Source organism: Methanosarcina sp. 1.H.A.2.2, from assembly GCF_000979975.1.
Lineage (GTDB): Archaea > Halobacteriota > Methanosarcinia > Methanosarcinales > Methanosarcinaceae > Methanosarcina.
Window position 1 is genome coordinate 1 of the sequence record NZ_JJQL01000016.1, and the last position, 57,671, is coordinate 57,671.

Genomic DNA, 57,671 nt, shown 5'->3' on the forward strand with positions numbered 1-57,671 from the left:
TATGAGTAAGATTTGGTGACAAATAATTAAAATTCGTTAGACCCTATGAAAAATAAGCCGAATGATATCACTTTTAATCATAAAGTATAAACTCCGGTAAGATTTCTATTCTTGCCGGTTCTTTCATATTTTTTATGTTTTTTATACTTACTGAGTTCTTCATACTTGCCGGTTTTTTTTATACTGGAACCTAATTCCTTCGATTTTAATGCCTTTCATTTTTTGCCGGAGGTATATTCCGGTGAGCTCTAAGTTTGATATACTACAAATATATATTTGTAATTTGGTACATGACAAACAATAAATACCAGTTTTTTATATTTATCTATATGAATGAGCAAAATTATCCTGATTTTACGGGCCTTGAGCTCTCTCCGAGAAAGGCAGATTACCTCAAGTTTATTTTTGAAAAAAGAGGCACTGTAAAAACTACTGAAATTTCCTCCTGCCTGCAGGTCGATCCTTCAACAATAAGCAAGACCTTAACTGAACTTGCAACTGCTGGCTACCTGAACCATGTTCCATACAGGGGTGTGGATCTGACAGAAATGGGAAAGGCATATGCAGAATTTCTTGTCCGGAGACACAGGATTTTGAGTCTTCTCTTTACTCATTACGGCCTTTCGACGGAGGATGCATGTGCTGAGGTTTCTCGCTTTGAAGCTTTTGTTTCCAGGGATGCGGTAAACAAAATCTGCAACTCAATGGGTCATCCGATGGTCGGGGTATGCGGAGAAATAAGCCACGAGAAATGCTTTCATGAGGAGCATTGTCATTAATTGCCAGCATGAATGGGGAGTTGAATAAAGCCTTTGATCCGGTTTTGAGATAAAGTTGGGTTAACCCCAAGAAATCTTGTATATGAGTTAAATTATTGGGTATATGCCAAATTTATCTTCATTATTTCATCCTTATTTCATCCTTATTTCATCCTTATTTCATCCTTATTTCATCCTTATTTCATCCTTATTTCTTCCTTATTTCATCCTTATTTCAGTCTTATATCAGTCCCTTCCAGAAATGAAACTGATTGAAGCAATGAAGTAAAAATGAAAGTGAAAAAACAGGAGCTCAATTATGAAATTAAAAATCATGCCTATATTAGTACTTTTGATTGTTGGTCTGAGCATTTTTATCAGTGGGTGTACAGATGCCGGCGATTCCGGAGATAATAAGACTAAAGAACAGGAAACTGAAATGTCAGGAACGGACGAGCCCATAACAGTTGCCGTAAGTGTTGTTCCCCTGGCTGAATTTGTAGAAAAAGTCGGAGGAGATAAAGTAAAAACCGTTGTCATTATCCCTCCCGGAGCAGATCCTCACACCTATGAACTTTCTCCAAAGGAAGTCCAGGAAATTAGCAAAGCCAGCATGTTAGTGACAGTCGGGGTTGGTATGCCCTTTGAGAAAGTCTGGATTGACAAATTCGAGACCATGAATAGTGGCACTCTGATTGTAAATTGCTCCAAAGGGCTCGAACTGAGAGAGCTTGAGAAACATGATGAAGAGCTTGAAGCCGGGAACAAAGAAGAAAGCGATGAGGATCATGAAGGACTGGATCCCCACATCTGGACATCTCCTGCAAACGCAAAAATGATGGTCGAAGATATTTATGAAGGACTTGTGGAACTGGACCCTGAAAACAAAGCTTACTATACTCAAAATAGAGATGCTTACCTTGAAGAGCTGGATGCTCTGGATGCGAGGATTCGGGAAAAGCTGGAAGGAAGCGAGGAAAGAAATTTCATGGTTTATCATCCATCCTGGGGATATTTTGCCGCAGATTACGGGCTTACTATGATTCCTGTTGAGGTTGAAGGAAAAGAGCCGAGTGCGCGGGATCTCGCGAAGCTTATAGATCTTGCAAAGGAAAAGAAGGTCAAGGTTATCTTTGTCCAGTCTCAGTTCAGCCCGCGGAGTGCGGAAGTTGTAGCTCAAGAAATTGGCGGCGAAGTTGTGGCTGTTGACCCTCTTGCAAAGGATTACATTGCAAACATGGACAACGTGTCCGATGTCTTTGCCAGAAACCTTGTGTAAAATCAGTATTCAGGTTCTATAGCTAAATATAAAAAGAACATAATTCGGGATAAGATAAAAACGATAGTCTGAAGGAAGGGTAATGGAGAAGGTTATAGAGCTAGAGGATGTCTGGGTCCGCTACGGAAACCAGACAATCCTTGAGGCCGTAAGTCTGGAATTAAAAGAGCCCAATGGGTTGCTTGGGATTATTGGACCCAATGGTGGGGGAAAGACCACATTTCTCAAAGTGCTCCTTGGGCTTTTGAAGCCCTATAAAGGCAGCGTGAAACTCTTTGGGAAGCCTCCGGAAAAAAGCAGAGACCTTGTAGGGTATGTCCCCCAGTACAAAGGTTTTGACTTTGATTTTCCGATCAGTGTCTGGGAAGTCGTCCTGACAGGCAGGATGAGCCATACGGGTTTTCTGAAAAAGTACAGTGACGAGGACAAAAAGGCTGCTGAAGAGGCTCTGAAAACAGTGGAAATGTTCGACCTTAAGGACCGGCAGATAGGCCAGCTCTCGGGTGGGCAGCGGCAGAGGGTTTTTATTGCCCGTGCTCTTGCAACGAACCCTAAACTCCTGCTTCTTGACGAACCCAATACCGGGCTTGATCCTCACATGCAGGATGAACTCTACCGACTCCTGGACAGGCTCAAGCAGGAAATGGCAGTCATTATGGTCACACATGACCTCAGTGCAGTTTCTGTCTATGTGGACAGGATAGCCTGCCTGAACCGCACGCTTCACTACCATAACTCAAGAGAAATCTCGGTTGAGGACCTGGAAGCCACCTACCAGTGCCCTGTCGAACTAATTGCTCATGGAGTGCCCCACAGAGTGCTGGAAAGGCACAAAGGGAGTTCCTGAAGATCAAGATTGGGTTCGAAAAAAGTCTCTCAAGGAGAAATAAAAAAATGTTTGATCTTCTGCAATATACTTTTATACAGAACGCCCTTATAGCCGCAATCCTTGCAAGCGTTGCCTGCGGAATCATAGGCGCCTACGTTGTCGTTAAAAAGATCGTCTTCATCAGCGGTGGGATTGCCCATGCCTCTTTCGGAGGGGTCGGGCTTGGTTATTATTTAGGGATAAACCCCATGTTCGGAGTTCTTCCTTTCAGCTTGCTCTCCGCTCTTGTCATGGGCATCGTAAGCAAGAAATCTAAAATCCCGGAAGACAGTGCAATAGGCATTCTCTGGTCTCTTGGAATGGCTCTGGGAGTTATTTTTGTCTATCTTACTCCTGGATATGCCCCGGACCTGATGACCTACCTCTTTGGAAATATCCTTACGGTTCCCCGGCTTGACCTGTACCTGATGCTGGTTCTTGATATCGTCATAGTGGGTGCGGTCTATCTGTTCTATAAGGAATTTCTTTCTTTATGCTTTGATGAAGAGTTCACAACTGTCCAGGGCGTCCCTACCGAAAAGCTCTATCTCCTCCTTCTCTGTATTATTGCCCTTACAATTGTTGTCCTTATCAAAGTCGTGGGAATTATCCTTGTGATCGCCCTTCTGACCATTCCTGCAACCCTGAGCCGTAAATTCACCAATAACCTGAAGCGGATGATGCTTATCTCCACTGTCTTCGGGATCGTGATCAGTGTTACCGGAATAGGCCTTTCATATGCTCTGGATGTTCCATCGGGAGCCACTATTATTCTTGTACTGAGCTTTGTATATGGGTTTGTAGCTGTCGGGATGGATATACTCGAGAGCAGGCATGTTTCGAAGAGCTGAAAACATGCCGTTGTTTTTTAAAGGTTTTTTGAACTTGCCGGCACCTCTATTATAAGTGTATTTAGTGAACATGTCTGACTGTTCACTAAAAGTTCAAAAATAAATTGAGGTTCAAAAATAAATTAAGGTTCAAAAATAAATTTTTTCTGAGATTAATTATAATGTACAGGACTCGGGCATGAGGCTCAGATATATATTCTATCATCTTTCAGTATATTACGCACTTTCCAACTTTCTTTTCGCATAACTAACTGCAACCAACTATAAAATTATATTTCGTTAGTTTTATTAAGACATAATTTTATATATGGTAAAATGCAAGAAGCCTAATTGTTAAATCAAGTTTATTTTATACGACTTCAGGATCAGAACTGCAAGATCAGCATCTCTGGAGTTAATTGGTAATGGAAAAACGGAGTCCAAAATGGAATTCAAAAACGGAGTCCAAAGCTCCATGTGAAATGCCACAAAGCCGCTTCTAGTGGGGAAGCGATGCACTTGTAGCAGGTTAAGGCAGCCTGCACAGGGCATATAGTACTTGGATGCACTTCAACTGATAAACTTATGCCACCTCCATAACAAGCCAGTAGGTGTATCCGAAAGCCACCTCTAAAAGGTAAAAGACTGGTTCCGTTGCTATAAAGCGGAAACAGCCAGATCCACCTATTAAAATATAAACCCTTAAATATAATCCTTTAAATATAAACGTCATACCAGGGTGATAAAATGGACCGTGAAACAACCCGGGATCAAAATATTGAAGAAAACGAAACATTTGATGGCGAAAACCTCAATCTTCCGGATATCCTCCTTCCGGAAACCGATAATGTGCTATATTCAATCCTAAACTCCTTAAATCAGAACATCGCAGACTTTTATACGTTTGTGAAATTCAACAGCTACCTCTCTGAGGGTCACCTCAACGTTGAGCTGCTTAAAAGAAGCATGGGTATCCACAGGGACTTTACAGCTCTTTTCCTGCACACCAAAGAAGAACTGTTATTTACCTATCCGGAATTCATAGAAAAGACAGAAAAGCTGTTGTTTAAAGGTGAAGTTGGTACCGACTGCATAAAATATACACACAGGGTATGCAGAGCAATAAGTGATTATAAGATTGCCCTTCACAGAGAAGGTTATTTGCCAGACCTTAGAAGGCAGCTGCCCTTAGTTGACATTTAATCCTCAGGCAGCTTACTTTTTTCTATTCTTTTTTTCTTGTATTTCATTTCTACAACCCCTCTCTTTTTGGTCGTGTCCTCAAATCGTTGATTTAGTTTTATATAATTTAGAATTTAGTATTATTTTGGGGTATTTGAATCACTTCTGAGATCGATTTTTCACAATTTTTTTGCTGGAACAAAGATTGTCCTGATTATGGCATTCAAAATCAGGGAAATATAGTCTTTAAAGAGAGATATGGTAAAAATAATCATGTACTTCTTAAATGTAAAACCTGTAATCGTTGCTTTAGTGAAACAAAAGGAACAGTATTTTTCGGACTTGATACTCCTGAGGAAGAAGTCCTTAGGACATTAGCTATGATTCCTGAGAAAGGAAGTATTCGTGGAGTTGCAAGAGCTACTGGACATAGTAAAGACACAATTTGTAGATGGCTTAAGATTGCAGGAACTCATTCAAAAGAAGTTACAACTTATTTTCTCAGAAATCTTAATCTTAAGAGAGTAGAGGTTGATGAGATCTGGTCATATATAAAAAAAGCAAAAAAATGTAACTGAAGAAGATTCTGAAGAGTATGGTGACGTCTACTCGCTTACAGCAATCAAAAGCGACACAAGATTGTTCCTTTTCCATCATGAAGGAAAACGTAGTACAGAGGATGCTATTGATCTATTTACCGAGGTTGAGAAGATGCGGAGCGCATCTTCTCCTCTTCATGTATTTACCTCCGATGATTGGGATGCCTTTGAAGAAGGACTTGTAAACATTTATGGTAAAATTGAGTTGCCACAATACAAGGGTATTGGACGGAAACCGCTACCTAAACTGATTCCAGTTGAAGATTTAAAGTAACTATTCAGGTAGCCTTGTGAAGGCTACCAATTTTCCTCGTTCCGAGGAAAAATTGGATATAAAATGATTTCTTTTTTCAGTTGTGAAACGTGAAGAGATTCTTACTTTGTGTGCTTCAAACCCTGAAGTTATTGCTTACATTGTGAGTCTTGAATCTCAAATTAAAGAACTCACTGAAAGATTGATAGCCTTAGAATCTCGTTTAAACCAAAACAGTCGTAACAGCAGTAGACCTCCTTCTACTGATTTCTTTATCAAAGAGAAACCTAATCCTAAGAGTCTCCGCAAAAAGAGTGGCAAGAAAGCTGGAGGTCAAGAAGGTCATCAAGGGACAACTCTTGAAATGACTAATGATCCTGAGTAGATAGTAGAACATTCTTTGAGTTGCTGTGAAGAATGTGGACATACTCTTGAGAATGTTGAAGCTGAAGCTTATGAGAGAAGACAAGTCTTTGATATCCCTCCTGTAAATCTAGTTGTTACAGAACATCGAAGTCAGATTAAGACCTGTCCTCACTGTGGAAGATCAAATAAAGCTGTTTTTCCTGAACCTGTGAAATATCCAGTTCAGTATGGCCCTAATATTTTAGCTTCAGCTATTTACTGTAAAAACTACCAGTTTATCCCCTATGAAAGGATTTCTGAGTTTTTTGATGACGTTATGGGGATAAAAATCTGTCCTGCTACGATAATTAGAGCAGAAAAAGAATGTTTCCAGAATTTAGAGGAATTTGAAAACGTGATTAGGGAGAAGTTACTAACTTCTTCAGTTATTCATTGTGATGAAACTGGGATGAAAATTAAGGGAGAAAGGCATTGGCTTCATGTAGCTTCCAATAACAAATACACATGTTATTTCGCTCATCCAAAAAGAGGGTCAGAAGCAATGGATTCTATGGGAATTCTTTCGGAATTTAAGGGAGTAGCAGTTCACGACGGATGGAAACCCTACAACAAATATGAATGCGACCATTCACTTTGCAATGCTCATCTACAGAGAGAACTTACTGGAATTGAAGAAAACTATAAACAGCAGTGGGCTAAAGAAATGAATGAACTGCTCACTGATATGAAAAACTATACTGATGAGTGTAAAGAGCAAATTCAAGAGTTAGATTTTGAGCAAATTAAAGCATTGGAAGAAAGGTTCGATGCTATCATCATGAAAGGAATTGAAGAAAATCCACCTTCTCTAAACCCTCAAAAACAAGGAAAACGTGGTAAGAATCCAAAAACCAAAGCAAGGAATCTACTTGATAGGTTTATAGAATACAAGGAACCGATTCTAAGATTCCTGACAGATTTGAAAGTTCCATTTGAGAATAATCAGGCAGAAAGAGACATCAGAATGATGAAACTACAACAGAAAATATCAGGAACTTTCAGAACCATACAAGGAGCGGAAGCTTTCTGCAGAATGAGAGCTTACATTTCTACAATTAGAAAGAACGGTTTGAATGTTATAGATGCTATTCTTGCGGCGCTCAAAGGAGCGCCGCTATTATCCTGAGAATTGCAGCAGTTTGCTGAATAAACATACTTTTTTTATCAGTGGCTGAATAGTTACGATTTAAAATACATAAAAGTATGCAAGAAAAAAGTAAAAGGGTATGTAGTTGAAACAATTCAACGTATCATCTTTGGAGATCCTCAAGAGATATTCAATATGCTTGAAGCTGATTTGGATGACTACATTGGTACTTCATACGTAGAAAGGATAAATCTCACAATTAGAACATCTCTTGCAAGATTCATAAGAAAAGGGATGAATTTCAGTAAAACAATTAAAATGCATCAGAAAGCTTTTGATTTCTTCCAAGCATGGTATAACTTTATAAAACCTCATAAGTCCCTAAGATTAAAAATATACTTTGGAAATAGAAGATGGTTCCAAAGAACCCCGGCAATGGCAGAAAGAATAACTGATCACATATGGAGTTTAAAGGAATTATTAACGTTTAGAGTACCTATTCAATAACTTGGGGACACGACCCTCTTTTTGCCTACGTCTAAAATTTTATCAAATCTAAGTTTTACAAACCTGAGCTTTGTAAAATCCATGCTTTGTAAATTTAAAATTGATCTAAATCTAAAGCTTTTTAAGGAGCTGAAACCCACTTAAAAATTTCTAAAAATACACAAAAGCTCTTCTGTTTTTGATTTTAGCCTCATACTTTCGGATGAATTTACAGTACCTCTGGAGACTTATATTCAATTTTCAGTACATCCGTAGTCTTATATTTAGGAAAAGATATTTGGCGTGCAAGGCATCTGTGAAAAAACGGTACATAAAAAACGGTGTCTTGAAAAACGATATCCTAAAAAACGATATCCTAAAAAACGATATCCTAAAAAACGATATCCTAAAAAACGATATCTTGAAAAACGATATCTTGAAAAACGATATCTTGAAAAACGATATCTTGAAAAACGATATCTTGAAAAACGATATCTTGAAAAACGATATCTTGAAAAACGATATCCTAAAAAACGATATCCCTTAAAAACGGCACAAAACGGAATCTTTGAAAAATGGTGCTTAAAAAACGGCATTACAAAACAGATGCCTACACCATTCGATGTATAAATCTGTTTTAGGTTTAGTTAGTTTCGAACGTAGTTATATTTCTTTGTTTTTTAACGGTTTAACGCCTCTAACGCCTCTAACAATCCCTCGTTTTTCCTGGTTTGCTGCTCTTTGAAATGGACCAAAACAGACAGCACATTTCTTGTACATCTTTTCTTGAGCCGAGAATAAAAATGTACAAACATTTCTTCTTTGGGTGAGAATAAAAATGTACAAACATTTCTTCTTTGGGTGAAAATAAAAATGTACAATTAGATGAAGGCTTAATTCCCTCATCTAATTTTTTCTAAGCCTTGTTCTCTTTTAATGCTTTTTTTATCTGATTCGCTTTGTTTTTACTTCCTTCTATACAGGAATATTGCAGCAAGCAGTCCGACTGCACCATAAACGATTTCAAACCCAGGTATACCTGCGCTTTCCTGCTCTGGTTCCTTTTCAACATCTGCTTCGGCACTTTCAGTGTTTTGTTCAAAGTTTTTAATATCAGGTCCAAGCTGCGTTTCAGTGTCAGTTTCTTTCCATGTAGTTTCGTTCACTTCAACGTTTGTGGTAGGTTTAGAGATGATACGGGCGTGACCAGTGCCACCATTACTGTGGTGGGCGCTACGAGCATCACCACTGCTATCAATATCGGCTGAGCTAAGGACGATCAGTTGTTGTACACTGCTGCTTTCATCAGGAATTTCGTTGCAACTTACTATTGCCGTATTTTCGATAAATCCGTCCCCACCACCGTTACTGTTAATATCGTCCTGGGTTAACGTATAGTTTCCGAAGAATTTCCATGTCTCTCCCGGATTCAACACTCCTGAGTCAACATCATCTCCAGTCGGCCCTGTCAATGTAATCATCGGGTCACTTACTGAAACTCCTGTTAAGTTCGCGCTGCCTTCATTCTTCACCATTATCTGATATTCTATTATGTCTCCAGCTTTGTTGACTATACTATCTCCGGCTTCATCAGCTCCGATTATTGATTTGTATATAATATAATCCGGGTTCCCTTCTGTCGAATCATCTCCTGTTGAATCATCTCCAGTCGAATCATCTCCTGTTGAATCATCTCCAGTCGAATTATCTCCTGTTGAATCATCTCCTGTGGATGCTTCTTCTATCAGTACCCTGACACTGTCACATTTTGGCTCCAGCTGATCACAGTCTACCATTGCTACGTTATCGATGTATCCATCACATCCCCCGTTGGTGTCTATGTCTTCCTGCGTTACCGTGTAGCTGCCGGTATATGTCCATATCTCTCCTACATTCAGAATTCCATCGGTATCCTTTGACTTTGTTGGCCCTGTTAGAGTTTCAATTAACTTGTCTGTGACAGTTACATTTGTCAGGTCGACATCTCCGGTGTTAGTCACTGTTATCCGGTAGGTTATGATATCTCCTGCCTTTTTTACACTGGCTTTCGATCCACCGCAATTTACGTCTGTAATGCACTTTTCTATTCTATATGCTGGACCGGGTTCGCACGCCGAAGTTACTTTTATAGGTGCTGTTTCACTGTCAGATTCGGTTTCCAGTTGGTCGGAGGATGCGGTTGCCGATGCGACTTGCATAAATGGTGCCGCATTGGACATGATCAGCATCACTGAAAACATCAGCGAAAAGAGCGAATATATCCTGTTTTTTCTCATCCAATGTTTGATGGATAGCATGGTCATCCCCACAAAGCTTGTAATATTCTTTCTCATTTATTCACTTCCAGATTTTCTTCTCAAAATTTGAATCTATATTTAGAATTAATCTCAAAAAAATCAACATTTGTCGAAAAGATAATCTAAGCTGGACAAACACCAGTTTTTAATTCCTCACTCCTTATTGAATAAATTTTGGAAATAATGTTGAGACTAAATAAGTTTAGAAAATCATTTTTTTGAACAGTAAAACCAAAGTTAAACAAATTCTAATTTCTTATTCTTTTTTCCCTTCCCATTGAATCTTTAATCGTCAGACTTATTGTATTTTATTGTACAATACTAATGACAATATTAATTATAAGATACCTTGTAATATATAATTTTAGATCTAAAATATTTGATATAATTTAGTCTGTTTTTTAGGATTTTAAAGCTTTATTTTTGCTTTTTAAGAGCTTTTAAATGTTTTTTCCATTCTATTTTTTTTGAATGTTTCTTTTTTTCGATCTTAAAAACTCTTTATCTAATCTTTATTTAATTCACATTGTCATGGAGGAAAAAATCAATTTTTTTTCAAATGATGTTTAAGATTTTAGTTTTTAAAATTTTGACACAGCTCAGCAATATCTCTCCCCTTATAAGGCAAAAAACCTGAAAAAAAGACGAACGTTTCCTTTTAAATAATCATTCTTGACTAAACTTGGGATGATTAAAGGGGGGTCGAATCAAAAAAGTAACATCCAGAAATCATACCCTGATGATCTAAAAAATCAAAAAGATTAAAAAAACTCAATAAAAAAAATAAAAGTAAAATAAAAAAGTAGAACTTCAGTTTTTACTGAAGTCCGTAGTGTTTTATGTTCCAGTCTGCAGCGGCCTGGATCTTTGCGATTTCTTTGTCTCCGCCTTCCATGGTGAAGAGGTGTTTGAACCGCTTCTGGGCTCTGAGGTATTCCTCGACAGGCCTTGGGTCCTTGACTTTTCTGACCTGGGTGATCTCGCCGTTTTCCATTTCGTACATCGGCCAGAGGCAGGTTTCGACTGCGAGTTTTGCAAGCTCGATGGTCTTGGAGCCGTCAAAACCCCAGCCAGTTGGACAGGGAGCGTGGGCGTGGATGTAGGTCGGGCCCACAGTTTCGGTGGCTTTCTTGACTTTCCTGATCATGTCCCTTGGGAAGCCGATTGAGGTTGTGGCCACATACGGAGAGCCGTGGGCTACCATGATAGCGGGCATGTCCTTCTTCGGGCGCTGGTTTCCAAAGGAGACTTTGCCTGCAGGGCTTGTTGTTGTGGAAGCATCGAAGGGGGTTCCGGAGCTTCTCTGGATCCCGGTGTTCATGTAGGCTTCGTTGTCTACACAGACGTAGGTGAGGTCGTGGCCCCGCTCAAAAGCGCCTGAGAGAGACCGAATCCCGATGTCCATTGTCGAGCCGTCGCCACCTACTCCGATGACCCTGGTGTTTCCTTTCCTGCCGAGGGCCTTAAGAGCTGCCTCGACACCTGATGCCACTGCGCCTCCGTTTTCGAAGAGGGAGTGTATCCACGGGACCTGCCAGGCAGATTCCGGGAAGGGTGTAGTCATAACTTCCAGGCAGCCTGTTGGGTTAATGATGATGCAGTCCGAGCCTGCGCCCATAAGCATGAACTTTGCGGCAAGGGCGTCACAGCAGCCTGCACAGCCCCTGTGTCCCGGAGCAAGGTAGGTTTTTGGTGCGGGTTTACTCATAGCAACTCCTCCTTGACGTCAGCAAACTGGCTTTCAACCGTAATACCGGATTTTGCGACCTTTTTGGTCTCTTCGATTATCTTCCTGACAAGCTCCACTTGAACATCGCGGCCACCGTGGTTTAAGGTGTAGCCAATAATCGGAATATCGCACCTGCTGTTGTACATGCAGGACTTGGTCTCGGTAAAGAGGGCACCTTCGTTGGTTCCGAGGGAGATGTTCTTGTCGAGCACGACCACAGCATTGGCTTTTGCCAGGGCCTTTCTTATCTGCATCTTCGGGAAGGGCCTGAAGGACCTGACTTTCAGGATACCGATCTTCTCGCCCTTTGCCCTGTACTCGTCAACTACATCCTTGAGGGTACCTATCAGGGAGCCCATGGCCATGATTACAACTTCAGCATCTTCAAGCTGGTAACCGTCGATAAGGCCTCCGTGATCCCTGCCAAAGATCTCTGCGAATTCCTTGGAAACAGCCTCGATCTTCGGAAGTGCTGCCTGCATTGCCTTTTCCTGCAGGTATCTGAATTCGGTGTAAGTCGAGGGGTCTGCAAAGGCTCCGAAGGTCATCGGGTTTTTGGGGTCAAGCACATATTCCGGCTCATATTTGGGCAGGAACTCGTCGGTAAGGTCCTGCTCAAGCAGCACCACGGGTTCGTAGACGTGGGAGAGGATAAACCCGTCCATACAGGCCATGCCTGGCAGGAGCACATCTTTGTCCTCTGCGATCTTGAAGATCTGGGGGACCATGTCTGCTGCTTCCTGGACATCCTCGGCATAGAGCTGGAGCCAGCCTGTGTCCCTCTGGGAAATTGCATCCTGGTGATCGTTCCAGATATTGATCGGGGCGCTGACTGCTCTGTTTGCCACGGTCATGATGATGGGCATCCTCATTCCTGCGGCGTTGAAGAGTACCTCGTGCATGAGCAAAAGCCCCTGGGAGGTGGTTGCGGAATATGTCCTTGCTCCGACAGCTGCGGCTCCCACAAGGGCAGAAATTGCCGAGAATTCGGATTCCACGTTGATGTATTCACAATTCGGGATTTCCCCGTCTGCTATAAACTGAGATAAGTCCTCAACGATATGGGTCTGAGGGGTGATAGGATAAGCGGAAATCACATTTGGACGGGAGACCTTTGCTGCATGGGCAACTGCGTAGGAGCCTTCCACGACGACCATTTTGGCCTTGTCAGCTGAATTGAGCGGCATTATTTCTCCTCCAGAATCATTTCAATTGCATCTGCAGGGCATTCATTTGCGCAGATGCCGCATCCCTTGCAGTAGTCGTAGTTGTATTCGAAAAAGCCGTCTTCTTTGAGATGGATTGACATGTCAGGGCACACAATCTCGCAGATTCCGCATTTGGTACATTTTTCGTAAATATATACGGGACGGAAGTTTCTCCAGCCTCCGGTTTTGTTTACCAGGGTCGAACCCGGTTCACAAACTCCTCCGATTGGGATCTTCATGCTTCTCTCCTCCTGATAAGCTCATAGGCTTTCTGGATAGCCTGTGAGTTTTTTTCGGCTACTTTGCCGGAAAAGCGGTCCCTTACGGCTTTCTTAATGGATTCCACATTGATCTCTCCGGTCGCGCCTGCAAAAGCTCCCAGGAGGACAGTGTTCACAATAGGGAGGCCTATGATGTCCATTGCCACCTTTGTGGCGTCCACGGTCATAACCCTGGCTTTTGTGTCAAGTTTCAGGCTCTCCGGCTTTTCGGTGGTGTTTACTATGATGACTCCATCGTCTTTTATCCCGCTTGCAACATCAACGGTTTCAAGCAGAGTGGCATCCTGGACAATAACGTAATCCGGGGCGTAGATCTGGCTTCGGAGCCTGATAGGACTATCACTGATTCTGGTGAATGCCTGCACCGGGGCACCTCTGCGCTCTACCCCAAAAGCGGGGAAGGCCTGGCTGAATTTTCCGTCTTCAAAAGCTGCAATGGAGATCATTTCAGCCGCAGTAACAGAACCCTGGCCTCCTCGACCGTGTATTCTGATTTCCTTCATCTGGATTCTCCTTCTAAACGCGGTTTTAATTTAATGTTTTTCTAATATTTTTCGCTGTTTTCGGCAGTCTGTATGGCACCTTATAATTTAGTTGTCGGCACACTGCTGTTAATCGAGTTAACCTGATGTTAATCTCTATTAATTCTTGTCAGATTAGGAACTCCGTACCTACCCTTGTACGGGTCCGTATCTGGTTTTTTTCTTCAGGCACCACTGCAATATGCAAAAGCAGATTTGCAGTAATTCGAAACTTTGGACGGCAAATTGTTAACCTGAAAGTATTCATAATTAATGGATCATAGGTATCTCGAGTGTAATATATTTTCAATTATATGTTTACGCCGTTTTGTGCCTGATAGTTCATGGATAATTGTGTAGATTATTATTAGTTTTTCGGTGAAAGTCGAAAAATTGTTTATATATTCTTCTAATTCCTAATTATTTTTTAGACGTTTTATTTTTATTTTTCACCGGTTAACCTGTCTCTTAACCATGTTTTTTACTAAAACTGTTGTAAACAATGTTCATTTCTAAAAAGATAAGATCTTTTAATATTTTTTCTGGCAGGAACTTCTCATCAGTTCAGTTATGGCCTTTCCATCCGTCAAACCATTCATTTTTTCCCTGACCTGCCGCGAGCCGGGCAGTCCTTTGGTAAACCAGTGTGCGTGCGTCCTGAGGTTTATGGATGAGAGCAGGTTGTGTTCCTCAAGGAGGGCAATATATTTTTCAAAATCCTCCAGTTGCCGGGACTGCTCATTCGCTTCAAGTTTTTCACCGGTTTCCAGGTAGTGCCTGATCCTTCTGAAAATAAAAGGGTTTCCCATTGCTGCGCGCCCTATCATAAGCCCGTCACAGCCTGTCAGTTCCAGAGTTCTTTCTGCCGACTCCTCATCCCTTATGTCCCCGTTTGCAATAACAGGAATCGAAAGCTCATTTTTGACGGCCTTTATTTCTATAAGGTTCGAGCTGCCTGAGTACATCTGTGTTGCTGTTCTGCCGTGCACGGTCAGGGCCGAAGCCCCTGCTTTTTCTATCAGGCGGGCAATTTCAAGAGTTTTTTCCTCTCTCCCAAGGAGGCGGATCTTTGCGCTGACAGGTGTCTTCAGGGCATCTGTAAGCTCTGAGATTATTGCATAGATAAGTTCCGGAGAATTGAGGAGAGCTGAGCCGCAGCCAGCTCCTGTGATGCATCTTGCGGGGCAGCCCATGTTAATGTCTATAACTTCAGGACTGTATGCCTCTTCAACAATAAGTGCAGCTTCCCTCAGTTTCTCAGGGCAGCCTCCCACAAGCTGAACCCCAAAGGGCCTGTCTTCAGGAGAACTCAGCCCTCTAATAAAAGATTTCCTGCTTTCATTGAGCAGGGCATTTACATTGATCATCTCTGTGTACGTCAGGTCAGCTCCGTACTGCCTGCAAAGCAGTCTGAAAGCCAGATTTGTTACATCTGCCATAGGTGCAAGGAGAAGGTTTCCGGGAAGCTCTGTCCTGCCAATTTTCAGTTTTTTAAGTTTCATGTTTCTTATGATTTCAGCTGTTTTTTATTCCTTATCTTCTGCTTTATCCATTTTTTATTTCTAATCTCTTACCTGCTACTTCATTTTAAATTACTTCTATTTTTTAGGCTTATTTTCAGTTTAGATTCACTTATAGTTACGGTCTACTCTGATTTGTTAAAGCTCAAAAAGATTTCGCAAAAAAGTACGGAAAAGGTTTGAACAACTGCCGAAGGTGAAAGTTTGAGGGACTATTCTAAAGTGAAACTATTTGAAAGTGAAAAGAATAGAGAAATAAGTTCAGATTAAGGAATAAATAGAAACAAATAGAAACTATCTGAAGGAAAATAAGTTAAAAACAAGATGCTTGAACCAGATATTAAAAATCTGGTTCAGGATCTTTATGAAGAGTACGGAAATTGATTGAAGTTAAATGTACAGCTAAGAGATTATACAACTCAAGAGGCTCATGAAAAGAAAAGCCTGATATGTCCAAGATAAGGAATCCTGTATCTTGCAACCCCTATTACCCATTCATCCTTCACAGGCACATAGTAACTTATCTGTCCTTCCTGATCAAAGTGCTTGTTGGTCACAGGGTTATCTCCTTTGGTAATGTATCCTGAGTAAGGGGCAGCAGGACCGTTTTTCCACATAGGTTCTCCGGCTTCAACCCTGTACATAGCTCTATGTATTATAGGAGTTGTACTTTCCTGCCCATAGGGTCGATAGAGGATCACGTCTCCGTAGTCACCAAAGGTCATATAGCCTGAATCTTTCCCATCCTCATTGGTAACAAGAGCAACTCGATCGATGTTTTTGATGAAGATAATATCTCCTACCTGCATATGCGGCTCCATACTTCCGGACTCCACTGCGACCATGGGTGTCCAGAGCCCGAATGCCAGTTTGGAAAGAATCATAAAGGCTATCAGGACAGCCGCAACTGACAGCAAATCCTTTCCAAGGGAAACCAGGAAGCTTTCTTCCTCCCGGGTACTGTTTTGTGTATTAGTTTTGCTCATAGTAAGCCTTTATTCCCTTTATCTTATTCTTCTGGTACCGTATTAAATTTCATAAACCCTCAGCAGGAAACCTGTTAAATCTTTAGATTTAGCGGGTAGTTGACTTGATATGTATTGCCTGTGCCAGCATTTCATCAGCTATGTAATTTATATTTTTGTATGAATTTCACTCTCACGCTTTTAACTGTACATGACTTTTTTGTTTTATTATACGACTCTTTTCAGTATATTCGCCTATACAATTTGTTTTTATCCTATATTTAACTTACAATTTATCATCAGGTTATGATATTTTTATATGCAACTCCTGAAAAAATAGACTGAAATTCCATGGAATCCGAATAAGTTGTTTAGATATCTAAGTTGTTTAGAGATCTAAGTTGTTTAGATATCTGAGTTGTCTAGAAATCTGAGTTGTTTATAGATCTAAATTGTTTAGATATCTGAGTTGTTTAAAAATCTGATTATGCCGATACCTGGGAAAATTATGATGTTCAGGAAATTGAGTTTCTGGAATGCTTGCATGTTCCTGGCAGTCTCCGGTGGTCTTAATATTTTTTCAACGCTTTCGAAGTGGTCTGGATAACAACAAACATTGGCTCTAAGGCTGACAACGAAGATAAACATCCAATCAGAATCTAAAATATAATTCTGTTGATAGGTTATTCTCACGAGAATAAAAAATGATAATACTTTTTAAAAATATATAAATGTTATTTTGCTGGCATCGAAGCAATTTTGTATGTGTTTAGTTTTTATATTTTAAGTGGGTCTTTGCCTTAAATCTTTTTGACCTCAGGTTGATTGATCTTAGGTTAAATTAGGTTCAACAGACGCTGGTATCCATAAGGCCAGGTCGAGAAAGTCAGGTAGGAATTATGAATGAGATCGATATTGTACGGGCAGTTATAGAGGAAGGGTACCAGATAAGCCCGCAAGCCGTAGAACTAATCAAATTAAGTAATTCCCCTGAAAACCTTCTGAAATATATCCTTTCAACTATTGATGACTGTGTTTTCGTTATTGAGCCTGAACATGTCGACCTGAAGGGCTTTGAAACTTCTAAAACGGTTTCCGGGCCTATCTCTGGAACATCTCCCGGGACAGTTTCCCAAATAGCTCCAGATAAAATTTCCTCTCCTGCCTTAGAACCTGCAGACTCTCACATTGTAAAAGCTTTTGACTCTGCTTTGGATGCCCTTAAGGGACCAGAATCTTTCTCAAGTGTTGAACCGGATATGGTTTCATCAGCTGACGTCTCGGACTCCAACCCGGAGACTAAACCTTACATTCTTTCTTCTCAGGGTTCTGATTCTGTTTCTGATTCTATTTCTGATTCTATTTCTGATTCTATTTCTGATTCTATTTCTGATTCTGTTTCTGATTCTGTTTCTGATTCTGTCTCTGATTCTGTCTCTGATTCTGTCTCTGATTCTGTCTCTGATTCTGTCTCTGATTCTGTCTCTGATTCTGTCTCTGATTCTGTCTCTGATTCTGTCTCTGATTCTGTCTCTGATTCTGTTTCTGATTCTGTTTCTGATTCTATTCCTGGATCTCTTTCCAATCCCTTTTATCCTTCTGCTTCTTCAAGAAGTGTAGATAAACCAGTTTCCTCTTTTTTCGGGCATGCAGTTTCTCCTTCCACCTCTAACCGTGCTTCCAGGGAAGATTCTCTTTTTTCAAATCATGGAAATTCTTTTCCTTCGAGTTCCAGGAACGAGGAAGTCAGGTATCTTCCAGGCCGCAACCCTGTTACCGTGCTTTCCGACATCACCGGGCATTCGACCTGTGTTGGGGAGTATATGCAGTTTGTGCAATATTTCAGAGACAGGTACAGCCGGCTCTCTGAGATCATCCGGGGCAGGATGAATGCACGCCCTATAGAGAGTTTGAAAAGGAGGAGTTTTCGCCGCGGATCAGACGGAAACACTGAAGAGATATCCATTATAGGGATGGTTTCTGATATCAGCACCACCACCAACGGACACAAAATCTTTTCTATTGAAGACCCTACAGGTTCTTTTTCAGTTCTTATCCGAAATAGCGACAAGGAACTCTTTGAGCTGGCTTCGAAGCTTCTTCTGGACGAGGTCATAGGGGTAACAGGCTCGGTTACTAATGACGGAAAGCTTATGCTTGCCACAAAGCTCCTCCAGCCTGATGTTCCGAACAGTGTTCAGCGCAGGACAGGAAGCCACGGAAAAGCTGTCCTTATCTCGGATGTGCATGTGGGCAGTTCTCAGTTCCTGGAAGATTCCTGGCTGGATTTTCTGGACTTTTTGAAAGGAGAATCTGACTCAGAAGACATGCGGGAGATTGCAGCTCAGGTTCGTTATCTCGTTGTTGCAGGAGACCTCGTGGACGGTATCGGGATTTATCCTGACCAGGAAATGGAACTGGATATTCTGGATGTCTATGAACAGTACAGGAAAGCAGCAGAGTACTTCAGAGAAGTTCCTGAACACATCCACGTGATCATAAGCCCTGGAAACCACGACGCTGTACGTCAGGCAGAACCACAGCCTGCCCTGCCTGAGAGGATCTGCGCGGATTTTCCGTCGAATGTCACCTTCGTAGGCAACCCTGCTCTTGTGGACCTTGACGGCGTCCGAATCCTTATCTACCACGGCAGGTCTATTGACGATCTGGTGGCAAGCGTTCCTGGCGTCTCGTATCAGGAGCCCGCGGGTGCAGTCCTTGAAATGCTTAAGCGCAGGCACCTGGCTCCAACGTACGGGAGCAGGGTTTCCATATCTCCGGAGAAAAAAGACTACTTTATAATTGACCCTGTTCCTGATATCATTCATACAGGTCACGTCCATACCCTTGGAGTCCAGCGATACAAAAATGTCCTCCTGGTCAATTCCGGGACCTGGCAGGCGCAGACTGAGTTCCAGAAGCGTGTAAACCTGATGCCTGTGCCAGCCAGAGTTCCGGTTGTGGATCTTGCGGATTTTGACGTGAAAATCCTGGCATTTGATTAAGCCCGGATCCGAAAACTCAGATCAGGTTAATTCGGGCGGCTATCAGGGCAGATAGCTTCTTCTCGAAAATTTTCGAGCAGCTCTATTCTCCATAAAATTCTCCATTTCTTTAAATCTCCATTTCTTTAAATCTCCATTTCTCTAAATTCTCTGGCCCTATGAAGTTCTCTAAAATTATTTTCCGATCCTTATATATACCACAAAGATTTAATATTCGGAAAATGCCTCTTGAAGAAAAAAAGGAAGAAAAGGAAGACTCTGGGGAAAAGTTTCCGGAAGTCCAGGGAGAAAACCGGGATGAAGAGCAGACCTCTCTCCCCTTTGATATCCCTGATTTTGCAACTCTCCTGAAGAAACAGGGTTATGCCCTTGCAGGCCGCCATTCAGCAGTAAAGACCTGCCTCTGGCTCAGGCATGCAATGAATGACCAGGGTTTCTGCTATAAGTCCAGGTTTTATGGAGTTCAGTCCCACCGCTGCCTCCAGATGACCCCTACTCTCATTTGCAACCAGCGCTGCCTTTTCTGCTGGCGTCCGACTGAGGTCCCGGTCCCTGCGCCCGGGGAGTGGGATTCTCCTGAAAAAATAGTTGAGGAAAGCATCGCCTGCCAGCGCAAATTGATCACAGGTTTCGGTGGTTCTCCAAATGCACTCAGGGAACGCTGGCTTGAAGGCAATGAACCGAATAACGTTGCAATCTCCCTGTCCGGAGAGCCGACCTTTTACCCTTACCTTCCTGAACTTATCGAAGAATATAAAAAGAGAGGTTTCACTACCTTTCTGGTTACAAACGGAACTGTCCCTTCAATGCTTGCAAAGATCAACCCTTCCCAGTTATACATGAGTCTTGATGCTCCGGATCTCGAGACCTACCTCAGAGTCTGCCAGCCAAAATCTCCTGCACTCTGGGACAGGATCAACGAGTCTCTGGACTTTATGAAGAAGAAAAGCTCAAGAACAGTCATCCGGACCACACTGGTCAAGGGGGAAAATATGTTCAATCCGGAGGGTTATGCCAGACTAATTAAAAAGGCTTCACCGGATTTTGTGGAAATAAAGGCTTACATGCACCTTGGCTTTTCACGCCTCCGTCTTGACCGCTCTGCCATGCCAACCCATGCAGAGGTGCTGGAGTTTTCAAAAGAGCTTGCAAAGCATCTGGGGTACGAGATCACAGATGAATCAGATATCAGCCGGGTTGTCCTGCTTTCAAAGGACGGAAAAAAGTCTCCTGTGAAAAATATTTCCTGCCTGGATTAAACCCTGATTTGCGAATCTTTTTTTACCTAACCTTTTTTCTGTTTTTCGCTATTTCTCCTTTGTCCGGAAGCGAATTCTAAAGTAGAGGTCAACGTACAGGAAATCTTTTATAGTTGTGTGAATATATAAAACAAGTCGGGGATAGAAACAAATATAAACCTAAGTTTCAATTAGGATATCGTCCCGGCAGGGGTTAATCCAATATTAATTTAAATCAAGGCGTTAATTCTTATATACAGTTTGAGTAAGATTATGTCTCATATTATGTCTCATATCTAGTGCGATCAAAAGAATGCGAAACCTGGCAGGTTTATGCAGCATAAATACAAGCTTTAGCGACTTGCTGAGATACCGGTTTCTAAAGGGTGTATTTCTCACTCTAAGGTTCTTCGTGTTCCAGGCGGTTTTTATACCCGGATTTCGGGTGAGACAGGAACTCACTGTGTGATTATCTTCATCAAATCCTCCGGTTATCCGTTGTATGCCAACCGACATGCTAAACAAATATCATACTGAATACCTAAATTTGCTATGATGCCGGATTTGATAACTTTTTATCGAAAATCTGCACTGGATCCAGGAATCTCAAACTAAGTTAAACAGACCTAACCCGTTCACCTTAAGTTTGCCAGTTTGAAGATTAGCTTAAAAAGCTCAAATCTCAAATCTCAATTTACTACCAGACTCACGATAATAACGAATCTTACTGCCTTATTCATCGGGGAATTCTTAAAATGACTGAACAATCCGCACACGACAAGTACGAATTTAAAAAGAAGCTTGAAGGCCTCAGGGATAAGAGAGGAAGGAGCACGGAGCTTATTTCCCTTTATATTCCTGCTGACAAGCAGATTTTCGATGTTACAAACCAATTAAAAGACGAGCACGGACAGGCTGCAAATATAAAGTCCAAGCTTACGAAGACGAATGTGCAGGGAGCAATTGAGTCTCTGCTCTCAAGGCTCAGATATCTGGACAAAGTACCTGAGAATGGGATAGTGTACTTTACAGGAGCTGTGGATATCGGAGCCAACAAGACAAGTATGGAAAGCGAGGTAATTGTCCCTCCTGACCCCATCACTGTCTACAAGTACCACTGTGACTCATCTTTCTACCTTGAGCCTCTTGAGGATATGCTTAAGGATAAGAACACCTTCGGGCTTCTGGTTCTTGACCGCAGGGAAGCAACCGTAGGGCTTCTAGTCGGAAAACGAATCCAGGCTTTCCGCAACCTTACCTCAACGGTCCCTGGAAAGCAGAGGAAAGGTGGTCAGAGTGCCCATCGTTTCCAGCAGCTCAGGCTCATTGCAATTCATGAGTTCTACAAGAGGATAGGAGATGCTGCAAGTGAGATTTTCATGGCTGTAGACCACAAGGATCTCAAAGGCGTCCTGATAGGAGGCCCCTCTCCGACAAAGGAAGAGTTCTATGCGGGTGAATTCCTGCACCACGAGCTCCTTAAGAAAATCCTTGGGCTCTTTGATACGGCATATACCGATGAATCAGGGCTTTCCGAGCTTGTTAACGCCGCAGAGGATAAACTCAAGGACCTTGAGCTTATGGGAGAGAAGAATGCCGTCAGAGACTTTTTCAAGGAACTGATTGCCGATTCGGGTAAGGTAGCTTACGGGGAAGCCCAGGTCAGGGCAAATCTCGAGATCAATTCGGTGGACGTGCTCCTGCTCTCCGAAGACCTGCGTGCAGAAAGGGTAACTACGAAATGCAGTGTCTGCGGATATGAAAATAAGTGGACACGGCGCTGGAAACCGGGAGAACCTGCTCCCACAGCCGGGAACTGTCCCAAATGCGGCTCGTCCCTTGAGGTTACGGATGTTACGGACATTGTGGACGAATTCTCAGAGCTTGCCGACAAGAGTAATTCAAAGTTAATCTTCGTATCCACTGACTTTGATGAAGGTTCCCAGCTCATGAACGCCTTTGGAGGCATAGCTGCAATTTTGAGGTACAGTACTGGAATCTGATCTCACTCAGGGGCAAGGTCCCCTATCCAGTAATTTTACCCAATACTTTTTTTAATTAAATTGTCCTTAGATCAGTGGATCAGAAGTTGGTAAATTAAAGTATGTCTTAAAGGCTATCACATTAATCAGATCAGTAGATCAGATCAGTAGATCAGAATTTGACAGATTAAATCTATCACAGAAGAATTTCATTAAAGACTTTTAGTTTTTTACGGCAATTTATACAGGTGATTTATCTTGTTCCTGGAACTCAAAGATCAGGCTACATTAATCTTAAAAGAAGCTATCCGAAAGGCCGGGTTTGAGGTTGAGGATTCCGAACTTCAATTCGAAACCTCTTCCCATGCTGACCTTGCGAGCAGAGTCGCCTTCAAGCTTGCAGGCAGGCACAAGCAAAACCCAAAAGAGCTTGCATCCCGTATAGTTTCTGCAATTGAAATTCCTGAAGGCTCATATATAGGAGAAGTGAGTGCCGCAGGTCCTTACATTAACTTCCTTGCGGGCAGGCACTACCTGGACAGAACTGTAACTGCTGTCCGGGTAGAAAAAGAAAAATTCGGTTGTGGGGCTCCAAAGGACAGAATACTCCTTGAGCATACCTCGGCAAACCCGAACGGCCCCCTTCATGTAGGACATATCCGCAACTCGATTATAGGAGATACTCTTGCCCGCATCCTCAGGCGCGCAGGGTACGATGTGGAAGTCCAGTATTATGTTAACGACATGGGGCGTCAGATTGCGGTAGTTTCCTGGGCATGCGAACGCTTTGAGCTTGACCTTTCCAGAAAGTCTGACTCCGCAATTGCTGACGTATATATCAAAGCCAATGCCGAGCTGGAAAAAACTCCTGAATATGTAAAGGAAATCGATGCCCTTATGGAAAAGGTTGAAGCCGGGGATGTCAGGACCATTGAACGTTTTGAGAAGGCAGTTTCCCTGGCTGTTTCCGGGATCAAAGAAACCCTCCTCCGCTTAAATGTCGTTCATGATAAATTCGTAAGCGAATCCAGTTTCCTCAAATCCGGGGCAGTGCACGATATTGTCGAGCGCATCAAGGCCACCGGTAGGACAAAGACGGACAAAGGAGCCCTTGTAGTTGACCTTTCGGATTACGGGTTTGAAAAGACCCTTGTTATCCAGCGCTCGAACGGCACTTCCCTTTACACAACCCGCGACCTTGCCTATCACGAATGGAAAGCCGAGCAGACAGACCGTATAATTGATATCTTCGGAGCAGACCACAAGCTTATTTCCGGCCAGCTCAGGGCTACGCTGAACTCAATTGGAATCAAGGAGCCTGAGGTCGTAATTTTTGAGTTCGTCTCTCTCCCTGAAGGCTCAATGAGTACCCGCCGCGGACAGTTCATAAGTGCAGATGACCTCTTTGACAGGGTCACTGAAGCTGCATTCGAGCAGGTAGAAACCCGCCGCCCTGAAGCCTCAGCTGAGTTTAAAAAACAGGTTGCAGAAATGGTCGGAATAGGAGCAGTGAGATACGATATAGTCAGGGTTTCCCCCGAAAAATCCACAGTTTTCAACTGGAAAGAAGCCCTGGATTTTGAGAAGCAGGGCGCTCCCTACATCCAGTACTCCCATGCCCGCGCCTGCAGTATCCTTGAGAAAGCAAAAGAGGAAGCAGCCTGGGACCCTGCGGAAGAGATTAATCCCTCTCTCCTTGTCGAGGATAGCGAAATCGATCTCATCAAGAAAATGGCAATGTTTGACAGCATAATCGACCATGGAGCCCGTGAACTCAAGCCTCACGTCCTTGCTATCTATGCCCGTGAACTTGCCGATGCATTCAACCAGTTCTACCGCTTTGTCCCGGTTATTGCAGCCGAGGATGAGAAGGTCAGGGCTGCAAGGCTTGCACTTGTGGATTGTGCAAGGATTGTCCTTGCAAACTCTCTTGATACCCTGGGAATAGGTGCTCCGGAATCAATGTGAAAAAGAATGGGGAAAACGGAAGTGATTAATAGAAAATGAGAAAAAAGGAAGGGAACATAAAATATTCTTTTTCCCTTTGATTTTTCTCTTTATCCTCTCTATTTTTTCTTTTTGATTCCCCTTTTTTATTTCTCGTTTTTTCTTTTTCTTTTTGATTCTCCGTTTTTTATTTCTCGTTTTTTCTTTTTCTTTTTCTTTTTTATTCCCCGTTTTTTATTTTTCGTTTTGATTTGCTTTTTTGGTTTGCCATTTGAAACACTATTAAATAGAAACAGTAACAGTAGTTTTGTACTCAACCTCTCTAGAAAAATATAAGATCTTTTATAGCAAACTGATAGTACTCTACAAAGTACCGTTGCAGAGATAAGTATGATCACAATAAATGAAACTTTTCGGACATTCTTGAGTGAACAGGAAGCTTGTTTAAAGCCTGATGCCTTCATGGACTGTGAAGATGTGATTCTTCTTTACGAGGAATTCCTTGAACTCAGTGCTGAAGATTATCTGTCAGAAGAAGACATGGCTCTTTGTGCCGCCCGACCTGAACGCGAAAACAAAAATTACTTTGATGTTTTTGGCCCTGAGCATCTCAGCCCCGCCGGAATTAAGGATTTCCTTGATGACTACGTGGTTGAAGTAGGAGGAGGTAAAAAATTTATCGGAACAGCTGCAAAGGTTCTCCAGAGCTTTTTTGAATGGGCCCGGGAAAAGGGTTACATTGAAGAGAAAGCTTTTGAGGCAAATAGAGAAGTCCTTGCAAAGTACAAGAAAAGGTATTGAATATCTGAAAAATGGGGAGATTTTTGTTTTCGGAGGATTCTTTTTTCCCTTTTCTGTTTTTCTTTTTATAGGAGTTTTAGTCTTAATTGTTATCGTAACTTTGCCTTATAAGATCTTCTGTTTTTTTCAAATCTTCATCGGATCGTATGGTTATCTCCAAATCACCTGTTCCAAAATGCCCGATGTTTCTCACGTTTCTTGTAAATAACGGTCCTGAACTTCGGTGTCTGATTGTTCGATATATTCAATTACAGTTTTACCGGACCATTTTTTTGAATTGGTTGGCTTTTCTTCAATCTCTTTATTTTTTGTATTTTTCAGAGGACATCTTCGGAAAGTCAGTTTAATCGAAAACACATTAAATAAATCCAATTACTTAATCTTCTGTTATCAGAGAAATAAGCAAATTAAATCTTTCATTTATCCTATTTTTGTCAATGTTCTCGATAATCTTCAGTTTTGCAGTTTCTTCAAGTAAATTGCCAGCCGAATTCTGCTTGTATATGGCAGAACGTTGGGATAAGAAGAGGGAGAAAAGAATAACTGCAAAGTTCAGAAATTTTCTACCTGCCCTTTTCCCCAAATCTTATCGTGAGTTTTGCTCAGCCTCTATTAATTAAAGAGGCCTTTTTTCCGGGGCACCAGCCCGCTTCACAACCTTCTTGCTTCTGGACGAATAAGCTTCTCCCTTGATGCCTGCCAGGTATTCCAGAGCACTTATTCCGTTCACTGATAGAGGGTACTTTTCTTCATTTCTGTATTCCAGAATCGTTTTCAGTAGTGGATATTCTTCAATAGTTTCGTTCTCATATCTGGAAATTTTAATTCGAAGTCTCGAGATAAGAGGGTTTTCAAAGTATCTTCCCCATACCGGGTTATTCACTTTTTCATCATAGTAGCTATGAATGAATGTACTGTAATGAAGGAGTTTTTCATACCTTGAGCGCTTTTCCAGGATCTTGAGGTTCAGTATATCGGTAGTACAATCGATTTTTTTAAGGATCTCCAGATCCCCTGAATACAGACAGTCTCTGGCATATTTCTTGTAGAGGTCCTGGTTTATTCTGTATTTTATCGGAACTTTCAAAAAGAAGTTGATCAATTCTGTGTCCCAGAACGGAATTCTCCACCCAAATCTGAAAAACTCATAGGCTCTGACTGAATTGATAATAAACTTTGCTTGTCTTTCATTAAAATCAAAGTATTCTATTGCGTTTGCAAATGTTTCATTATCTTTGATTTCCAGTCCGGATGTTGATTTGCTTATCCTCTGTTTGAAGATGTTTTCAAGCTCCTGATCATAAGGCCATTTCCAGAGATTATAATGTTTTTTCAAGGAAGCTGCCAGATAGGCTTCCGAATTGAAATCCGCGGAATTGTCGAGGCAATATGGAGGAATATGGCTGCCTGCAAGCATATCTCCACTGTGTCCGGGGACGAATACTGAATTTTCTGGAATCTTTCCCTGGACCTTCAATTCTCTTACTGCCGGAAAGTCCTGCATATGTGGTAGAGATGATAGGTTTCCAGCCCATATCCGGAATAAGTCGGCTTCTTTTGAATTATAGCATTCACGCCATTTTTTCGCTGTGTATTCTACGAAAAGCCACTCATATCCGAGGGCTTCTGCAACTTGTTTGCTTATCTCTGATTCTCGGCTGCCCTTCCTTCCATAACTCATACATATTACATCATTAACTCCAAGCCTTTTCAGCATTGCAACAATGATGCGCGAATCAAGCCCACCGCTTAAAGGTACTACCAGCCGCTTTCCCTGCTTGCTGGTGCTGTCTATAAGCCTTGAGAAGGTATTTACAAGGGTTTGGTCCAGCATCTCAAGCAATTCGGTCTCAGGTAGTTCGTAGTAGTCTCCATGTAAAAATCTGAAGTAACAACAGGATTTCAGACTCTTTTCATTTTTCTGATAATTTAAAAATTCCCCGTTTCTTATCTGCTTTATGTCTTTAAAGAGTGTCTCATTACCTGTTACGTATCCTGCAACCATGAACTCTGCTGCATTTTCCTCATTCAGGTGCTGGTTAATTTTATCTTTTAAATAGTAGGCACTGTCTGATACAATAAAATTGTTTTTTGTTTTTATATAAAACAAAGGAATGCTTCTTGTTTTATCAACAGCGCAAAGTATGGTATTTTTAGTTTCGGCAACAAACGCAAACTCCCCATTTAATTGCTTGAGAAGATCTCTGATTTCTTTTTCCTTGCCCTGCCCCTCTTTACAGATTAAAGGGGATATCAACTCAGCAAGTTTTTCCGGACTCAGGAGGTTATTCTCGAAAAAGACGTTTCCTTTTAGATAACATCTGGCTCCCTTAAATTTTACTTCTTTCCAGGGATAATATTCATTCAGTAACTTTATTTCATTTTTCATCGTTCATACCCCCAAATTGGACATTTTACAGTATGTAATAAAAGTCAAAGCCCTCTGCTGTGTACCTGAAAATAATTTTTTCTTACAGCCATTTCTTAAGGAAACTTTTAAGCTGTATGGAAAAAGGCTACTGTATGAAAAAATGATATTAAGTAACCCTGTCCGTGGCAGCTGATTGGATAAAACAGAAGTTATTTTCTGCATGCTCAAAAGCAGACCAGGTATCGTTAGTGCTCCAGATACTTCAGAGCTACAACTTATTTTAGCTAAATATCTGACAGACACATTCAGAGTCTGTAAGATGGTGTTTACTGATACATATTTTATAGTGTTTCTTATTAATTTGGACATCATGTCTCCAGCTTTAAATTTCGATGGCTCTAAATAAACTATAAAGCCGGGGTTTTGTTGCATCCAGGTATAGTTTGGTGGTTTTCTCGTAGTGTATTTTGGTGGTTTTCTGTACCCGGATATATCTGGTCGAAGACACATTTTTGGTTGAATTCTGAGGATTATTTCAACAATATCAGGAAAGGGCTGAAAGTATGGGATTTTATTCTTGATCTGGCTCTTGATCCAGTTCTTGATCCTGTTTCCTGGGTCAGTCTCTGGAAAACTTAATTTCCGAAAAACTCAGTTTCCGGAAGCTCTTCTTTCTGGATCAGTTTCCAGAAATGACCTCAAAGAAGCATATTTATTTTTTCCATAAAGTGATGCGTCTCTTATGGTGTGACAACTAATCTATTTTATTCCAGTTAAGGCCATATCTAGCTATTTTCCCCCAATCAAGCCTTAATTTATTTCCCTTTAATTTCCTTATTTTTCTCACAGGAAACTTTTAAGGGAATTTTTCCCTAAAGACCTCTTTTATTATATAATCTTCAATGCCTTAAATTTCTTTCTATAATCAGTTAATTAAATAATTTATACTTTCTTTTTTTAGAAACCTCAGGGTCCATTCTGTAATTAAAAAAGCTTCAGCATCCATGCTTTTAAATTTATTATCCAGAGTAATTCCAATACTTATAATACCCGATCTGTCTTACATTACGCATATGCAGGACATCACTTTTATAGACGGAGGCAGCCTTCCCACCCCTGAGGGTCTCACGAGGGAATGGGTGAAAGTTGCAGCTGAAAACCGGGACGAGGACGAAAAACTCTTTTCTCTGGTAAGGGAGACTTTCCAGAGAAAAATCGACGTTGGAGTGCACGTTCCTACTTATCCGCAGTTTCGGGATATGATCGGGCAGTTTCTGGACATAATCAAAGATGAAAAGAACTGTTATGAGCCTTATGTGGTAAAAGAGGAGCACGCAAAAATCCTTGAGCTCGAGATAATTGACGAGGTTGCAAAGCAGTACCGAGAAGAGACAGGTGAAACTCTGGGGGTTAGAGTTTGCGTTGCTGGCCCTACGGACCTGTACCTTCAGGCTTTCGGAGCAACTGCTTTTTCAGATGCATATCATATCATGGCTCTGAATATCGAGAATTTCATAAAGCAGGCTTTTAAAGCTGCGAAAAATTTCAAAATCAGGGTTATTTCTCTGGACGAACCAAGTCTTGGAATGAACGATAGAATCCAGTTTTCTGACTCTGATATCATCTCTGCCCTTACTCTGGCTTCTACCTACGCGCGAAAACAGGGAGCAGATATGGAGATCCATCTGCACTCTCCATTAAAGTATAAACTTGTTTGCGAGACCCCTATCAATGTTATCGGGTTTGAGTATGCTGCAACTCCCTCTTACATAGATCTCATGGACAAAAAAGTCCTGGAGGATTCGAATACTTACATAAGGCTCGGGGTCTCGAGGACTGATATTTCCAGCCTTATGGGCATGGTTAACGAGACCTATGGAGTCAATGCCTGGAAAGAAAAAGAGTACATGCAAAAGATTGTAACTGACATGGAAACGCCTGAGGTCATTAAAAAGCGGCTTGAGAAAGCCTCTTCTATTCTCGGGGACTGCATAAAATATGCAAGTCCGGACTGTGGGCTGGCATACTGGCCTGACCAGGAACTTGCTTTCAGGCTGCTTGAGAATACCGCAAAAGGCGTCAACGCATTTAATGCAGAAAAGAAGCAGCTCCTATAACGATTCTCCCTGGTTAATGAATTTGTTTCACGGGAATTTGCTCTGAGAGGTAAATTCCCCGGTTTTCCCATCTGTCTTTTTATAATTTTACTGTCTTTCCAATAATGCTAAATTCTTAAAGGTATACTAAGAGGGCATGCAAGAAATCATCTTTGACGATATCGGAAGCTATCCCCTCCCTGAAGGAGTCGGCAAGGAATGGGTCCGAAACGCCTTTAAAACAAGAGCAGAAGATGAGAAACTCTTTACTGTAATCAATGATGCCTTTCAGCAGAAAATCGATGCAGGCGTAGAGGTCCCTACTTATCCTCAGTACCAGGATATGAATGAACAGTTTTTGAAGGTTATCCGGGACTCTGATTGTACTGAAAGCCCCTTTGAGGTAAAACTGGAGTGTGCAAGGATCGAAGAGCTTGAGGCTCTGGAAATGGTTGCAAAAGCCTATAAAGAAAAATTCGGGGAAACCTTAAAGGTCCGGATCTGTGTAACCGGCCCAACAGAACTTTACCTTAAGGAATTTGGGGGTACACGGTATACGGACATATATTCTCTTTTTGCAAAAAACGTAAACAAATTCGTCCGGAACTCTATGAAATCTGCAAAACATTTCAAGATCGCAACAGTTTCAATTGATGAGCCAAGCATAGGGCTGAACCCTGAACTTGCCTTTGAGGAGAACGATATAGTCTCTGCCCTTACCGAAGCCTCCAAGGCAGCGAGTAAGAGGGGGGCTGATGTGGAAATCCATCTTCATTCGCCCCTCTACTACAATTTTGCCTGTGAGACTCCTACAATCAATGTGATAGGGGTGGAGTCTGCAGGCACGCCTTCCTATCTGGAGCTTATTGACAAAAAAGTGCTTGAAGACACGGATTCTTTCCTGAGGCTCGGAATCGCAAGAACAGATATCTACTCCCTGGCAGGGGTCCTGAATGAGAAATACTGTACCAACGTCTGGAAGGATCAGCAGTATCTTCCCGAAATTGTTACACAACTGGAAACTCCGGCTGTTATTGCAAAAAGGCTGAAGCTGGCTTATAGGCGGTTTGGCGGCCTGATAAAGTATGTGGGTCCTGACTGCGGTCTGGGCGCCTGGCCCAATCAGAGGATAGCTTTTATCCTGCTTTCGAACGTTGCGCAGGGCATCAGGGATTTCAGGGAAAGTTGTTAACCCTGAAACCATTTCTTTTTGATAAGTCAACCAGAAATATTCAGAAAACTCTCTTTACTATATCCAGGTCAGCCCTCATTTTTCTTTCCAGTGGAAACTCTGCTAGACCCTGTAAATCTCATAAAATTAGTCCACTGATGTCAAAACACAGTAGAAATAATGGGGTGTTTTTTCAGGCGTCTCCGATAATTTTCGAAAATTTTCTGGTTCAGATCAGCCTTCTGATTAAGTTTTTGTTTTTTGCTTCCGCATGACTTTTCCTGTCTTCTGGCTTCATGAGCTTCTTTTTTAATTTTATAAGTTACTCATTCAGCCTTCCGCGCCTTCTATCTATGTCGTCCATCATGTCCAGCATTTTACGAATGGAAGTTCGGATAGCATCAGACTGGCTGACGAATTTTTTGTTATCTCCCACATGCCTGTTGAGGTCATCCAGGAGTTCCTGAGGGATTTCAACACTTACTTTTGGCATCAGGGTCGTACTCCAATATTTTTTTGATTTCGAATTTTGTCTTTCTGGTTGATAACTTCTTCCTTTAACTCTTATTTCTCTCTTCCATACTCGATTGGTTCTGGCTCGATTGGTTCTTTTACTGGAGAGGGTTTCAGAAAGGTCTTTAGAGTTGTTTAGAAAGATATCTGTTAGAGTTGCATAGATCTGAAAGTTGTACGATGCTTAGGAGAACATAGGGCATAAGGTTTCTCATCAGCATACTGCTTAAGACTTCAGAAACACTCTTTAGCCGGGTTATCTGAATCATCTGCGGCTAAGATTTAAGGAGTCGGATAAAGGTTTGAAAAGGATTTCCGAAAACGAATTCTATGAAAGAAAACTATAAAAAGAGATTAGTGAAATTAGCGGGCTCGAAGGGATTTGAACCCCCGGCCTATGGATTAAGAGTCCATCGCTCTGCCTGACTAAGCTACGAGCCCACGCATTGTAGTTCTCATTTTATGAGCGACTCTCACAATGTATTTCAATTATTTATAGGTTGCGCTTAAGGAAACACTCACTACATTTTTTAGAATATGAACGCAGAGTTTTTTTTTCTGCGTTCCCTTAAGATCCGGACGAATCCTTCTTTTATATGAACACGTTGCTTTTTATGGTAAAACTGCCTTTTATTATGGGCAGTTTTATTTTTTATATTAATTATTAATGACTGTCATTACTTATTGTGTTTTTGAAGTAAGAATCCTGAACTCTAGAAATCAATTTTCAGATAATCTCCCAACTTCTTTACTTTTCTTTTTTGAAATGTATTAAAGCAAAATATTATATACAAGCGGATATGAGTATGACCAATTAATTAACTTATCTGAAGCTCTATTGGGGATTAGTTCACCGTAATAGATTAAGTAGAATGCGTACTTCCTAAATTTGGTTTTTCAAGTTTGGCTTGTTAAGTACTGTTTTTACTCTTTTCTGTTCTATCGATGGAGCTTTCATAAGCTGATTAAAAAAGTCAAAGGAATGAATCTAATGTTTAGAGAAGAACGTATTTCTGTGCCCGTTGAAGAGGGCGAAACTTACGACGTAACTATTCAGGATATCGCTCGCCAGGGAGACGGCATCGCCCGTATCGAAGGCTTTGTAGTTTTTGTCCCGAATACAAGTGTTGGCGACGAAGTCCAGATTAAGGTCGAAAGGGTACTTTCGAAATTTGCATTTGCAAGCGTTGTCGAGTAAGTTTGGGTTGAGAAATCAGTTAATTATGTTAAGTTTTAATTAAAGTAATATTAAAGGAATGATTTATAATGTTCAGAGAAGAAAGTCGCTCAGTCCCTGTCGAAGAGGGCGAAGTTTATGATGTTACAATTCAGGATCTCGCTCGCCAGGGAGACGGCATCGCTCGTATTGAGGGTTTTGTAGTCTTTGTTCCTAACACCAGTGTTGGAGACGAAGTCCAGATTAAGGTCGAAAGGGTTCTTCCCAAGTTCGCATTTGCAAGTGTCGTCGAGTAAGTGTGGGTAAAAGAATCAATTTAATTAATGCTAAAAATTAACTCAAATAATTAAGGAATGGTTTTCATGTTCAGAGAAGAAAGTCGCTTAGTCCCTGTAGAAGAGGGCGAAGTTTACGATGTTACAATTCAGGATCTTGCTCGCCAGGGAGACGGCATTGCTCGAATAGAGGGCTTTGTAATCTTTGTCCCAGGCACCAAAGTCGGCGATGAAGTTCGCATTAAGGTCGAAAGGGTACTTCCGAAATTTGCATTTGCAAGCGTTGTCGAGTAAGTGCAACCGGAAAAACGACTCTGTTACGCCAAATATTACTAAATTAAAGGAATGATTTTAATGTTCAGAGAAGAAAGCAGCCCTGTTCCTGTTGAAGAAGGCGAAGTCTACGATGTTACAATCCAGGACCTTGCCCGCCAGGGAGACGGCATTGCCCGCATAGAGGGCTTTGTAGTATTTGTCCCGGGCACCAAGGTCGGCGACGAGGTCAGGATCAAAATCGAAAGGGTACTTCCCAAATACGGTTTTGCCAGCCTCGTTGAGTAAGCAGGACAATTTAATATAAGGACAATAGGACTGAAAAATCATAAATAAAGCATTTTTCAGTCTTTTTGTTGCTAATTTCAGATATTCTCACTAATTTCCGGCTTCCAGAATGTGTCGGAATCTCTTTTTTTCAGTCTGTTCTTCCTGGTTTAGTTTCCTTTGTTCATACATTAACCTTTACCAATCTTTGTTGGGACCTCCAATAGTGAACATTCGATGCTATTATATAATAGGTGTTCAATCATACTTTGAAATCCAATTGACAAAGTTTTTCCCGATGTCTTAAAAACCAGTTGTTTGCGGCTTTCTTTGATTGATAGTCGGGGACAGTAACCCAGAGTGATTTTTAATGATGCGCTTTATCAAGTACCACCCCCGGTCTAACACTTATGTGATTGAAAAAAGAGCTTTTTTTGAAGAGGACCTTATGCTGAACGGCAATGTTATTGTCGGGCAGGAAGTGAAGTTCTGGAAAAGTCTCACCGTATCGGGCAGGCTTGAACTCGGGAAAGGTTCGATTATTCAGGGCAATGTGAAAGCCGAAAGTGCCCTTATCTCTGCGGCAGCAAAAATTCTAGGGAGTATAGAAACGGTTTCCGAACTTGTTCTCCTTGACAGAGCAAGGGTAAATGTTGCGGCCTGTGAGGGGGACATCCGTGCAAGACCTGGCTGCTCTTTCGGTTCAGTAAAAGCGGGAGGGACTCTTGAGCTTGTGGGGAAGGTTGCCGTGAAAAGAGTAGAGCCGCTAACAAAAGTAATTATTCGGGCCGAACAATGATCTTCGATTTGTTCACGATTTATTCGCACCTTTTTCAGTAAATTCCTCTTTAGCAGCTTCCTCTTTAGCAGCTTCCTCTTTAGCAGTTTCCTCTTTAGCAGTTTCTTTTCCTTCAAGCCTTCAAGGAGCTCCTTCTTCGATAACTTCCTCTTTCGATAACTGCACTTTTTTCAACAATTTACCTGCTGAACCGTTCCTCTTCCAGAAGTTTGAGGACATGGTCCCTTAAACTGTTTACTTCCGGACTTGTGCGGCTACGTGGGCGTGGTAAATCCACCTTTACAATCTCCTTTACCCTTCCGGGCCTTGAGGTCATAACCACTATCCTATCAGAGAGGAAGACAGCTTCGTCCACGCTGTGCGTTACAAAAATGAATGTTACATGTTTTTGTTCCCATATCTTCAGGAGTTCATCCTGGAGTACATTTCGAGTCTGGGCATCAAGAGCTCCGAAGGGTTCGTCCATAAGGAGGACCTCAGGCTCGTTAGCAAGAGCTCTTGCAATGGCTGCTCTTTGCTGCATACCTCCTGAGAGCTCGTGTGGATAGCTGTTTTTGAACTGGCCCAGACCCACAAGGTCCAGGTACTTTTCCACCTGTTTCCGGGCTTCGCTCTTTTTGATTCCCTGCATTTCCAGCCCAAAGGTGATATTATCTATAACGGTTCTCCATGGAAAGAGAGAATACTGCTGAAAAACCATGCCCCTTTTGGGATCAGGGCCTGTTATAGGAACTCCATTGAGTGTAATCTCCCCTGAGGTCAGGGTCTCAAGCCCTGCAGTTATCCGGAGCAGTGTTGTCTTCCCGCAGCCCGAAGGGCCGAGTAGGCAGATAAACTCTCCATCCTGCACATCAAAACTTATGTTAAGCAGAGCTTCGGTCCCGTACCCCTCTTCTTTTTTTCCGAAGATCCGCGAAACCTTTTTTACACTTACTTGCCCCATTTTATACCACAGTTCCTGATTTCCATTTTAACATTTTTTCATCCACATAGTATCTGAAGAAGCGGTCTATTAAAAGACCTATGAACCCCAGCAGGAGCATATAGACGAGTACAAAATCCATCCTGTGCAGGTAATAATTGTGCCATATCTGGTAGCCGAGCCCCATGTTGCTGACTCCGAACATCTCTGCAGCTACAAGGCACATCCAGCCTACACCCATTGCAATCCTGATTCCTGCAGCAATTGAGGGCATGGCTGAGGGAATCGCAACAAAGCGGATGAGGTCTATGTTCCGGTTACAACCGAGAACCTTTGCTGCCTCAACATAAACCCTCGGTACATTTTTGAAACCCGTATAGGTATTGATGATAATGGGAAAGATCATTCCTGCAAACACAACAAAACCTGCTGCCTGATGGGTAAGCCCGAACCATATTATTGCAAAGGGGATCCAGGCAAGAGGAGGAATCGGACGCAGGATTTCTATTATAGGGTCGAGTGCCCTGTTTGCTGCTTTGAACCATCCCATGGCTATTCCCAGAGGGATTCCGAGTATAAACGCAGCAGCAATACCAATTGAAAAGTGAAGTAAACTTGTCAGGGTATCCATAAAAATTAGCCCGTTTTTGACAATCACGGAAAAAGCGATTACCACATCATAAAAACTCGGCAGAAGCAATTTGTTCTGTACGATCCTATCCGCGACAAGTTGCCATACAGCAACTACGAATATAAGTGATAATGCTTCAACGCCTTTTTCTTCAATTGTTTTTATGAAATTAATTTTCATGTCTTATTAAAAGGATTCTTAGTTTTTTATCTTTCCGGCAGTTTTCCGTTTTTAGAACAAATTGGAGTTCAAACTGCCCCTTCTTGTAATAGAGGCAGTTGAACTTATCTCAAAAATTTTCTTTAAAACTCTTTTTTATTCCTCTTTTACGGCTGCTTCGTAGAAGCTGGTGTCAAATATTTCTTCTTCTGTCAGATTTTTCTCGTTATATTTGAGTTCATACTGAATGTTAGCATACTCAACAGTTGAGTTTTCAATCAGTGCAGGATCTGTAATCCAGGCTCCATCCCATTCCTCAAGAGAAGTCTTTACAGTTTCAAGATCTGTAGTAGTCTTATTTGAATATATCTGGGCAGCTTCATCGATGTTTTCCGTGTTGTATTCGGTTGCCTTGATATGGGTCTTCACAATCTGCTCCACAAGATCCGGATGTTCCCTGATAAGTTTTCCACTAACCAGGAGCACACAGCAGGCATGGTTTGGACTCATCTCTCCAGATTGTACGATAGTACGCCCATTACCTTCTTCTTCGATAATTGTGGGGGAGGGGTGAGGCAGGAATACCGCATCAACCTGCTTGGCTAAGATTGCAGTAACAGCGTCTCCGGGGCCCATTGGAATGATTGTCACATCTTTCTCAACGTCAAGTCCATTTTTCGCGAGCCAGTCTCTGAGCAGGGTATCCTGAATTGTTCCTGGTGGGAAGGTGGCGATTTTGAGTCCCTTCAGGTCTTTAGGGCTTTCATACTCGTTCTCAGGCCTGAGAACCAGACTTGAGCCATTTATCTGTACAGGTTCAATAATCTTTGCATCAAGTCCACTGCTAAGGGCTTTAATAGCAGGGGCTGCCCCAACATAGGCTACGTCCAGATCTCCAGCCATCATAGCCTGCATTTCAGGAGCGCCTGTCGGAAACTGGTATTCATTTATTTTTTTAATTCCGTAAGGTGCAAGATCTTCTTGCCACCATCCTTTCTCATAGGCAGTCATGTATGCAATCTGGTGGGTACTCGGCTGGTAGCCGATGTTCAGTTCAGTAATTGCAGGAGCCTCTCCAGTTACGTTTTCATCCGTATCGTCGGATACACAACCGGATATGAAGATAGATGCTACCAGCAACAAAGTCAGGATAAGTATGCTTGATTTTCTCAAAACTTCACCTCAATAATTATCTCTTCTAACAATAATATCTCACCTGCTAAATAAGATATACTGGGATCGGGTTTTCTTCGGGAAAATCTGCAGGTCTTTTCCCCTTTTTTTGTTGACTTTTTAAAAGGCCTTTTACAAATATGTTTAAAAAGCCCTTCCCTCTCCTCCCATTCTTTCATTTTTTTGCTTGAAAGAACAATTCCCGTGATAATAAATTGTATTCCCTTAAGTATTAATATCCTTTGAAATTTGCTATATATAGTTTCTCAAATGCCTTTCTATTATGACCCAAATGTATTAATACATCTGGAGATATTTCTCATTCAGGACCAAAACTCCTGTGAAACGTGAATCCTTTATGCATATATTATGCATATCTAAATTGTTTACAGTGTAAGAGGTTGAATTTTTATGAATGTTGCAGACAAGGTCATTAAATCCGCATTCGAGTCCGATGAAGTGTTTCAGAAAACACTTTCCGCTGTAATTAAGGAGGACCTTAATCTGACTGCCGTGGATTTTGCGAAAAAAGCAAGTATCCCACCGAGTACCCTTTATAAGATCCTATCGGGTAACCGGGATCCCAATATCAAAACCCTCCGCCAGATTGTAAAAACGATCCGTGAAATTAAAGAGTCCGACAGCGGAGACTTTATCGCCGTAATTGCTGCCCGCTCGGTGCTCGATAACATCGTTGAGACGAAGAAAAAGATCGGTGGCCGGCTTGTCACCATCAGGGAATACTCGGCAACATCTATGGAAGAAGCAATTATCTCAGCTGTAAATGCCGAAAGGGACGGAGCAAAAGCCCTGGTCTGTGCCCCAATCGTGGGTCCCACAGTGGAAAAAATACTGAACATCCCCGTCACAACCATCGCACCGAAGAACAGCCTGATAGATGCCATCGAACGTGCGATCAAGAAGATGGAGTGAACTACCTGCCAAAGATAAAGATTTAGAATAAGTGCAGAATAATCAAATCTCTTTTTTAAAAATAGAAAAAAACCCGCGTTTTTCAGTTAACGCGGGAAATTTTAAATTCTTTTTTGTTTGAGTTTCCTGTTTTCTCAGCTTTTCTATTACTTTTACTTTTTCAGGTTTGCCGACCTGATAAGTTCATCTATCTTTGCCTGCATGGTTGCCACAGTCCAGCCGCCTTTGGTAAACATGTAAGCTATCCCGCCGCCCAGTAACAGGATAATAGTTATCAGGGCATAAAGCAGCATAGAAGACTTTTCTTTTACCGTATAGGTGGCCTCCTGCCCTCCTATTTTTACATTATAGGTGCCTGGGACCTCTTCACTGTGTTTGAAGGTCACTGATGTGCTTTCTCCTATATCAAGGGAAATCTGCTTTGAATCAACCGAACTTTCGTTCACAAACAGTTCCACGCTGTAATTCCCTGCAGCATTACCCGTGTTTTCGGCATCAATAGTGATTGTTGTTTCCTTTCCGGCTCTGACCTCTATCGGGTCAATTACCAGGTTGGAGAACTCGAAGATAGCTTCATAGTCCTTCACATCGACTTCAACGCTCTTGTCAAGGAAGCCCTCTCTGGCAGCGTTGATTTTGATTTTACCGACTTCCTCCGTGGTGAACGTAATCTTTCCGTCGGATCCGGTTTTTCCAAGGGCTTTACTATTGATTGAGACGTTTGCACCTTCAATAGGGTCTCCGCCAATTGTTTTTAATGCCTCTATGGTAATCGTATCTCCTTTATACACTGTTTCAGGAGAGACAGTGAGGCTCATCTTCTCTTTCGGAGGAATGACTTTTGCGTTCTTGTTTGCGGTGGTGTACCCGTCCTTTTCGGCGGTTATCTTGAAGGTTCCTTCCTCTTCGGCAGTGTACTCAACAATTCCATTTGCATTGGTTTTGCCTGCGCTGACCGTGTCGACCTTTACGTTGACGCCTTCTATTGAGTCGTTACCTGCATTCACCTTGATCTCAAAAGTTTCGCCTACAATAATCTCATCAGGCAAACTTATCGCGAGTTCCTTGCTGGATCCGCCTTCACCTTCGACTTCAACGAAGGGGTAGAACCTGAGAGTGTTGTCATCAGCTGTCTTGAACTTGACGTCGCCCATAATGTCAATGGTATCGTCATCACCAAGCCCGATATCATCATCGTTCTTCATTGTGATGCCGCTTTCTGAGACGCTGGAGATCTCCATCTCATCGAAGGTATCCCCATTATTAATTTCAATGTAATCATCCGAGATCTGGAAGATGCCCTGTGTGAAGACAGCAGAGGTCTCAGCACCTGCAAAAACCGTGCCGAAATGGACAATAATTATGGGTACGTCTTCTGCTTCTCCGAGTGCGGTTTCATATATGTAGTCCTGGCCAGAGGTGATGAAATCATCGTCCACGACGTCTCCGTCCTTTTCAAGCTGAACCCAGACGGATTTTCCATTAATATCGACTTCCAGGATGTTCAAAGAATAGCCGTCCTCAAGCACAAGGGCAGAACCCGAGTACATGGACTCTTTGTCATCGCTGTCTGTAAGGACTTTGGCAAGGACATTATCCGAAAGAACGCTCACATCATTAATTTTTCCGTCGACAGTACCTTTTGGATATCCTGCAAAGTATTTTTCTGCCATGAACCCGACAACTGTGAAATTGCCCCACTCGTCGTGTTCAAACTCAACAGGTTGGGGTGAGGACGTGTAGAGCAGGTTTCCTGAGGGGATTTCTCTGCCATTAAACTGCTTGATTTCCAGCTGTTCGGTTCCTATTCCCTCATCTATGTTGTAATAGAAGCCTTCAAAGTTGTAGGGCGTCCAGGTTGGAAGAGAGTCCCCAGCGGCATCTTTATCGTAGACAGTTCCGCGCAGTTCGTAAGTTCCTTCTTCTGTGGTATCAAGGACAGGGGCAAAGCGCAGTATGTTGTCATCAGCTACCTGAAGCTGTATCTTACCCATAAGGTCGATTGTGTCACCTTTATCAAGGCCTATATCGTCCTCATTCTTCATTTTTATTTCACTGCTGCTGAGGGATGTTACTTCCATTTCCCCGTAGGAATCTCCATTTGTAAGTTCCACATAGTTGTCCGAGACCTGGAAGAGACCCTGTATGAAGACTGCAGAGGTCTCAGCGCCTGCAAAAACCGTGCCGAAATGGGCAATGATTATGGGTACGTCTTCTGCTTCTCCGAGTTCGGCTTCATAGGTGTAGTCCTGGCCAGAGGTGATGAAATCATCGTCCACGACGTCTCCGTCCTTTTCAAGCTGGACCCAGACGGATTTTCCATTAACATCTACTTCCACAATGTTCAGGGAATAACCATCTTCAAGCACAAGGGCGTCTCCTGAATATGCGGACTCTTTATCATCACTGTCGATCAGGATCTTGGCAAGTACACCGTCGGATATCAGGCTTACATCGTCTATTCCTTCAACTGTGGTGTTCGCGTTAATGTAGCCTGCGAAGTATTTCTCTGCCATAAATCCTATTATCTGGTATGAGCCCCATTCTCCGTGCTCAAAGTCAGTTGTAGTAGGTTTTGTGCTGTACTCGATGTCTCCGTTACCTATGTTTCTGCCTATGCCAGTGATGGTCATCTCTTCAGAAGACACTCCGGAATCAAGGTCATAATAGAAGCCTGAATAACTCTGAGCATTCCATGTGTATGTAGTGGCCATCCCAAGGCTTTCATCCCATATCCTGTTCCCGCTTGAATAGTACTTGGACTGGACTTTCACAGTCCATGTTTTTGTAGATGAAGCATAAACGCCGTTGGGATCGGTGATCACTGCTTTAAGAGTGTTGTCGCCGGTAGTATCTCCTTTAAACTCGTATGAAGAGGAAGGTCCTGTTTGGTTTCCCTTCAACACGTCATTGACAAGCCAATCTACTTTGATATTCTGGCCGCTTATTGAATTGACATAGAAAGTCTTAGCTCCTCCCTGAGCTACCTCAACCGTCCCTTCTGAGGGGTCAACAGTGACAGGTACGCCGGTTGTTCCTACTGTCCATGTCCATTCTTTCGGTACTGTTCCGTTTACATTCTGGGCTTCTGCTCTGACCGCGTAGCTTCCTGCAGGCGCCGTATTGTTCGAATATGTGTCCGTATTGACATTTGTTGCCGAGTTTTTCACCATGGCGCCGTTGACGTACCATGTTATATTACAGAACTGGTTTGTATTGATTGCGAATTCCTGATTCTGACCTACTGTGGATGTGGGGTCCGATGTCGGGGAAAAGCTCTGGATGCTAAGCCCTTCACTTTCTACAGTCCATGTCCATTCTTTCGGTACTGTTCCGTTTACATTCTGGGCTTCTGCTCTGACCGCGTAGCTTCCTGCAGGCGCCGTATTGTTTGAATATGTGTCCGTATTGACATTTGTTGCCGAGTTTTTCACCATGGCGCCGTTGACGTACCATGTTATATTACAGAACTGGTTTGTATTGATTACGAATTCCTGATTCTGACCTACTGTGGATGTAGGGTCCGATGTCGGGGAAAAGCTCTGGATGCTAAGCCCTTCACTTTCTACAGTCCATGTCCACTCTTTCGGTACTGTTCCGTTTGCATTCTGGGCTTCTGCTCTGACCGCGTAGCTTCCTGCAGGCGCCGTATTGTTTGAATATGTGTCCGTATTGACATTTGTTGCCGAGTTTTTCACCATGGCGCCGTTGACGTACCATGTTATATTACATGTTTCATTTGTATTGATTACGAATTCCTGATTCTGACCTACTGTAGATGTAGGGTCCGATGTCGGGGAAAAACTTCCTAAACCGGGAGTAGCCCATGCAACTCCGCAAAATAGCCCCAGCACCAGAATTGCTGTAAATATTTGTAGACTAGCTTTTTTCATATTCTTATCCTTCTGAACCTTGTGCATAATTTATATAGTTACGAATTTTATAGTTACGAATTTAGTCAGTTTAACCTGAAGTTTGCTCTATTTTTGTGATCATGTGAGCTTTATCAGCCAATATTTTTTAATTTTTTCTCTCACTCCAGGCTTTTATTTTATGGGGGGTTAACATTAGTTTATTCAGGAAGGCTAATCAGCCGTTTCGGCTTTTAGTTGCTGGTATCCCCGCTGTTCTATAGTTGTCAGCCTGAATTCCGGGGATTCGAGCACAATACCCGTTTCGTACTTTGTGCATTCCCCTATGATAGTCAAGTTACATATATTTTGTACTTTTTTCAGCCGTTCCGGGTCAACTGTGAAAATGAGTTCAAAGTCTCCACCTGTGTAAAGGGCAAGTTCCAGCAGTTCCCCGGGACCTGAGGCAAACTCTCTGACTTCCGGGAGGATGGGAAGGGCATCTTCCAGGACCCTGAAACCTACCTTACTCTGTCTGGCAAGGTCGTAAAGAGACATAGCAAGTCCGTCGCTTGTATCCATCATGGATGTGACCGCACCCGACTCAGCCAGTTTCCGGGCTTCCATTGTGCGGGGAACGGGTTCAAAAAGAGCCTTCAGGACGGTTTCGCTGACCGGCTTTTTTGACTGAATCGCTTTAAGGGCGGCTCCGGCTGACCCTGTATGTCCTGTAAGACAGACAAGATCTCCGGGCTTTGCCCCTTTTCGCAGGAGTAGCTGGCTTTTTTTAACTCTTCCCAGAGCTGTCCCTGTAATTGTCAGTTCTGCGTGGGTATCGAGGTCGCCTCCGACAACAGCAGTCCCGCAGAACTCGGCGCACGCCTGTATACCTTTTGCAAGTTCTTCGACAAAAGCAATTTCAGTATCTGCAGGCATGCCTATTGCCATAAGGAGCCCTGCTGGTTCTGCACCCATGGCTGCGATATCGCTCAGGTTTACGGCTGCGGACATCCAGCCCATCTGCCAGGGGGTCATCTCTGCCGGAAAGTCCGTGGTCCTGTGCAGCATATCAGTCGTAACAACCAGGCAGCCTTCGCCTTTCAGGTCAAGGACGGCACAGTCATCGGAACCGGCACCTATAAGGAGTCCTTCCTGTCCTCTCTCCTTTCCTTCAGGAGCATTGAAAATCTCAGATAAGCGGGAGATTAAAGCGCGCTCTCCGATTGAAGATACTTTTGTTTCTTTCATGGTCATTTTTCTGGAAGCTATAGCCTGTTTTCCTTCTTGCTTGCTTTCCTTCTTTATAGATACGTATCCTTCTCCGGGTTAAAATGGACTGAGTCTATCTCCTTTATGTAACTTTTGTAACCCCGGAGGTTACACAAAAGTTTGGTGGCGTATATACAGGAGTCTTCGATATATTGTCAGGAGTACAACAGGAATATCACGGAGAAACTATGGGGAAACTTTTCGGGATACCTGTACTTCCGGATACAGGATAATAGAATTTCAGGTAAGGGGGTTTTACCAGGGGTTTAATCAGTGTCTTTTATGCTTTGGCATGTATAAGACTTTTGTAAACTTCAAATTCATTTGAACCTAAAACATATTTTTTCTGTAAAAATCTGGTAAGATCAAAATTAATAAGATATAAATTAATAGAAAGATGAAAGAGTGAATTGATCAAAATCTTTTCCGGGGAATACAGGCAAAAAAAGGGAAAAGTGCCAGTAAAATGCCATAAATATTGTAATAAATATCTGTAAATATCAGGCATCAGTAAGATTACTTAATGGTGCTAGACAATATCAGATAATTTCTTCCCCTTCTTCTTTTGTCCTTATCCTTACGTTTTCCAGGAATCCTTTTGCTATTTTCCCTAGTTCAAGAAGTTCCTCTCTCTCCAGAACCCTGTTTTTCCTGAGGTCTTCCTGCAGGCTGTGTTCCGGGATTCCCTGCTGCAGCACATAGGTAACCTCTCTATTTTTTATATGTTCCGAAATCCAGGCTGCTATCTGAGAGATTTCCTTCTCGTTTCCGATAAAACCTCTGATTGCTGTTGTCCGGAGTTCCAGTTCCAGGCCGCTGGCATCTGCAGTCTCAATCGTTTTTGCAATGGCTGATGTGATCTCTTCTGGAGTCTTTTTGACGGTACTGCTTTCCCCATTGTACGCTTTCCATCCGGTAACCTTTCCATAAAGCTCGGGATCGTCAAGAGGAGCTTTTACGTCGATAAAGAACTTATCAACCAGTTTCCGTTTAACCAGTTCTGCTGCCCTTTCAGGGTAACAACCGTTTGTGTGGATCCCAACTGCAAGCCCTAGATTTTTTGCAAACTCTGCAAGGGGGACAACAGCGTCCTGCATGAGAGGCTCACCTCCCGAAAAAACAACCGCACTTACAAAAGGTTTCGATGTTTTAATCTGCTCTTTCACAAATTCAAGTTCCACAAGACCCGGCCCTTCAAGGTACGGATGGTTCTGGCAGTAAGGACAGCGAAGAGGACATCCCCTAAAAAAGATGGTGACTGCAGCCTTTCCTATCCAGTCACAGGTTGAGATCGAAACAGTGCCTGCGTAGTTTACCTTCATAGCAGTTACCATTTCCAGTTTGCGTAAAAAGGGTTAAGGGGACTCATTTGAGTTCCCTTGTGCTGTAGCGTTTTCTGTCCTTGAGTTCCTGGCGCTTACCTTTGTTCCAGCCTTCCACGGACTGGAGATAGCCAGTAATCCTTGATAGGTGCTGCACATTTTCAGATCCGCATTTCGGGCATTTGTCAAGCAGGCCGGCGGCTACATATCCCTCGTCAGTGCATACGGTCATGTCCCGTGTGAAGGCAAAGTACCCAGTCTGTGTGTTCTTTGCTATATGCATGGCAAGTTCCTGCAGGCCGTCAGGATCCGGTTTACCTTCTCCAAGCCAGATATGCATGATGTTTCCACCGTCTACTATCGGGAAGAAAGTGTGCTCATACTTTATCCTTTCAGGCAGAGAGATATCGGCACCTGGTGGGATATGAGTTCCGTTGGTATAGTAAATGGGCAGATCGTGGGTCTCATTGAAATCTTTCTTTGCGGTTTCCAGGTCCCCTTTAATTGTGAGCTCGGCTTTGTCGGCATATTCCCTGTGCAGGAGATCTGAGACTGCAAAACGCTGGGCTGTAGTTTCCGCAGGAGTCCTTGCAAGGGCAATTTCCATATCGTTTTCCTTTGAGAGCTTCTGAGCATGCATTTTCATTTCGAACATAGCCCGGATGGCGAGCTTATACGCAACAGGAGACTCGTGGATCTGGTAGCCGGTGTGGTACTGGACCATCTCATTAATTCCTATTACTCCAATAGTATACACAAGGCTGTCGAAGTCCACAGCCATTGCTCCTTTTTCTCCGTTGTTCGGGTCCTTGGGACACTGGGCTGCAAAGGGAATCCTGTTTTTCTTGATCAGGCTGTTCATCCATTTTCGCTTGATCTTGAAAACTTCCACACCCCTGTTCATAAGGGTCTTTAGTTCGGTGAAAAGTTTCTCATCATCATATTCAGCCCTGTATGCAGCCCTGGGACAGTTTAAGGACAGAACCATCCATGAGCCCATAGAGAAATGCCTTCCATCTTTGAAATGCAGCTTGTCACCGAAGTCTTTATCGTCGGTAGGGTTTGAAGAGAACTGGTAGGCACAGCACTGGTAACATGAAATTCCTTCTCCTGCGCCCCTGTACTCGGGAAGCTGGTTGTCAAAGTAGGGAGTTCCGAATTTGGCAGCCAGTTCAAAGGTCATCCTGTAAAGCCCTTGATATGTCGGAAGTTCGGGGTGAGCCCTGTTGAACTCCTCGTTTTCTTCCATAAAGTCAGGTTCGAGAGAAATTTCCGGCTTCGGGAAGCTGAAAGGTTTGCCCCAGGCATCTCCTTCAAGCATGACATCCATAATGGCCTTAAATCCAAGCCGGACCTCTTTTTCAAATTCTCCGTAGGTTCTGAGGGGGGCCTGCTTGCCGTCACAGACCTTACCCATGGCAACAATTGGAATGTTTCTCCAGAGCTTCGGAACCCCAGGGGAAAGCTGCACGGATGAAAAGACAGTTTGCCCGCCTCTTGCGCACATCATCTGCATCATTTCATAGACGAACATCTGCATAAGCTGTCTTATCTCAACTTCGGACTTGCCTTCCAGATAGGGGGCCATAAAGGTCAGGAAATTGTAAAAGCCCTGCCCGCCTGCAAAGTTGGTCTGAGCCGAACCCATTGCCTTTACAGCATGAAGGAAAGCTACCTCTGCATTCTTTGCAGGTTTTGCAACACTTGATTGGGTGCCTACTCCATCAGGCATGAGCCCATAATAAAAGAAGTAGCGGAGGTCCCAGTCCTGGCAAAAAGGCCTTGTGCCCATGTATTCGAGGTCGTGGATATGGAAGTCCCCGTTCAGGTGCAGGTCTGCAAGCTCTTTTGGCATCAGAAGGAGATTTTGCTCTTTGGACATTTTGTCGGCTTTTCTTTTGTGGGATGTCTCAGCGTTGTTCAGCTGGTTTGCATTATCGTTTGCCCCAAAGCCGTATCCGGAGTCGATTTCGTAGGCATCGTAGACCGAAGCTCCGACTCTTGTCATGATATTTCTCCATTCTACACGCCCCCTGTCAAGAAGAATATTGTTGACTATTTCCCGGATAAGAGGTCCTGAAAGAAATTTGATATTCATCTTTCGGATGATCCTTTCCGCTTCTTTTGCAATATCAACAGCTTCTTCTTTTGTGATTGCAGGCTTGTTGTAGAAGATCTCACTTAATTTTGTTTCTTTCAGGAGCTGGCTTACAATGATATTCCTGTCCCAGTTAAGGATGAAACCTTCTGTTGTCCTTACTTTGGGGAGGGGAGAGACGGAAAGCCCATCAAGTGTCTTTTGTACGGGCTGATTATCAGATAATTGGTCTTTTTTGGGGAGGGAAGAGGTGGAGAGCCCGTCAAGTGTCTTTTGCACTGGCTGATTATCAGATAATTCATCATCGGTTAAGAGAATATCGCCTGTCATTTTCTCATCTTCAGTTGTTGTTTTAAGGAGGGATATGGAAATTATTTAAGTCGTTTTGAAGCTTAGCGGGGTTTGTCACAGAATTCCCCGGAGTTTTTCCGGATTCACTTCTTCCCCGCGGAATATTTCGGTATACGTGAGGAATTCACTATTGATCTGTAATACAGGCGCTGTCACTGTGAAGACCCCGTTGAAACGCAGTTCGGTCAGAGCTTCCGGGGTGGACATATCTGCTACTTCGAAGGGTACTGAATTTGCTTCCAGGAATTTTTTCAATTTATTGCATTTCGGACAACGTTCCGTTGTGTAAACTATTATTTTTGCCATAATTTGCGCCCCTCTGATTTAATGGTACAGTCTTTTTAACATGTTTCTTACATGCCTTTTACATGTTTCGTTATTTACTTACTCGTTTTATTTACGGTGTGCGGAGAGTGAGTATGCCGGCGCAGAGCGCATCAAAGCAATAAAACAAAACCCCGCATGGGTACTATTCCTTAGCCAACCCGGTTTATTCTATAATAACTCTCCCAGACTAGTCAGCAATATAGGAACAGGGCATGCTTTTTATAAAGAGTGCCCCTCTTGATATCATTTTTTCACTCTATTGAGTGAAGGTTCTCTTAATTTCCAGGTAATTATTCTAAATGCCAGATCTTACTTATAATGGTTTTTCAACTCATCTTTGAATACAATTACCCTCTTACTTTGTATACAAAGACCGTTGTTTGTTATCAGATCTGGTGACAATCTTATGGGCTTCTGTTTTTTAAAAAATACCTGATTTGTGGGACTATTTTCAAGTACAGAAGACTTTATTTTATATGGGTGGTACTTTAATGGATATAGGTATGGATACCATCTATATGGCTTTATTCCTTGAAAACATTGCAATATATTAGTAAAGGATATTTTCAGTTTCAAGATATTCATGAAAATTTTTTTCTCCGTTTCTTCAGGTCTGAGAATTCAAACCTGAGCATTTCTTCTATGTCTACTTAAATACTTTTATTCGTCCTTGAAAATCTTTAATCTGTCCGAATATGTTGAAAATTATGAAAAAAGCATTATATCATGGGTCTTTCATACTTCTGTCAAGTGCAAAGAGAGGTGTCACGCCATAGAGAAACTATTATCTTCCGGTTGTAAACCCCTTGATGACCTCCTGGGAGGAGGTTTCGAGAGAGGGATCGTAACTCAGATCTTCGGAGCCGCAGGAACCGGAAAAACAAATATCTGTATCCAGCTTGCAGTGGAATGTGTAAAGCAGGGACAGAAAGTCATTTTCATAGATACGGAAGGGCTTTCTCCTGTTCGTTTCAAGCAGATTGCAGGGGAAAATGCCAAGGAAATAGCCAGGAGCATAATTATCTACGAACCCCTGAGTTTTGAAGAGCAGTATGCGTCCGTAAGAGAGGTGGAGAGGATCGCAGGTGAGAATATCGGGCTCGTGATTCTGGATTCTGCAACTTCATACTACAGGTTTGAACTCGAAGATGAGGAGACCGGCATAAAAAGCCGCAGAGAACTTGCTAGCCAGATAGGGTTTCTGCATGCTCTGTCTCGCAAACACGGTTTTGTTGCAGTTATAACAAATCAGGTATACTCAGATATTATTGCAGGAGGGGTGCGTCCATTGGGGGGCAGTTCCCTGGAACATATCTCAAAGACGATCATCCAGCTGGAAAAAACAGGTGAAGGGACAAGGCGCGCCACTCTCTTCAAACACCGCTCCCGTCCCGAAGGCACAAATGCGGAGTTTAAAATTACGGCTGATGGAATCCGTTAAATAGTAAAAACATTGAGATAAATTCTGTTGAGATCAATTCCGTAGAAAAATTTCAGTCAGCAGGAAATATTCAGGAACAGAAAAACGTAAAATTCCCGGATGTTTCCGGGATTTTCTGGCCTCAAAACTGTCTTCAATAAGAATTTCTTCTTCTTCGGGAATTTCTTCTTCTTCTTCAGGAATTTTTTTCCGTCTTGCTTTAACGTTCTCGTGTTCCGGCTATGAACTCTTCGGTTCTGCGGTATGCTTCATCATCAGGGTACTGGATAGCCGGATGCTTCATGAAGTAGGAAGCCGGGGAGTACAGCACTCCTCCTATCCCGCGGTCAAGAGCCAGCTTACAGCAGCGAATGGCATCAATTACCACACCTGCGGAGTTAGGGGAATCTTCTACCGAGAGCCTCAGTTCAAGGTTCATGGGCACGTCCCCAAAGAGCTTGCCCTCCATGCGAAGGAAACAGACCTTGTTGTCTTTCTGCCAGGCAACGTAGTCGCTCGGTCCGATATGGATATTTTCATCCTCAAGCCTATGCGAGAGCACGGACTGGACGGCTTCCGTCTTGGATTCACGCTTGGAAACAAGCCTGTCCCTGTTGAGCATATTGAGGAAATCGGTGTTTCCGCCAGTGTTCAGCTGATATGTCCTTTCGAGCTTTACACCGCGTTTTTCAAATAGGTCTGCAAGGACCCTGTGGGTAATCGTTGCTCCAAGCTGGGCTTTGATATCGTCTCCGATAACAGGAATATTCTTTTCTTTAAACCGTTTTGCCCACTCAGGATTGCTTGCAATGAAAACAGGCATGTTGTTGATTAAAGCCACTCCGGCTTCAAGAGCGCATTCGGCATAGAAACGGACAGCTTCTTCAGAACCGACAGGAAGGTAATTAAGAAGCATTTCGGCTCCTGAATCCTTCAGTTCTTTTACGATGTCTGCTTTTGTGGCTTCAGGCTCTCTGCTGACAACAAATGTGTAATTTTCCCCATAATTCTTCATGTGGTCAGAGAACCCGTCAAGAACTCTGCCCATCTTAACCTTCACACCTGTGGAGGGGATATCAGGACAAAAAACCGCGGTGCAGTTTGGGGGAGCAAAAATGGCCTCGGATACATCTATTCCTACCTTCCTTGCATCAATGTCGAAGGCAGTAACAACTTTGATATCGCTGGGCCCGTACCCTCCAATGTCCCTGTGCATAAGTCCTATGGGATCCTTATCTTCGGTTTTATAGTACTCGATGCCCTGTATCAAAGAGCTTGCACAGTTCCCGATTCCTGCAATTGCTATTTTTATTTTTGTCATAAGCGCTTACTCTCCGATGAATACCCTGACTCTCATAAACCACAACGTGCATGAAACGACAGATTCTCAAAACTTCCAAAACTTTCATAATTTATGGATCCAGGGATTTATGGATCCAGGGATTTACGGATTCAAGGTCCATGAAATTTATAGGAAGAAGTGTAAAACCTCCAGGTCTTTAGTCTGGGGGCAGTTAATGAAATTATGATTCCTGAAATTACGAATCTTCCTGTGTCTCAACTATGGATTTTAAATATTTTCTTATTTGTACTGTTACTTTATAAATCTATTATATTCTAACATATCTAACATATCTAACTTTGCCCTTTGCTAAATAAATATCATGTTTGTTTATCTATATCTCAGACTTACTCTATACATGCTTGCTTATAATGAAATAAAATTATTAATCTGATGCTCGGCTTCTAAACATCATTTGTATTGTTATCTTGTATTGTTATCTTGTATTGTTATCTTGTATTGTTATCTTGTATTGTTATCTTGTATTGTTATCTTGTATTGTTATTTTTAATCCGAAACAGATATTTTTTATTTGAGCCCCTTATTCAAGTTTTCAGGTTGTCTGATAGTGATCGGGAAACGAAACACTCACACCTGTAGAAGGAAGAGTCGAATAGGTTTTTATTGGATGGGTGGCTTGAAAAGGAAGTCGGAAGATTTCCCGGCAGAACCTGATTTTCACATCGGAAAGTGATTTAATGAGGACAATTGACTGGAACGAAGAGTCCAATTCTGTGGTGCTGGTAGACCAGACCTTGCTCCCGCAGGAGTACAGGGTAATAGAATGCAAAACCCTGAGTTCGCTCTGTGAAGCTATAAAATCTCTCAGGATCAGGGGTGCACCTGCACTCGGTGCTGCAGGAGGTTTTGGAATTGCTCTGGCAGCTTTCCTTAGCGGGGCAAAAGATATCGAATCCATAATCCGTGACCTCGAGGTTGCGGCAAAAGCACTTAAATCGACCCGCCCTACGGCCGTAAACCTTGGCTGGGGTGTGGACAGGGTTTTAAAAGCAGTTTCTGATGCCTTCAATGTTCAGGGAGTACGGGATATTGCCCTTCAGGAAGCCCGGGATATTGCAGAAGAGGATATTGAAATCAATAAGCTCATAGGTAAATACGGATCAAAGTTCCTGAAAGATGGAGATACCGTACTCACGCACTGCAATGCAGGAAGGCTTGCTTGTGTTGACTGGGGTACAGCTCTCGGAGTTGTACGTTCGGCTGTTGCAGAAGGCAAAAATATCAAAGTTATTGCCTGTGAGACAAGACCTTTGAACCAGGGGAGCAGGATCACCACCTGGGAACTCATGCAGGATAAAATCCCTGTGACCCTTATTGCAGATTCGATGGCTGGCTGGGCAATGCGCCAGGGGCTCGTAAACAGCGTGCTCGTAGGAGCCGACCGAATTACCCAGGATGTTGTTTTTAACAAGATCGGTACCTATACGCATTCTATCCTTGCAAAAGAGCATGAAATTCCCTTTTATGTGGCAGCCCCGGTCTCTACTTTCGATTTCGAAGGCTGGGAAGGAAGTGTAAAGATTGAAATGCGAAATCCTGACGAACTGCGGTTCTCAGGCTGCGAACAGCTTGCCCCAAAAGATGTTGAGGTTTATAATCCTGCTTTTGATGCGACTCCCATGGAAAATGTGACTGCGGTAATCACTGAAAGAGGCGCATTTTACCCGCCTTTCCTGCTGGACGAGGTTCTGATCTAAGGTCTTCAGTCTCTGATTTTTCGGATCCTTAGATCCTTAAGATCACAGGTTTCCTTTCTTGTCGCAGGATTGCTCCGGAATAGCTCTGCAGGATTTATATATGAGAACTGTAAATTATCTGGTAACTATCTAAATGAGTAGTTCAAAACTAACAGTAAATTTACAGTTGAGTTACATTTTCTAATTTCAAGATAATATTCCTAAATAAGTAAATAAATAAGTAAATGTATGAATAATTAAATAATTAAATAAGTAAGTAAATAAGTAAATGTATAAATAATTAATTAAATATATATAAACACACGGATAATTTTATACCTAAATACATATTCCAAAAATAATACTTCATATGGTTATCACAGGATATCACGATAACGAATATTGATCCAATGAATCCAAATCTTAAACTAAATTTCTAATTAAATGTAACTTCCAATCAAGAACGTAACTTTTAATCAATATCACATAATCAATATCACATAATCAATATCACATGCATTCATAAGGTGTTTTACTCATGGCTAAAAAATCAGGTACCGGACTTCAGTCCTCAGCAGGGCTCATGCGCTACTACGAAGCTGACAAAAATGCGGTTCACATCCAACCCAAAACAGTTCTGATTGCCGGCGCCCTTGCGGGCATAGTAGTATTATTCTTAAGTGCTGTAAACGGCTTCTGGCCGTAACTACGGTTTTCTGGCAGGGTTCCCTTGAGCAAGCATATTTCTGGAAAAAAAGAACTCAAGAAAACGAAGAAAGCTTCTTCAGGCGCCAGAATCCCGAAACCCTTAGTTTTTTTCCTGGGTTTTCTCCTGATAGCTATGGGTATCTTCGGGGTCATGTACAACCCCTCTAATTCCATAGGAGAAACTCTTCCGTGGGAGATTTCGAAGGCAGGCACATTATCTTTTCCCCCGAGGGACGAGCCTGTGTTTACGGTTCAGGAAATTGAAGACCTTTACTCTCCTGAAGATCCGGATATTCTGAAACTGGTATCTTTTGAGAGCAGAGGCGAAAAAGTCCAGGCTCTAATGAGGGTTCCTGCAAACTCTTCTTCTTCTTCTTCCGCCGGCATAGTTCTGCTTCCGGGAGCAGGAGTTAGCAAAGAAGGTGAACAGGGGCTGGCTGCCGAACTCTCTAAAATGGGGTATGTAACCCTTGCCCTTGACCAGCGTAATCAGGGCGCAGTAAACATTAAAAGAGATCTCGAACTTTTCAGGGCAGGGCTTGAACCTGTTGAATACCTTATGGTTTACGATACCCTCAAAGCCGCAGATGTGCTTTCCGTCCAGCCTGAAATAAATCCTGAAAGGCTTGCAATCCTCGGGGAAAGTAACGGTGGCAGGTTTGCAATTATTGCCTGTGCCCTTGACCCTTCCCTTAAAGGAGTTATAGGGATCAGTACTTCCGGGTACGGCATTGAAGAGGGTGACCCTGCCGGCATAGCTGACTCCGAAGCTTATCGTTTCTCCCGCTCAATTGACCCTGACACCTACTTAAGTGCCCTGCCTCCTTCAAGGCTTGTGCTGATTCATTCTTTTAATGATACTGTAATCTCCCATGAACTGGCACTCAGGACCTTTGACCTTGCAAAAGAACCGAAGGCAATGTATAATGTTACTGAAAAAACGCACGGATACACAGCTTCCATGCGCTCCGATCTTGAAAAAGAACTTGAGCTCCTCCTGAACTGAAAACATTCGGGCATAGGATCCGGTTCAATTGATTTTCTAAAAGTGTTTTGAATATGGCATCTTCTCAGCAACTCTCAGGCTTACGGGAACTTCATGGAATAGGTGAGCGAGTAGCCAGCAGGCTTGTCGAGCATTTTGGAAGTGAGGATGCAGCTCTCCAGGCAATTCTTGAAGGAGACATAGCTTCGCTTTCCGAGGTAAACGGGGTCAGCCATACATTTGCTCTTTCCCTTGCCAGGGATGTCAGGGCCCAGGCTGAAGGATGTGCAATTTCCGATTTTCTGAAAACAAAAGAAGCTCTTGACCTGTACTCCCGCCTGCTTGAGCTGATAAAGACGTTTGCCCACACTCCGCATGCGAGGGACAAGCTGGACCTTTTTTATCCGTTTCCTGCATCCCGTATGGACCTTATTCAGGAGAGGAGAGCTTTTGTAGGAGAGTACCTGGAGCTGGCAGATGTTCTCTCTGCAGATAAGGCGTTCCTTAATCTCCTTTCCAGCGTGAAAAAGCTAAGGCCGATCCCGGGAAACCTGCGGGTAAGAGACAGGATCATCCTCTCCGGGGACCAGAAAACTCTGGATGCAGCCAGGGAAAGGTTCCAGGCATTTTTGCCTATCCAGGCGGTGGAGAGTTTTTCAGAGTTCGTAGATCTCGCGAGAGGCTACTCAAGTGTGATTATTTTTGATGATACTTATCTTAGTTTTGATCTTCCTGAAGGGCTTGACCCCGAATTTCTCCAGGACCCTTCAAAAGCGGAATTCTGGCAGATCCTGCCTGAAGTAGAGCTGGCTTTTTTTGCAAGGAACCTGGCCTGCATTCTTGCCTGCCTGAATATAGTATCAACTCTGCGGTCTTCAGGCTTTGATTTCTTTGAGGAACTCTCAGAAGAGGATCTTGAGACCCTTAAAACAGCCCTTCTAAAAGTGGGAGAGGATGGAAAGCCTGTTGAGGGTTTTGACCCCGAACTTGACAGGCTTGGAGCTGCCCTGAAAAACCTTGATCCTGTGCTGACCTCTGCCTTAAATGAGGCAAACCAGCACATGAACCTGAAACTCGAAGCAAGTTCTCTTACCCTGAGCGGGCAGGAACTCATCAAGCTTGTGAGCGGGGGAATGGAAATTAAAGACCTGCTTGCAAAAGAACTCCACAGGGTCTACATAGGCGAGGTCGGAGCCGTAAAAGAGGGACTCGCAGAAAAGCTCAATTTCCAGAAACAGGAAAAACTGATGCTTGACTCTCTCTTTTCCGACGAAATTTCCTATCCTCTCAGGGTAGAACAGGCTCAGCTGCAGCTTTTCAGGCAAAAACTGAATATGTCCCTTGAAAAAGCAAGGCTTACTCGCAAAAGGGAGCTTGCAAAAGTCCTCTCAACCTTCCGTCAGCCTGTAGAAAGGCTTGTCAGGGAGGTCCTTGACTTTGACCTGGGTTTTTCCATAGCCTGCTTTGCCGCGCAGTTCCGGCTGAAAATGCCGGAGACCGTCCCTGAAGCTGGAATTGGCTTTGAAGAGGGAGAAAACCTTTTCCTGAAAGCCAGGTACGGAGAAATTGACCCTGTCAGTTATTCCGTCGGAAAAACGCGTTTTTCTCCGGAGGGCCTGGAAAACAGGGTTGTACTTTTGAGCGGTGTGAACTCCGGGGGCAAAACCTCTTTACTTGAATTGCTTGCCCAGTGTGTAGTACTCGGCCACATGGGTTTTCCTGTCCCTGCAAAAGAACTTGAGCTGGGACCTGTAGAAGAATTCTATTATTTTGGAAAATCAAAAGGAACGCTTGATGCAGGAGCCTTTGAAACAACCCTCAAGCAATTTTCCGTGCTATCCGAAGCTTCCGGAAAACTTGTGCTTGCCGATGAGCTGGAATCAATTACCGAACCCGGAGCTTCAGCCCGGATCATAGCAGGGATCCTTGAATACCTTTCCCGGAGCGAAGAGAGCCTTGGGGTTTTTGTCTCCCATCTTTCGGAATTGATCCTTGAAAACACCGGGACAGACATCAGAGTGGACGGAATCGAAGCCGAGGGTCTGGATTCCAGCCTGGAACTTATAGTAAACCGAAACCCGGTATACAATTGTGTGGCAAGAAGCACTCCTGAGTTGATTGTAGAAAGGTTACTGAGGAAGACCACAGGAAAAGAGCAGGAATTTTATGCCCATTTAATGGACAAATTTAAAAATTAAAAGGCAATTTGAATGTTAATGGATATTTTTTCAAGTCAAAATCTATATCTTATATTCTACTATCAGGGCAATTTATAAATTTCTTCTAACATATATTTATTTCAAACACGTGTGGTATTTTCTGGCGGTTTTTGACGGTTTTCCCTGATACTATCTTGTTGTTTTCGGTTTTGTAGATACGCTATGTTCTTTTTTGTGGCATTGTGCCTAATTTTTTGTTTATTTTTCTCTGTTTTCTAAGAGATAATATTATAAGTCTTTAGTACTATATATTAATAAATAGTAGTGAGTTGACTAAGATTTCGGGCAGTTCTTACATTCCTGTTAATCCAAACGTTTATATACGTCTTAGTGTCAATGCATCTCCGATAACTTTATATGAAGATGCGCCTTGCCTCGGACAGGGAATAGAAAACTCAGTCGGCTAATGGTTATTGAAAGGGTTGATACGCAGTTCAGGGAAAATTTTTCCGAAAACTGGCTATTTTAGCTGTTGAGTAGATTCGAGGTTATCTTCTTTTAAACCCTGCTAATTATACTGAATGAACATCTGATAATAATGTCAAATAATGAAACAGGCAAAAATCTTATATTCCGATCTTCTTATATTTTTGAGGATGGCTCTGAAGAAACACAAAACCCAGGCTACGCGTGATAGGAATGGAGCGTAACTTCCCAATTCATTGTGCAGATTTTGATAGATTGGTTACGGATAGTGTTGATGGGGTCCGGGTTGAAGTATCAGGTATGCCTGACCTGAGTGATCCATGCCTTTATGCGGACCGGGAATACAGCTGGCTCCAGTTTAATGACAGAGTACTCGAAGAAGCTCTGGATGAACGTAATCCTCTGTTTGAGAGAGTTAAGTTTCTTTCCATCTTCGGGAGCAACCTTGATGAGTTTTTCATGGTCAGGGTCTCCGGGGTCAAGAAACGTATTACTGAAGGGGCAAAGGAAGACCGCGCAGATGAACTGGCTCAGGAGCAGCTGCAGGTCATCCGGGAAGAACTTCTAAAGCAGCTTCCTCTAAAAGACAGATGCTGGAATGAAGTGCTCGAACCGGCTCTAAGGGAAAAGGGAATTAAAGTCCTTAACTACTTTGAGCTTTCCGGAGAAGATAGAGAAAAGCTCAGGGACTACTTCGAAAGAAATATTTTTCCACTACTTACTCCCCTTGGTTTCGATTCAGGTCATCCTTTCCCCCATATTTCAAATCTCAGTCTTAACCTTGCCGTACTTATTGATGACCTGGAATACGGGGAACGTTTTGCCAGGGTCAAGATCCCTCCTCTGTTCACAAGGTTGATCGTTGTTCCTGAAGAAGGCCAGGAAAAAATAATTTCCAGTTTTGAAGAACTAAAATCAGGGCGTTTTGTGTGGCTCGAACAGCTGATTGCTGCAAACCTCGATCTGCTGTTCCCCGGACAGCGCATCCTCGGAGCTTATCCTTTCAGGATCACACGAGATGCTGATCTCGGCTTTGACGAGGACGGGGACAAGGACCTTCTGACGGCTGTTAAGCAGAGGGTGGGGAGAAACTACTTCGGGCCTGCTGTCCGGCTTGAAACCGACTATACTATGCCTGAAAGGGTTTCTGATATTCTCCTTAAGAACCTGGAGCTAACTCCTCCTCTGATGTTCAGGGCAGCGGCGCCTCTGGGCCTCTCAAGCCTCATGAAGCTTACGCAAATTAATCGTCCGGAACTCAAATATGAGCCTTTTGAGCAGAGAAAACATTCCTCTCTGGCTAATAAGGAAAATATTTTTACCGCCTTGAAAAAGAAGGATGTCCTTCTCTATCACCCTTACGACAGTTTCGAATCGGTAACCGACCTGGTTGAAGAAGCCGCTGATGACCCGGATGTTCTGGCAATTAAAATGACGTTATACAGGGTAGATGACAACTCCAGGATTATCCAGGCTCTTATGAAAGCTGCGGACCGGAACAAGCAGGTTGCAGTCCTTGTCGAACTTAAAGCCCGCTTTGACGAAGAGAATAACATTGGATGGGCAAAGGAACTTGAACGTAAGGGCGTTCACGTAGCCTACGGCTTTCCCGGACGCAAAACCCATGCCAAGATGTGCCTTATTGTAAGAGCCGA

The 57,671-nt window shown here is 42.8% G+C and carries 47 protein-coding genes, 1 tRNA gene and 1 pseudogene (1 of these 49 running past the window's edge); 29 read left to right on the forward strand and 20 right to left on the reverse strand.

Annotation, left to right across the window (positions count from 1 at the left end; translation table 11 throughout):
- The first annotated feature begins 329 nt into the window (after positions 1–329).
- The 10 genes and pseudogenes from EO93_RS02870 (at position 330) to EO93_RS02915 (ending at position 8,377) form a co-directional block, all read left to right on the forward strand.
- Entirely contained in the window at positions 330–779 is a 450-nt protein-coding gene (locus EO93_RS02870) for a metal-dependent transcriptional regulator (protein WP_048135293.1), read from the forward strand.
- Positions 780–1,077: 298 nt separating this feature from the next.
- Positions 1,078–2,037: a metal ABC transporter solute-binding protein, Zn/Mn family gene (locus tag EO93_RS02875; protein ID WP_048161068.1), complete on the forward strand. Its 960-nt coding sequence runs from the start codon at positions 1,078–1,080 to the stop codon at positions 2,035–2,037.
- Positions 2,038–2,119: 82 nt separating this feature from the next.
- Complete coding sequence (locus tag EO93_RS02880; protein WP_048135259.1) at positions 2,120–2,884, forward strand: metal ABC transporter ATP-binding protein; 765 nt, start codon at positions 2,120–2,122, stop codon at positions 2,882–2,884.
- Between the two features lie 47 nt (positions 2,885–2,931).
- Complete coding sequence (locus EO93_RS02885) at positions 2,932–3,756, forward strand: metal ABC transporter permease (RefSeq protein ID WP_048135257.1); 825 nt, start codon at positions 2,932–2,934, stop codon at positions 3,754–3,756.
- Between the two features lie 726 nt (positions 3,757–4,482).
- A complete protein-coding gene (locus tag EO93_RS02890) occupies positions 4,483–4,938 on the forward strand; it encodes a hypothetical protein (RefSeq protein WP_048133162.1) in 456 nt (151 codons plus the stop codon).
- 359 nt (positions 4,939–5,297) lie between these two features.
- Positions 5,298–5,495, forward strand: coding sequence for a hypothetical protein (locus EO93_RS16455; protein WP_052735371.1), 198 nt, complete (start codon positions 5,298–5,300; stop codon positions 5,493–5,495).
- A 61-nt stretch (positions 5,496–5,556) separates the two neighbouring features.
- The gene (locus tag EO93_RS16460; RefSeq protein WP_052735372.1) at positions 5,557–5,790 is read left to right on the forward strand and encodes a hypothetical protein; all 234 of its coding nucleotides are present in this window, start codon (positions 5,557–5,559) and stop codon (positions 5,788–5,790) included.
- An 82-nt stretch (positions 5,791–5,872) separates the two neighbouring features.
- Positions 5,873–7,300, forward strand: a pseudogene (gene tnpC / locus EO93_RS02905) (IS66 family transposase).
- Positions 7,301–7,456: 156 nt separating this feature from the next.
- Positions 7,457–7,768, forward strand: a complete 312-nt coding sequence (locus EO93_RS02910) for an IS1 family transposase (RefSeq protein ID WP_156161215.1) — start codon at positions 7,457–7,459, stop codon at positions 7,766–7,768.
- A 282-nt stretch (positions 7,769–8,050) separates the two neighbouring features.
- Positions 8,051–8,377 (forward strand): hypothetical protein, encoded by a 327-nt coding sequence (locus tag EO93_RS02915; protein WP_156161216.1) that lies wholly within the window; start codon positions 8,051–8,053, stop codon positions 8,375–8,377.
- Between the two features lie 335 nt (positions 8,378–8,712).
- On the opposite strand, the gene EO93_RS02920 is transcribed toward EO93_RS02915, so the two are convergent.
- The 7 genes from EO93_RS02920 to EO93_RS02950 form a co-directional block, all read right to left on the reverse strand.
- Entirely contained in the window at positions 8,713–9,945 is a 1,233-nt protein-coding gene (locus EO93_RS02920; RefSeq protein ID WP_235284086.1) for a PGF-CTERM sorting domain-containing protein, read from the reverse strand.
- Positions 9,946–10,861: 916 nt separating this feature from the next.
- Complete coding sequence (porB, locus tag EO93_RS02925) at positions 10,862–11,752, reverse strand: pyruvate synthase subunit PorB (protein WP_048133159.1); 891 nt, start codon at positions 11,750–11,752, stop codon at positions 10,862–10,864.
- Entirely contained in the window at positions 11,749–12,960 is a 1,212-nt protein-coding gene (gene porA, locus EO93_RS02930; protein WP_048161074.1) for a pyruvate synthase subunit PorA, read from the reverse strand. The genes porB and porA overlap by 4 nt, the downstream gene beginning before the upstream one ends.
- A complete protein-coding gene (gene porD / locus EO93_RS02935) occupies positions 12,960–13,220 on the reverse strand; it encodes a pyruvate synthase subunit PorD (RefSeq protein ID WP_048133149.1) in 261 nt (86 codons plus the stop codon). Before porD ends, porA begins: the two co-directional genes overlap by 1 nt.
- Positions 13,217–13,765 carry a pyruvate ferredoxin oxidoreductase subunit gamma gene (locus EO93_RS02940; protein WP_048138621.1) on the reverse strand — a complete coding sequence of 183 codons (549 nt, stop codon included), beginning with the start codon at positions 13,763–13,765 and terminating at the stop codon, positions 13,217–13,219. Before EO93_RS02940 ends, porD begins: the two co-directional genes overlap by 4 nt.
- Before the next feature lie 548 nt (positions 13,766–14,313).
- Entirely contained in the window at positions 14,314–15,285 is a 972-nt protein-coding gene (dusB, locus tag EO93_RS02945) for a tRNA dihydrouridine synthase DusB (RefSeq protein WP_048133144.1), read from the reverse strand.
- A gap of 446 nt (positions 15,286–15,731) precedes the next feature.
- Complete coding sequence (locus tag EO93_RS02950; protein ID WP_048161075.1) at positions 15,732–16,289, reverse strand: S26 family signal peptidase; 558 nt, start codon at positions 16,287–16,289, stop codon at positions 15,732–15,734.
- An 878-nt stretch (positions 16,290–17,167) separates the two neighbouring features.
- Here EO93_RS02950 and EO93_RS02955 point away from each other — a divergent pair.
- The 5 genes from EO93_RS02955 (at position 17,168) to EO93_RS02980 (ending at position 25,241) form a co-directional block, all read left to right on the forward strand.
- Positions 17,168–19,273, forward strand: coding sequence for a DNA-directed DNA polymerase II small subunit (locus tag EO93_RS02955; protein WP_048161076.1), 2,106 nt, complete (start codon positions 17,168–17,170; stop codon positions 19,271–19,273).
- Between the two features lie 221 nt (positions 19,274–19,494).
- Positions 19,495–20,532, forward strand: a complete 1,038-nt coding sequence (gene twy1 / locus EO93_RS02960; protein WP_048161077.1) for a 4-demethylwyosine synthase TYW1 — start codon at positions 19,495–19,497, stop codon at positions 20,530–20,532.
- A gap of 734 nt (positions 20,533–21,266) precedes the next feature.
- Positions 21,267–22,514, forward strand: coding sequence for a peptide chain release factor aRF-1 (gene prf1, locus EO93_RS02965; RefSeq protein ID WP_048133140.1), 1,248 nt, complete (start codon positions 21,267–21,269; stop codon positions 22,512–22,514).
- Between the two features lie 237 nt (positions 22,515–22,751).
- The gene (gene argS, locus EO93_RS02970) at positions 22,752–24,461 is read left to right on the forward strand and encodes an arginine--tRNA ligase (RefSeq protein WP_048133139.1); all 1,710 of its coding nucleotides are present in this window, start codon (positions 22,752–22,754) and stop codon (positions 24,459–24,461) included.
- Between the two features lie 369 nt (positions 24,462–24,830).
- Positions 24,831–25,241, forward strand: a complete 411-nt coding sequence (locus tag EO93_RS02980; protein WP_048133138.1) for a hypothetical protein — start codon at positions 24,831–24,833, stop codon at positions 25,239–25,241.
- A 616-nt stretch (positions 25,242–25,857) separates the two neighbouring features.
- On the opposite strand, the gene EO93_RS02995 is transcribed toward EO93_RS02980, so the two are convergent.
- The gene (locus EO93_RS02995; protein ID WP_048133135.1) at positions 25,858–27,630 is read right to left on the reverse strand and encodes an asparagine synthetase B; all 1,773 of its coding nucleotides are present in this window, start codon (positions 27,628–27,630) and stop codon (positions 25,858–25,860) included.
- A 1,055-nt stretch (positions 27,631–28,685) separates the two neighbouring features.
- Between EO93_RS02995 and EO93_RS03005 the strand changes: the two genes are divergently transcribed.
- Positions 28,686–29,729 carry a methionine synthase gene (locus EO93_RS03005; protein ID WP_048161099.1) on the forward strand — a complete coding sequence of 348 codons (1,044 nt, stop codon included), beginning with the start codon at positions 28,686–28,688 and terminating at the stop codon, positions 29,727–29,729.
- Between the two features lie 136 nt (positions 29,730–29,865).
- The gene (locus tag EO93_RS03010) at positions 29,866–30,900 is read left to right on the forward strand and encodes a methionine synthase (RefSeq protein ID WP_048161079.1); all 1,035 of its coding nucleotides are present in this window, start codon (positions 29,866–29,868) and stop codon (positions 30,898–30,900) included.
- Between the two features lie 301 nt (positions 30,901–31,201).
- Here EO93_RS03010 and EO93_RS03020 read toward each other — a convergent pair whose 3' ends face one another.
- Entirely contained in the window at positions 31,202–31,372 is a 171-nt protein-coding gene (locus EO93_RS03020; RefSeq protein ID WP_048128601.1) for a CopG family transcriptional regulator, read from the reverse strand.
- 387 nt (positions 31,373–31,759) lie between these two features.
- Positions 31,760–31,833, reverse strand: a tRNA-Lys gene (locus EO93_RS03025).
- A gap of 550 nt (positions 31,834–32,383) precedes the next feature.
- Between EO93_RS03025 and EO93_RS03030 the strand changes: the two genes are divergently transcribed.
- From EO93_RS03030 to EO93_RS03050, 5 genes are all read left to right on the forward strand, one after another.
- The gene (locus tag EO93_RS03030; RefSeq protein WP_048130083.1) at positions 32,384–32,590 is read left to right on the forward strand and encodes a TRAM domain-containing protein; all 207 of its coding nucleotides are present in this window, start codon (positions 32,384–32,386) and stop codon (positions 32,588–32,590) included.
- 68 nt (positions 32,591–32,658) lie between these two features.
- Positions 32,659–32,865, forward strand: a complete 207-nt coding sequence (locus EO93_RS03035) for a TRAM domain-containing protein (RefSeq protein WP_048133129.1) — start codon at positions 32,659–32,661, stop codon at positions 32,863–32,865.
- 66 nt (positions 32,866–32,931) lie between these two features.
- Positions 32,932–33,138, forward strand: coding sequence for a TRAM domain-containing protein (locus EO93_RS03040; protein ID WP_048133127.1), 207 nt, complete (start codon positions 32,932–32,934; stop codon positions 33,136–33,138).
- A gap of 60 nt (positions 33,139–33,198) precedes the next feature.
- Positions 33,199–33,405 (forward strand): TRAM domain-containing protein, encoded by a 207-nt coding sequence (locus EO93_RS03045; protein ID WP_048133125.1) that lies wholly within the window; start codon positions 33,199–33,201, stop codon positions 33,403–33,405.
- Positions 33,406–33,754: 349 nt separating this feature from the next.
- Positions 33,755–34,183, forward strand: coding sequence for a polymer-forming cytoskeletal protein (locus tag EO93_RS03050; RefSeq protein ID WP_048133123.1), 429 nt, complete (start codon positions 33,755–33,757; stop codon positions 34,181–34,183).
- 178 nt (positions 34,184–34,361) lie between these two features.
- Here EO93_RS03050 and EO93_RS03055 read toward each other — a convergent pair whose 3' ends face one another.
- The 4 genes from EO93_RS03055 to EO93_RS03070 all read right to left on the reverse strand — a co-directional run bounded on the left by EO93_RS03055 (position 34,362) and on the right by EO93_RS03070 (position 37,247).
- Positions 34,362–35,126: an ABC transporter ATP-binding protein gene (locus EO93_RS03055; RefSeq protein ID WP_048133121.1), complete on the reverse strand. Its 765-nt coding sequence runs from the start codon at positions 35,124–35,126 to the stop codon at positions 34,362–34,364.
- A gap of 1 nt (position 35,127) precedes the next feature.
- Positions 35,128–35,916 carry an ABC transporter permease gene (locus tag EO93_RS03060; protein ID WP_048133119.1) on the reverse strand — a complete coding sequence of 263 codons (789 nt, stop codon included), beginning with the start codon at positions 35,914–35,916 and terminating at the stop codon, positions 35,128–35,130.
- A gap of 135 nt (positions 35,917–36,051) precedes the next feature.
- On the reverse strand, positions 36,052–37,068 hold the full coding sequence (locus tag EO93_RS03065) for an ABC transporter substrate-binding protein (protein WP_048161081.1): 1,017 nt from the start codon (positions 37,066–37,068) through the stop codon (positions 36,052–36,054).
- Positions 37,065–37,247 carry a hypothetical protein gene (locus tag EO93_RS03070; RefSeq protein ID WP_048161082.1) on the reverse strand — a complete coding sequence of 61 codons (183 nt, stop codon included), beginning with the start codon at positions 37,245–37,247 and terminating at the stop codon, positions 37,065–37,067. The genes EO93_RS03065 and EO93_RS03070 overlap by 4 nt, the downstream gene beginning before the upstream one ends.
- Positions 37,248–37,479: 232 nt before the next feature.
- Here EO93_RS03070 and EO93_RS03075 point away from each other — a divergent pair, with 232 nt between their 5' ends.
- Positions 37,480–38,001, forward strand: a complete 522-nt coding sequence (locus tag EO93_RS03075) for a helix-turn-helix domain-containing protein (RefSeq protein ID WP_048133115.1) — start codon at positions 37,480–37,482, stop codon at positions 37,999–38,001.
- A gap of 152 nt (positions 38,002–38,153) precedes the next feature.
- Here EO93_RS03075 and EO93_RS03080 read toward each other — a convergent pair whose 3' ends face one another.
- The 5 genes from EO93_RS03080 to EO93_RS03100 form a co-directional block, all read right to left on the reverse strand.
- On the reverse strand, positions 38,154–41,894 hold the full coding sequence (locus EO93_RS03080; RefSeq protein ID WP_048161083.1) for an S-layer protein domain-containing protein: 3,741 nt from the start codon (positions 41,892–41,894) through the stop codon (positions 38,154–38,156).
- A gap of 192 nt (positions 41,895–42,086) precedes the next feature.
- Positions 42,087–43,100, reverse strand: coding sequence for a thiamine-phosphate kinase (gene thiL, locus EO93_RS03085; protein ID WP_048161084.1), 1,014 nt, complete (start codon positions 43,098–43,100; stop codon positions 42,087–42,089).
- A 560-nt stretch (positions 43,101–43,660) separates the two neighbouring features.
- Complete coding sequence (locus EO93_RS03090) at positions 43,661–44,443, reverse strand: anaerobic ribonucleoside-triphosphate reductase activating protein (RefSeq protein ID WP_235284087.1); 783 nt, start codon at positions 44,441–44,443, stop codon at positions 43,661–43,663.
- A gap of 43 nt (positions 44,444–44,486) precedes the next feature.
- Positions 44,487–46,871, reverse strand: coding sequence for an anaerobic ribonucleoside-triphosphate reductase (gene nrdD, locus EO93_RS03095; RefSeq protein WP_048161086.1), 2,385 nt, complete (start codon positions 46,869–46,871; stop codon positions 44,487–44,489).
- Between the two features lie 75 nt (positions 46,872–46,946).
- Positions 46,947–47,198 (reverse strand): glutaredoxin family protein, encoded by a 252-nt coding sequence (locus EO93_RS03100; protein ID WP_048133108.1) that lies wholly within the window; start codon positions 47,196–47,198, stop codon positions 46,947–46,949.
- Between the two features lie 691 nt (positions 47,199–47,889).
- Between EO93_RS03100 and radB the strand changes: the two genes are divergently transcribed.
- On the forward strand, positions 47,890–48,660 hold the full coding sequence (gene radB, locus EO93_RS03110; protein ID WP_235284088.1) for a DNA repair and recombination protein RadB: 771 nt from the start codon (positions 47,890–47,892) through the stop codon (positions 48,658–48,660).
- A 199-nt stretch (positions 48,661–48,859) separates the two neighbouring features.
- Here radB and EO93_RS03115 read toward each other — a convergent pair whose 3' ends face one another.
- The gene (locus tag EO93_RS03115) at positions 48,860–49,960 is read right to left on the reverse strand and encodes an inositol-3-phosphate synthase (RefSeq protein ID WP_048133105.1); all 1,101 of its coding nucleotides are present in this window, start codon (positions 49,958–49,960) and stop codon (positions 48,860–48,862) included.
- A gap of 719 nt (positions 49,961–50,679) precedes the next feature.
- Between EO93_RS03115 and EO93_RS03120 the strand changes: the two genes are divergently transcribed.
- The 5 genes from EO93_RS03120 to ppk1 all read left to right on the forward strand — a co-directional run.
- Positions 50,680–51,699 carry an S-methyl-5-thioribose-1-phosphate isomerase gene (locus EO93_RS03120; RefSeq protein ID WP_048161087.1) on the forward strand — a complete coding sequence of 340 codons (1,020 nt, stop codon included), beginning with the start codon at positions 50,680–50,682 and terminating at the stop codon, positions 51,697–51,699.
- A gap of 517 nt (positions 51,700–52,216) precedes the next feature.
- Positions 52,217–52,384 (forward strand): preprotein translocase subunit Sec61beta, encoded by a 168-nt coding sequence (locus EO93_RS03125; protein ID WP_048135448.1) that lies wholly within the window; start codon positions 52,217–52,219, stop codon positions 52,382–52,384.
- A 24-nt stretch (positions 52,385–52,408) separates the two neighbouring features.
- Complete coding sequence (locus EO93_RS03130; protein WP_235284089.1) at positions 52,409–53,392, forward strand: alpha/beta hydrolase; 984 nt, start codon at positions 52,409–52,411, stop codon at positions 53,390–53,392.
- 53 nt (positions 53,393–53,445) lie between these two features.
- Positions 53,446–55,569 (forward strand): endonuclease MutS2, encoded by a 2,124-nt coding sequence (locus EO93_RS03135; RefSeq protein ID WP_048161088.1) that lies wholly within the window; start codon positions 53,446–53,448, stop codon positions 55,567–55,569.
- A gap of 660 nt (positions 55,570–56,229) precedes the next feature.
- Positions 56,230–57,671: the 5' portion of a polyphosphate kinase 1 gene (ppk1, locus tag EO93_RS03140; RefSeq protein ID WP_052735373.1), read on the forward strand. The gene runs 745 nt beyond the window's last position; 1,442 of the gene's 2,187 nt are visible here — the first part of the coding sequence; it begins with the start codon at positions 56,230–56,232; its stop codon lies beyond the right edge, outside the window.

What these genes read in the sequence shown, in the direction of transcription:
- porB (WP_048133159.1), bottom strand. Translation starts at nt 11,752, where the DNA reads ATGAGTAAACCCGCACCAAAAACCTACCTTGCTCCGGGACACAGGGGC.
- EO93_RS03020 (WP_048128601.1), bottom strand. Translation starts at nt 31,372, where the DNA reads ATGCCAAAAGTAAGTGTTGAAATCCCTCAGGAACTCCTGGATGACCTC.
- EO93_RS03120 (WP_048161087.1), top strand. Translation starts at nt 50,680, where the DNA reads ATGAGGACAATTGACTGGAACGAAGAGTCCAATTCTGTGGTGCTGGTA.
- EO93_RS02880 (WP_048135259.1), top strand. Translation starts at nt 2,120, where the DNA reads ATGGAGAAGGTTATAGAGCTAGAGGATGTCTGGGTCCGCTACGGAAAC.
- dusB (WP_048133144.1), bottom strand. Translation starts at nt 15,285, where the DNA reads ATGAAACTTAAAAAACTGAAAATTGGCAGGACAGAGCTTCCCGGAAAC.
- EO93_RS03030 (WP_048130083.1), top strand. Translation starts at nt 32,384, where the DNA reads ATGTTTAGAGAAGAACGTATTTCTGTGCCCGTTGAAGAGGGCGAAACT.
- EO93_RS03135 (WP_048161088.1), top strand. Translation starts at nt 53,446, where the DNA reads ATGGCATCTTCTCAGCAACTCTCAGGCTTACGGGAACTTCATGGAATA.
- EO93_RS02995 (WP_048133135.1), bottom strand. Translation starts at nt 27,630, where the DNA reads ATGAAAAATGAAATAAAGTTACTGAATGAATATTATCCCTGGAAAGAA.
- nrdD (WP_048161086.1), bottom strand. Translation starts at nt 46,871, where the DNA reads ATGACAGGCGATATTCTCTTAACCGATGATGAATTATCTGATAATCAG.
- EO93_RS03090 (WP_235284087.1), bottom strand. Translation starts at nt 44,443, where the DNA reads ATGAAGGTAAACTACGCAGGCACTGTTTCGATCTCAACCTGTGACTGG.
- prf1 (WP_048133140.1), top strand. Translation starts at nt 21,267, where the DNA reads ATGACTGAACAATCCGCACACGACAAGTACGAATTTAAAAAGAAGCTT.
- EO93_RS03035 (WP_048133129.1), top strand. Translation starts at nt 32,659, where the DNA reads ATGTTCAGAGAAGAAAGTCGCTCAGTCCCTGTCGAAGAGGGCGAAGTT.
- EO93_RS02980 (WP_048133138.1), top strand. Translation starts at nt 24,831, where the DNA reads ATGATCACAATAAATGAAACTTTTCGGACATTCTTGAGTGAACAGGAA.
- EO93_RS03070 (WP_048161082.1), bottom strand. Translation starts at nt 37,247, where the DNA reads ATGAAAGAATGGGAGGAGAGGGAAGGGCTTTTTAAACATATTTGTAAA.
- EO93_RS03100 (WP_048133108.1), bottom strand. Translation starts at nt 47,198, where the DNA reads ATGGCAAAAATAATAGTTTACACAACGGAACGTTGTCCGAAATGCAAT.
- EO93_RS02950 (WP_048161075.1), bottom strand. Translation starts at nt 16,289, where the DNA reads ATGAGCAAAACTAATACACAAAACAGTACCCGGGAGGAAGAAAGCTTC.
- porD (WP_048133149.1), bottom strand. Translation starts at nt 13,220, where the DNA reads ATGAAGATCCCAATCGGAGGAGTTTGTGAACCGGGTTCGACCCTGGTA.
- EO93_RS03080 (WP_048161083.1), bottom strand. Translation starts at nt 41,894, where the DNA reads ATGAAAAAAGCTAGTCTACAAATATTTACAGCAATTCTGGTGCTGGGG.
- EO93_RS03125 (WP_048135448.1), top strand. Translation starts at nt 52,217, where the DNA reads ATGGCTAAAAAATCAGGTACCGGACTTCAGTCCTCAGCAGGGCTCATG.
- EO93_RS03115 (WP_048133105.1), bottom strand. Translation starts at nt 49,960, where the DNA reads ATGACAAAAATAAAAATAGCAATTGCAGGAATCGGGAACTGTGCAAGC.
- EO93_RS03075 (WP_048133115.1), top strand. Translation starts at nt 37,480, where the DNA reads ATGAATGTTGCAGACAAGGTCATTAAATCCGCATTCGAGTCCGATGAA.
- porA (WP_048161074.1), bottom strand. Translation starts at nt 12,960, where the DNA reads ATGCCGCTCAATTCAGCTGACAAGGCCAAAATGGTCGTCGTGGAAGGC.
- EO93_RS03050 (WP_048133123.1), top strand. Translation starts at nt 33,755, where the DNA reads ATGATGCGCTTTATCAAGTACCACCCCCGGTCTAACACTTATGTGATT.
- EO93_RS02940 (WP_048138621.1), bottom strand. Translation starts at nt 13,765, where the DNA reads ATGAAGGAAATCAGAATACACGGTCGAGGAGGCCAGGGTTCTGTTACT.
- EO93_RS02890 (WP_048133162.1), top strand. Translation starts at nt 4,483, where the DNA reads ATGGACCGTGAAACAACCCGGGATCAAAATATTGAAGAAAACGAAACA.
- EO93_RS02910 (WP_156161215.1), top strand. Translation starts at nt 7,457, where the DNA reads ATGCTTGAAGCTGATTTGGATGACTACATTGGTACTTCATACGTAGAA.
- EO93_RS03005 (WP_048161099.1), top strand. Translation starts at nt 28,686, where the DNA reads ATGCAGGACATCACTTTTATAGACGGAGGCAGCCTTCCCACCCCTGAG.
- EO93_RS02885 (WP_048135257.1), top strand. Translation starts at nt 2,932, where the DNA reads ATGTTTGATCTTCTGCAATATACTTTTATACAGAACGCCCTTATAGCC.
- EO93_RS03045 (WP_048133125.1), top strand. Translation starts at nt 33,199, where the DNA reads ATGTTCAGAGAAGAAAGCAGCCCTGTTCCTGTTGAAGAAGGCGAAGTC.
- EO93_RS02870 (WP_048135293.1), top strand. Translation starts at nt 330, where the DNA reads ATGAATGAGCAAAATTATCCTGATTTTACGGGCCTTGAGCTCTCTCCG.
- EO93_RS02920 (WP_235284086.1), bottom strand. Translation starts at nt 9,945, where the DNA reads ATGCAAGTCGCATCGGCAACCGCATCCTCCGACCAACTGGAAACCGAA.
- EO93_RS16455 (WP_052735371.1), top strand. Translation starts at nt 5,298, where the DNA reads ATGATTCCTGAGAAAGGAAGTATTCGTGGAGTTGCAAGAGCTACTGGA.
- EO93_RS02875 (WP_048161068.1), top strand. Translation starts at nt 1,078, where the DNA reads ATGAAATTAAAAATCATGCCTATATTAGTACTTTTGATTGTTGGTCTG.
- twy1 (WP_048161077.1), top strand. Translation starts at nt 19,495, where the DNA reads ATGCCTCTTGAAGAAAAAAAGGAAGAAAAGGAAGACTCTGGGGAAAAG.
- EO93_RS03060 (WP_048133119.1), bottom strand. Translation starts at nt 35,916, where the DNA reads ATGAAAATTAATTTCATAAAAACAATTGAAGAAAAAGGCGTTGAAGCA.
- EO93_RS03055 (WP_048133121.1), bottom strand. Translation starts at nt 35,126, where the DNA reads ATGGGGCAAGTAAGTGTAAAAAAGGTTTCGCGGATCTTCGGAAAAAAA.
- EO93_RS02955 (WP_048161076.1), top strand. Translation starts at nt 17,168, where the DNA reads ATGAATGAGATCGATATTGTACGGGCAGTTATAGAGGAAGGGTACCAG.
- EO93_RS03040 (WP_048133127.1), top strand. Translation starts at nt 32,932, where the DNA reads ATGTTCAGAGAAGAAAGTCGCTTAGTCCCTGTAGAAGAGGGCGAAGTT.
- EO93_RS03010 (WP_048161079.1), top strand. Translation starts at nt 29,866, where the DNA reads ATGCAAGAAATCATCTTTGACGATATCGGAAGCTATCCCCTCCCTGAA.
- thiL (WP_048161084.1), bottom strand. Translation starts at nt 43,100, where the DNA reads ATGAAAGAAACAAAAGTATCTTCAATCGGAGAGCGCGCTTTAATCTCC.